The organism is Oscillatoria salina IIICB1 (genome assembly GCF_020144665.1).
Taxonomy (GTDB): Bacteria; Cyanobacteriota; Cyanobacteriia; order Cyanobacteriales; family SIO1D9; genus IIICB1.
Genome location: NZ_JAAHBQ010000003.1, coordinates 1 through 57,671 on the forward strand (window position 1 = coordinate 1; position 57,671 = coordinate 57,671).

Here is a 57,671-nt window from a genome sequence, read left to right on the forward strand (position 1 = left end):
CTTTCCTCTATCTGTAGGGACTTAAACGCTGCAAGAAATGTAAAATACAGGGCGGTAGGGCATTCCGTCCTTAAAGCTTACCGAGTATCCGTTCGCGAAGCGTCTCCGCCAGGAGAAACAATAGCTGGAGTTGGTAAGAAGCCCGCGCTTACCTGTTAAGGAAGCGACGGGAGTATGTCACTTGATTTACTTCCCTCACTTCGACTTGTGTGTACACCGTAGGTCCTAGTAGGGGAGGGGTTGAAACATTCGGTTTAAGCTAAATCAAACAACAACAACTCTGCATCTTTGTTAGCCTGCAAACTTAGTTTCTCCGTATCGCTAACAGCGACACCATCCCCCGCAGCGACAGTCACATCATTAAGACTCAATTCTCCCTTAACCACTTGCAACCAAGCATGACGGTTTGGTGATAACTGATACTCAATTTGTTCCCCCGCAGCGAGTAAACTAGCATAGATATTCGCATCTTGATGAATCATCAGCGAATCGTCTCGACCATCAGCAGAAACCACTAAACGCAGTTTACCTTGTCTTTTCTCATCGGGATAGAATTTCTGTGCGTATCTAGGTTCTACTTTAGCGCGATCGGGCATAATCCAAATTTGCAATAAATGCACTAATTCAGTATTTGAGGGGTTATATTCGCTGTGAGTAACACCCGTCCCCGCGCTCATGATTTGTACTTCTCCGGGACGAATAATCGAACTATTTCCCATGCTATCTTTATGTTCTAAAGCACCTGCGATAACATAGGAAATAATTTCCATATCTCGGTGCGAGTGCGCCCCAAAGCCTCGCCCTGGTTGAATTTTGTCTTCATTAATTACGCGCAGTTGCCGAAAACCCATGTGTTTTGGGTCATAATAATTAGCAAAGGAGAAAGTATGAAAAGAATTTAACCAGCCTATATTAGCATTGCCTCGTTCTGTTGATTTTCTAAGAGTAATCATCTTGAGTTCTCCTTATTGGTTAATACGTTAAATTTGAGCGTGACTTCCATCGCAAAGAGGAGTGTTTTGCGTGTATTTACAGTTGCACAAAGCGACTTTTTGGGTTTTCGTTAGCTCAATTTTTTGTGGTGTAAAATCGGTTCCTTGGTGAGAACCATCGCAAAATGGTTGTTTTTGAGAACTACCGCAAGAACACCAATAATATGTACCGGGTTCTAATTCGAGGATAGCAGGTTTTTTGTCAGCAATTATTGGTTTACTCATGGTTTTTTGCTCAACAGATTTTTAACTTCTCTCTTAGCTATTTCAACTATAAGAAATATAAATTTGGTTGTAAAGAGTGTACTTTCAAGTAAGATAGTTACTAAAAAGTTACTAAGAAAATGGTCAAAGCAAAACCCGATCAAAAAACTTGTCCCGCAGAAACCACACTTCAGCTTATTAGCGGACGCTGGAAAGCTTTAATTATCAAAGAATTGTGGTCAGGAATAAAACGCTTTAACGAACTACAAAGAAGTTTAACGGGAATTACGCATAAAATGCTGACTCAACAGTTAAGAGAAATGGAAAAAGATGGTTTAATTCATCGCGAAGTATATGCGGAAGTACCACCAAAAGTTGAATATTCTCTCACTGATTTGGGTAAAAGTTTACAACCAATTCTGGCTGCGATGCACCAATGGGGTGCAGATTATGTTAAGAGAGAAGATGAGGGAAGTTGAAGGAGAGAGACAGGGCGCGATCGCCAAATAATTAACTCTTAATTTAAACTAGAATTAAGATAAGCCTTTCTCTGCTAAAATACTCCGAAAAAGAGATTAAAATGCAACTACAAGAAGCAAAAATTTCTCAAAATACCTCAGTAACTTGGTTAGACTTAACTTCTTTATTAGGTGCTTTACTAGGTATGTCAGTTGTACCATTATCTCTCAAATGGTGCGAAGTAGAAATGAGTCCAGATTCCGCGTTATTTAATCGTTTTTGGATATCAACTATAGTATTAGCCTTATTCAGTGGATTGCGTTTTTCTTACCAAATTATAACTCAGAAAAATCAGCCAAAAACCCAATCAGAATATCACTTTTTAGCTCACATTCCCCATCGGATTAAAATTAGCTTAATTTTTCTCTTTACAGGAGCTTCTTTATCAGGTACTCTGTTAGTATGGGCATGGTCATTGACTCGAACGACGATCGCCAATGCCGAACTACTCCATAACCTAACTCCGATCGTTACTGTAGTGGGTGCATGGTTATTCTGGCAACAAAAGTTTGACAAACGTTTCCTTACTGGTACAGCGATCGCGTTAGGAGGAATTATCGTCCTGGGATTAGATGATTTCCAGATTAGTATCGACAAAATAGCAGGCGATTTACTAGCGATTCTTTCCGCGATCGTTTTTGGTGTATATTTACTAGGAGCAGAAAAACTGCGAACTTTATATAGTAGCGAAGTTATACTTTTATCTTGTTCTGCTTGTAGCAGTTTGTTAACCTTGATTATAATTTTAATTGCCGGAGAAAATATTTTTCCTGTATCATCACAAGGATGGTTCGCTGTAATTAGCTTTGCAGCAATTAGTTTATCGAATCAAATCTTGATTTTGTACAGCCTCAAAAGATTTTCATCCAGTTTTATTTCCCTCTTATTTCTCCTAACTCCAATTATCGGTGGAGTCATGGCTTGGGTGATTTTTTCAGAAACTCTAAGTTTGCTCAACTTATGTGGTTTTTTAGTAGTTTTACCTGGTTTATATTTAGCTATTTCTAGTCCATCTGCGGTGAAAACAGAAATTTAATATTCTCAGGCGAAAAATCTTTAGTTTCTGACTTACACATAAACAGAAAAAGTAGAGGCAATTCCCTGTGGTTGCCTCTACCTATAGTGTTTACCTCAAGCGAAACTGATATAATTCTTGATAAATCGAATTACATTCCTCAACTACACTTAACAAATGCTTTGGAACTACATCCAGTTTCGGTCGATAAGGTAAAAAACAAGTAGATTTTTCTACATTTTGATACCAATGTTTTCCCCAAATACCATCAGTTTCTTGTTTCCCAGCAGACCAACTCAACATTTTTTCACTAAAGTCAACTCCTAAAGATTCACAAAGTAAACTCAATATTTTTTGGGGATTATTTTGCAAATCACGAGCATCTACCACAGGAGGTATATTACCAGTCAATTCCCGCACGCGATCGAATATTTTTTTGAGATTGCTTATCCCAGTATCTTCAATTGACAGATCGGGCAGCTTTTGATAAAGAGACGTGATGATATCCTGGGGATTGCGAATCAAAAAAAAGTTAGTTAGTTGCGAAAGAAAACTTAAATCAGCCTCATCAACTAAAAGACTATCGCTAATATGTTTTTGGAAAAGAATCGTCTGGTTATTAGGAATTTCTCCTGTGGTCATTTTAGCGATAACTTTCTCAAAATCAGTTTCATACTTTGCCAAAATTTCTTCAGCATAAGGATGATTTGCTTTCGTTTGAGCTAGATAAACCGCATATAATGGCTCATCCCAAACTATTGTATCAGGATGGCTGGACCATGCTCGCATCATCGCTGTGGAGAGACTGCGAATACTTGACCACATAGCAATACGTTTTACTTGAGACATGGCGATTAAAATTTCCTTTTAATACTCTCGAACAACTAGTTGATTTCGAGCGAAATTAAAGTATTTTACGGTAAAGTCAACTGCATCAGCAGGGAAAAACTTCTTACAAGTATATATATTCAGATTAAACGAATTATTACTCCAGTCTACAATACATCCTGATGTTTCCCAGTGCATCCAAGCAGTAGTATTTTCCACAAGAGGTTCATTTAATTTTTTCATTTCCAGTACCTCGCATAAATTATTGAGAAAGCTAGCAATTTTTGCTTTGATGTTAGCTTGACAATGTGGACTAAAAATATTCAGACGTTGCCGCCATATTTGGTTGTCTAATTCTCGCCAGGTGGGAGAATTAACTTGACCCATCATTTTATATGCTAAATTTTGCTTGTCGATCCCAAAATAGACTTTGGTATAGTTAAGGATCGTATTAAGATCGCAATTATTGGGTAGACAAATATCTATGCTGACAAAAGAAGGCTGGCGATCGTCCCAAACATAAGCATGAATAGCAGAACTTGGTATTAAGGGCAACCATGCAGATAAACCGTATTTTTCTGAAAGATGGGTAGCAGTTTCTCGATGAGGGGAAAGATTCAGTATTTGAGCAATTCCGTGTAAGTAATTCTGTATTTTTTCCACTCCTACTCGATCGATACCTACAGGTTGCTCGGACAAAAACTCAATTATTAAGACATTCGTAGTTGTTTTTGGGTAGCTCAGATGTTTTAACATAAACAATTAAGTCCCGTTAGTTGAGTTTGGTAATACTAATCGTTGAGAAATTTACAAAGCAATAGCAAAATGGAAGACACCTCAAGAGCTAGACTTCGTAGAGGATTATTGGTGTCTGGATGTTATTCATTTAAGTGATGAGCGCTGTAACTAATGTAACAGATTAGTTCAGAAAAATGGGAATTCAGATTCAGCACCTGATTAGTTCGCAACTAGCAATTAGTGTAACTTCAGCAGAGCAAACTTTTGGCGAATTGTTAAGAATTATCAAAAAGAAAAATTGGCTAGCGATCGCCAGTTTCACGAGAGCATTTCCCCCCAATCTAATATCAAAAAAAGTTGATTCCATGGCAAAATTTATAACTGGTCAAATTAGTCAAATAAGGGGTAACTAATAACAATTATTTATCTCAACAAATTAGATCGAGTCCGCTCGATCGATTACGTTCAAACCTGAAAAAACAAGCACCCACTTCTCCATTGAAGTGAGTGCTTTGCGGTGAAAAATTGCTGGCTATTTAATAAGCATCCTGCAACTCGTAAAAATCTGGCGAGACATAATCCTTACGCAGGGGCCAACCTACCCAATCTTCCGGCATCAGCAAACGTTTTAAATTTGGGTGTCCCTCATAAATAATGCCATACATATCATAAGTTTCTCGCTCTTGCCAGTCAGCAGCTTTCCAGAGCCAGTAAACTGAAGGAACTGTAGGATTATCTCGCGGTAAAAATACCTTCAAGCGGACTTCTTCAGGTTTCTCAGCATTATCACTAACTTTAATTAAATGATAAAAGCTAACCAACTCTTTACCAGGACCTAAATCATAACCACCCTGACACTGAAGATAATTAAACCCATAAGCGCGAAGTGCCGTAGCCATAGGAATTAGAAATTCGGCTTCTACCTTAATCATCTCCACGCCAAGATTATCCGGGTCCAGAGACTCATGATCGAAGTCATTTTCCGTCAGCCAGCGAGAAACAGGACCAGCTTCGACAATTTCGGAAGCTTCAGCATTTTCGTTACCATTTGGCTTCGACTCTTCAGCCACGATCGCGTTCCTCCTTTTGCTTCTCTGCGGGACTTAATTCTGGGGATATTTCCATACCCATACCTGACCTTAACTCCTTCGGTGGAGCTTGACGAGTTTCCGACTGAAGATACTTACCAGTCAAAATTGGTTCGACCACCTTCATGTTGTGAGTAGTGCTATAGAAGCGATGAGTTTGCTGTCTAACTTGCGATCGCTCTTGGATCGACTCATTTGCCATTTTTTTCCGCAATTTAATAATCGCGTCAATAATCGCTTCGGGACGAGGCGGACAACCGGGAATATAAACATCTACCGGAATCAGCTTATCAACGCCTTTAACCGCCGTTGTCGAGTCGCTACTAAACATCCCGCCAGTAATCGTACAAGCGCCCATCGCGATTACATACTTCGGATCGGGCATTTGTTCGTAAAGACGAACCAAAGCCGGAGCCATTTTCATCGTGATGGTTCCCGCAGTAATGATTAAATCCGCTTGTCGAGGACTAGAACGAGGTACTAAACCAAAACGGTCAAAGTCAAACCGAGACCCGATTAAAGCGGCAAATTCAATAAAACAACAAGCCGTCCCATACAACATCGGCCAAAGACTCGAAAGTCTTGCCCAGTCATAAAGGTCATCTACCGTCGTCAGAATCACATTTTCCGACAAATCTTGAGTGACTTTGGTGCGAATAATTGGATTGAGAATCTTTTCTTTTTGCTGCTTTTCAAACTCAGCAGTTTCTGTGGTTGGATTTGGGTTCATGACCATTCCAAGGCTCCTTTTCGCCATGCGTACACCAATGCAACCACGAGGATTGCAATGAAAATCAAAGCTTCAACAAAAGCTAATAGCCCTAATCGATTGAAAGCCACAGCCCAAGGATATAAAAACACAGTCTCCACATCAAAGACGACAAAGACTAAAGCGAACATATAGTAACGGATGTTGAATTGAATCCACGCTCCCCCGATCGGTTCCATACCCGATTCGTAAGTGGTGCGTCGTTCCGGACCGCTACCCGTAGGTCGCAGTAACTTAGAAGCTGTCAATGCCAAAAGCGGAACCAGGCTGCACGCCAGGAGAAAACCCAATAGGTACTCATATCCGTTGAGGACGAAAATCATAAGCTCTGTAATTACCTCTCCATATACCTTTCGATTTTCCTAATGCCCCAAAGGCTGTAATTTTCTCAACTGTTACTCAACTATTTTATTTGTAGGACAGTCAGCTACAACTGTATTATTGAATCAGTTTTACAATTTTTTATTATACTGCTTTGCTTGTCTTGCCCAAGATCCAGTCACACTAAGAATCTGAATCTAAGAGAAATTCAACTTACCTAATTACCAATTGTCAAAGTTTATTTGTCAAGTGACAATTAACAAATTCTCAATTTATGCGATAATTTGTAACAAACATTTTAAGAATTGCCGAGCGATCGTCTATGAGCGAACCAGCCCAAGAGCAAACTCTGGCAGAATTAGCGCCAGCAAGCTACGAATGTCGTAGCTGTGGCTACGTTTACGTGCCAGCCCAGGGAGACGACAAAAGCAACATTTCTCCAGGTACGTCTTTTGAAGAATTGCCCAATGACTGGCGTTGTCCAGTTTGCGGCGCTCGCCGTCAGGCCTTTAAAAATATTGGTGCAACGGGTGCGCCTTCGGGATTTAAAGATAATCTCCGTTACGGCATAGGAGTCAATAACTTGACCCCAGGACAAAAAAACTTGCTGATTTTCGGTGCTTTAGCCCTAGGGTTTTTATTCTTTATGAGTTTATACGCCTTGCAGTAAAATGCTTGGGCTGGAAAACAAAAGAACTATCACTCTAACTCACCAGCTAGATTGTCAAGTGACAATCTGGAGAGCAAGCAAAAGCTGTCTGGCAAGTAAATTTCCTTCATCAGCGTTAGATTTTATGAACTCATTTGTGAAAAAGCTGAAACAAATTGTAATAATTTTGGCAGTTACCTTATTGACAATTGGTTGTAGTCAAGTACCATCTCTAAGCTATAATCCGTGGGAAGTAATCGAACTACCCACCGAGGCAATTTTTTCAGACCTAGCTTTTACAGACGATTTCGATCGCGGTTGGCTCGTGGGTACCAAAGCGGCTCTTTTTGAAACTACTGATGGCGGAAACACCTGGCAGGAGAAGAATCTCGCTCTGGGAGACGAAAAGGTTAGCTTTACGTCGGTCAGCTTTGCTGGCGAAGAAGGTTGGATTAGCGGTAAACCCTCAATTTTGTTACACACTAAAGATGGTGGCGAAACTTGGGAGAGAATTCCTCTGAGTGAAAAATTACCTGGCTCTCCGTATAATGTAGAAGCTTTGGGAGCTAACTCGGCGGAAATGACTACCGACTTAGGAGCAATCTATCAAACCAACGATGGCGGTCGTACTTGGCAAGCTTTAGTCGCAGAAGCAGTAGGGGTAGCGCGGAATATTTCTCGCTCGGAAGATGGGAAATATATAGCGGTATCCTCTAAAGGTAACTTCTACTCGACTTGGGAACCCGGTCAAAGCCAATGGACTCCCCATAATCGCAATAGTTCCCGACGCTTACAAAATATGGGCTTCGGTAAAGACGGACGTATTTGGTTACTTGCTCGTGGTGGTCAAGTACAGTTTAGTGTGGAAGATGATTTCGAGACTTGGGAAAACCCGATCGCTCCCGAATTTTCCACTAGCTGGGGATTATTAGATATTGGCTACCGCACCCCAGAAGAAATTTGGGTAGCTGGAGGTAGTGGTAACTTACTTTGTAGCTTTGATGGCGGTAAAACTTGGCTAAAAGATCGGGAGGTGGAGGAAGTTCCCACTAATTTGTATAAAATAATCTTTTTGACATCAGAGAAAGGATTTGTCCTGGGTCAAAGAGGTTATTTACTAAAATACAATCCGCAATCTGAACCACCATCAGCAACAGCATAAACAAAAGTTGAGCTGGAAAGGTGTCAGCAGATTTCGTATCATATAAACTGGGTTTGCAACTTTAGTAAGAGGAGAAAAAACTAGGATGGCAGGTACAACAGGAGAACGTCCTCTTGGAGATATTATTACCAGCGTTCGTTACTGGGTAATTCACAGCATCACAATTCCGATGTTGTTTATCGCAGGTTGGCTATTTGTCAGCACGGGACTAGCGTATGATGTTTTTGGTACTCCTCGTCCGAATGAGTATTTTACTCAAGAACGACAAGAGTTACCGATTATTAGCGATCGCTATAGCGCCGATCGACAAATCGAACAGTTTAATAAGTAGGCTTTTAAGATAGGAACAACCAATGACTAGCAATACCCCTAATCAGCAAGTTACATATCCGATTTTTACGGTCAGATGGCTAGCTATCCATACTCTAGCTGTCCCGACAATATTCTTTTTAGGCGCGATCGCTGCCATGCAATTCATTCAAAGATAGGATCGAACTATGGAAAGACAAAACAATCCAAATAAACAACCTGTAGAACTTAATCGTACTTCCCTCTATTTGGGATTACTGCTTGTTTTTGTTTTAGGTATTTTGTTTTCCAGTTATTTCTTCAACTAAATAACTGGTAAAATTCGGGTATTGTTCTGGGAGAAATAAGGAGGTAGAATTTATGCTTTCTGAGGGCAGAATTCCTTTGTGGATTGTCTTAACTGTTGTGGGAATGGGCGTAATTGCAGTTGTAGGTATTTTCTTCTATGGAGCCTACGCTGGTGTAGGTTCTTCTCTGTAGAAGCAAGGAACTCGTTTTTTGAAGTTCAATTTCTGACTACTAGAAGCTGAATAGCCGCAGAAAAACCGCTAGTTGTTTTGACTGGCGGTTTTTTACTTGGCTTTATTAGCTCAGTTCGTTTAAACTATTTCCAATGTTCGTTGGCGATCGCCGGAATTTTTGTTGATGCTTGTCAGAATATGAGGAGGGGTGCTGTGCATTTGGAAAGTTACGATCCACAAGGATTTTATGATGAACTTTTCCTCGCTAAGGGACAACCGCGACCTTCAGCAGCGCCACTGTTAGAGTGGATACAGGGTCTTTCGTCGGCAGAATTACAGCAACATCACAAAACGGCTCAAATTACGTTGTTTAAATTGGGTGTTACTTTTAATGTCTATAGCGATAATCAAGGTGTAGAAAAGATTTTTCCTTTTGATATTATTCCTCGGATTATTTCGGCGGTTGAGTGGACGAAGTTAGAACAAGGTCTCAAACAACGAATTACAGCGCTTAATCTGTTTCTAGCAGATATCTATAATGAACAGCGCATTCTCCAAGATGGGAAAATTCCGGCTGAGGTGATTAACTCGGCTACGGGTTTCCTGAAACCTTGTCTGGGAATGCAGCCACCCGCAGGTGTTTGGTGTCACATTACTGGTACGGATTTGGTTCGGGATAAGGACGGTCAGTGGTACGTTTTGGAAGATAATTTGCGCGTACCTTCGGGAATTTCTTACGTTCTCGAAAATCGTCGTGTGATGAAAAGCACTTTTCCCCAAATCTTTCAAACAATGGCGATTCAACCAGTAGACGAATATCCGAGTCATTTATTAGAAACTTTATTAAATTTAGCACCTCCTCAGTTAGCAGACCCCACGGTGGTTGTTCTCAGTCCCGGTATTTTCAACTCGGCTTATTTTGAACATTCGTTTTTAGCCCAGCAAATGGGTGTGGAGTTGGTTGAAGGTCGAGATTTGGTCGTGGTGGATGGTTATTTGCAAATGCGGACGACGAAAGGATTACGTCGGGTAGATGTGATTTATCGTCGCGTTGATGATGATTTTTTAGACCCTTTGGTATTTCGTGACGACTCGATGTTGGGAGTACCGGGATTAATGGAAGTATATCGTCAAGGAAAAGTGGCGATCGCGAATGCACCTGGTACTGGTGTGGCTGATGATAAAGTTGTTTATGCTTACGTCCCGGAAATGATTCGCTACTATCTGGGAGAAGAACCAATTTTACCCATCGTACCAACTTACCTTTGCTGGCGCGAACAAGACCGAAAATATGTGCTGCAAAATTTAGATAAGTTAGTGGTGAAATCTGCTAATGAAGCAGGAGGTTATGGAATGTTAGTCGGTTCGGTGGCTACGGAAGTAGAAAGACAAGCATTCGCGCAAAAAATTCAGCAAAATCCTCGCAACTACATCGCCCAACCTACAATTAGTTTATCGCGAGTACCAACTTTAATCGGCGATCGCCTTGAAGGTCGTCATGTTGATTTACGTCCTTATATTCTTCATCGCGGTGAAGAAATTTACGTTCATCCTGGTGGTTTAACGAGAGTTGCTTTGAAAAAAGATTCTCTGGTGGTTAATTCTTCTCAAGGTGGTGGAAGTAAGGATACTTGGGTACTTACTGGGGATTAGGGATTAGGGATTGGGGATTGGGGATTAGGGATTAGGGATTAGGGATTAGGGATTAGGGATTAGGGATTGGGGATTGGGGATTAGGGAGACAAGGAGTATAAACTGATAACTGATAACTGATAACTGTTCACTGAACCCAGTCCCCACCTCACCAGTCCCCAGTCCCCACCTCACCAGTCCCCAGTCCCCAGTCCCCAGTTACCCAATCACCAGTCCCCAGTCCCCAGTCCCCAGTTACCCAATCACCAGTTACCCAGTCCCCAGTTACCCAGTCCCTAATCCCCAAATACTAACTATGCTAAGTAGAGTTGCTGATTCTATATACTGGCTAAATCGCTATATCGAACGGGCGGAAAATGTCGCTCGATTTGTGGATGTTAACTTAAATTTGATGTTAGATTTACCAGTCGGAATGACCCAACAATGGGAACCTTTAGTTGTGACTACAGGAGACTTAAATTTATTTCGCGATCGCTATGGGGACGCTACTTCTAATAATGTAATTCAGTTCTTGACTTTTGACCCGGAATACCCTAATTCGATTATTTCATCTTTGCGCCTTGCTCGTGAAAATGCTCGTTCGATTCGAGAAATTATTTCTTCGGAAATGTGGGAAGAAGTTAATGATTTTTACCTAATGGTTAAAGATGCAGCCCAAACCAAAAATTCGACCACATTATCCGAGTTTTTTACTCAAGTAAAACGAGCTAGTCATCGTTTTGCGGGGGTAATGGATGCTACCATGATTCATAACGAGGGTTGGCATTTTGGTCAGTTAGGAAGATTATTAGAAAGAGCCGATAAAACTACGCGAATTCTTGATGTTAAATACTTTCTTTTGCTTCCTTCAGCCGAATGGGTGGGAACTCCTTTAGACCAAATTCAATGGATTTCTTTGTTGAAATCTGCTAGTGCTTATGAAATGTATCGCAAAGTTCAACATCGTATTACCCCGGCTAAAGTAGCGGAATTTCTCATTTTAGATCGCGAGTTTCCTCGTTCAATTCATTTCTCTTTGTGGAGAGGAGAACAATGTCTTCATCAAATTACGAATACACCGAGTGGGACTTGGTGTAATTCCGCAGAACGCGCGATCGGTCGTTTGTGTGCGGAGTTAGGTTATCTTACCATAGATGATGTGGTTGAAGACGGATTGCATGAATTTTTAGATCAAATGCAGCGCTCAATTAATAATGTGGGTAACAAAATTTCGGAAACATTTTTTGGGATGGAAACTATTACCACAAATGCAGTGATGAGTCAAGAGCAAACAATGTAATTTGATGATTCAAACCACAGATAAACACCGATAAACACAGATAAATTATCCGCGTTAATCTGCGTGTATCTGTGGTTAAAAAATAAACTTGAAGGGAGAAAAGTGCGTTACCAAATTAGTCATAAAACAAGTTATAAATATAATCAGTTGGTGTTATTAAAACCTCATGTGTTGCGCTTGCGTCCTCGCTGTGATATGGGGCAAAAGTTACACGATTTTTCTTGAACATTTTTTGGGATGGAAACTACTACCACAAGTGCAGTAATGAGTCAAAAGCAAATCATGTAATTTGACGATTCAAACCACAGATAAACACCGATAAACACAGATAAATTATCCGCGTTAATCTGCGTGTATCTGTGGTTAAAAATAAACTTGAAGGGAGAAAAGTGCGTTACCAAATTAGTCATAAAACAAGTTATAAATATAATCAGTTGGTGTTGTTAAAACCTCATGTGTTGCGCTTGCGTCCTCGCTGTGATGTGGGGCAAAAGTTGCATGATTTTTCGTTAACATTTTTTGGGAGGAAAACTATTACCACAAATACAGTAATGAGTCAATAGTAAATCAGGTAATTTGATGATTCAAACCACAGATAAACACCGATAAACACAGATAAATTATCCGCGTTAATCTGCGTGTATCTGTGGTTAAAAAATAAACTTGAAGGGAGAAAAGTGCGTTACAAAATTAGTCATCAAACAAGTTATCAATATAATCAGTTGGTGTTGTTAAAACCTCATGTGTTGCGCTTGCGTCCTCGCTGTGATGTGGGGCAAAAGTTACATAATTTTTCTTTGAAAATAGAACCAAAGACGACAAGAAAATCGGAAATTACTGACCTTGATGGTAATAGTAATATTAAGGTTTGGTTTGAGGAAGCGGCGAAAAAGTTAGAGATAAAAATGACTGCGGAGGTGGAAACTTTCCGGAGTAATCCGTTTGATTTTTTGTTGGAAAGTTGGGCGACAAAGTTACCAATTGATTATCCTAGTTCTTGGCGATCGCAACTCCAACCCTATCAGCAAAGTTATGGAATGGGTGGAGATGGCGCGATCGCGGAACTCGCGCAGGATCTTTATCAGCAGGTGGAGGGGGATACAATTTCTTTTCTGACAACCCTAAATCAATGCTTGAATGAAAGTTGCGAGTATACGATCCGACATACAGGAGATGCTTATCCTGCGGGTGTAACTTGGCGGCAGAAAAAGGGATCTTGTCGAGATTTGGCGGTTTTGTTTATTGAGGTTTGTCGCGCAGTGGGTTTAGCTGCGCGGTTTGTGAGTGGTTATCAGGAAGGAGATCCCGAACAAGATAACCAGGATCTTCACGCTTGGGCGGAAGTTTATCTTCCTGGTGGTGGTTGGCGAGGTTACGATCCCACATTAGGGTTAGCAGTAGCGGATACTCATATCGCTTTGGTAGCTAGCGCGATCGCGCGTTATGCTGCTCCGGTTGAGGGTGCTGTAACTGCGGTTAACAAGGGTAAAATCGTTGAGTCCCAATTGCAGTTTGATTTGGCGATCGAAAGAATTTAGTTTACACCCTACACAAGCAGTCAGATTACAGCTTTGATTCAACAGGGGGCTGGGAGGAAATCACAGTAGCAAAACTGGTTTCAACAACCGCATTTTTAGCGACAAGCAACCGTCCAAAAGTGAACTGATTCCGAAATCGCCAGTACCCTCAATCTCCATCGCAACACCGTATCGCACTTCTCAGACTACATCGAGTAGTTTCCTCGGCGGTGGCATGGTCATGGTGGGCAGGTAAATCCGTATAACATCCCTGTAGAGGTATTATACGGAAATTTTCTATATATCATTCCTATAAGGGTGATCGGATGGATAAATTCTTAATAAAACCCAAATATTTTAGGTTAGACGGAAAAAATCCGTCTAACCTAAAATATAGTCAGCTGGGTTCGTTGAGTCGGCTAAGGTTAAAAAATCTACTGACAAAAAATTTTGAGATAGATCGCCCCCCGGAAGGGTTGATTGTAAATCAGTAAGATATAGAGCTAGTTGTGCATGGTTGACAGAAGTAATTTACTAATTGTTGGTGGGTCTAGAGGTATAGGGCTGGCTATAGCGACAAAAGCCATAGAGAACAGATATCTTGTTACCGTAGTAGCCAGGACAAAAACTGATAACTTGAAAAATTCAGAAATAAATTTTATAAAGCAGGATTTCAATGACATTTCTCTTACTAGATCTACTCTTGCTACTGTTAAACCTGATGTGTTGATTCTGTGTGTAGCACAAGGACTGTACGGTGATGTCCTAAGCTTTTCAAATGAACAAATCGTTCAGTGTATTCAAACTTCATACACGTCAACAGTTCTGTGGATTAGGGAAGCGATCGATGTGCTACCTAAGAATTCAAAAATATGCTGGATATCTTCTCTAACTGCGAAAATCCCAAATTATCATTGGAGTTACTATGCTTCAGCTAAAGCCGGAGTAGAACATTTTATTGAGTGTGTAAGAGAACAAGCTGCAACGAGAGGCATTAGCATCACTGTCTGCTATCCAGGTTGTGTTGCAACAGATTTTCATAGATATGCAGGTACACAGACACCAGAGGGTGCTATCAATGCTGCTGAAATTGCTGGAAATCTATTACAAGCTGTTGAGAGTCGTCTTGAATTTTGGGCATCAGACATGGATAGAGAAGTTATTGACAAAATCTATGAATTGGATAAAACTTGCCGTCACAGATTCCAGGATTTATTGAAATGAGAGATTCGAGTGAAGTAAAAAATCTACTAGATTGGAAAGGTGGATGGGCTGCAAGAGCATTGTTTGATGATGCAGTTAGCCGTCATCTAAATAATGAAGAGCAAGACATTTGTTTAGCTAAAGCAGTTGTTGAGAAATCATCTGGAGTCTCAGCTATACGCCAACTTGAAAAGTATTTAAAGTTGACAGGACTAGATCTAGATATCTCTAAAATTCCGCAAACACTACCTTCAGATATTAGGCAAGTCATTAGCTTGGCAGAGATTAGAGATATTCCTTATGAAATCTCGGCAGATTTTTGGCTAGAGCAACTCTGCGATCATCTAAATTCTACCCGCGCAAGTTTATCTGAAAAGATTGCTCAATCCCTAAATGAGGATAGTCTTCCTAGTGAAAATTCTCAGTATTTAATTGAATCATGGAGTTTCCCCGTTATATCTAGTTTTCTACCTTTGACTAGTAACCAAACAAAAGTTTCTTATGTAGAAGATGAGGTTGCAAGGCTTTGTTGGAAACGTTGGTACTTAAACGCTGGAAATCATCCACTTTTACTTGAGACATATGATCGAACAAACTTAAAAAGTAGCCAGTGGCTTGTTTGGCGGCTTCTACATGATGCAACGCATCTTTTGCATCTTCAAAACTTCCCAGAAGCCGGTTGTTATCTCAATCCTGAATGGTTACTTACATTAGAAGCTTCTGCAATGACAAGCGAAAGAGAATTTCTGTATCTAATTGACAGTGAAAGAGAGATAGCGCGACCAATTAACTATCCTTTTAATTCATTTAATATAAAAACAGTTTTATTAACTGGACTGATTGAAAGAGCTTTACGTTTAGATTATGACATAGCTGTTCACTTGAATAATCAGTCTATTGATGATTGGATTAGATATACGAAGCGCAGAACGGGATTAACCTTGAATTGCTATTATAATTTTGCCCATGAGTTCTATGGATTGCCGGGTTTTTGTGCTGGCTATATGCTCGGTTTAAATGCACTTGGAAAAGAGCAAGATAAACTTTCAATACTTTCAGGAGAAAGAGCTTTAGATTTTCTATGTCTGAACTCTAGTGATAATTTATCAAGCTCTATACTGACAGATATTCCAGCAAAGTCACCCCAACATCCCATCTATATTCAGTCTGTTGGAACCTCAGATTCTACTTGCTTCTTTAGCTTAATGAATCCTTTTACTAATCAGTATGATCATGTTGAAGCGAAAGCCAGTGTTTTCGTAGACCTAAACCCCAGTCAAAGGGGAATACATATGAGTAGGCTGCAAGAGGTTCTGAATAACCTCGACATTCAACAAAATTGGAATACTTTAGCGGAGGTTTCTGATTTTATTGCTATCCAAGCTAAGAGAGTGCAAAAGAGCGAGAAATCAGAGGTTGAGTTAGCAGTTAACTCTTACGTTCAAACTTTCAACCCAAGAAGTAGAACTCGTTCAAAACAACCTATTTCAATCACTGCTAGTTCTATAATTTCTGATTCTCACACATTGCATACAATCGGATTAAATATCAAAGTAATGACTGCTTGCCCTTGCACGATGAAATACAGCCGTCTTAAAGCGGAGCAAGATTTGAGATCATCTCTAGGAGATCATTTCAACAATTCAATCATGCAATGTGTTCCACCCACTTTTACACATTCTCAGAGAGGCACTTTATCCGTCAAGGTAAGTTCTGAAAATGATCTAATTCCATTGCAGCGCCTATATCTTTGCATTAGCAGAGTAGCTCACTTGGTGGAATCTGTTCTGAAACGCCCTGATGAACATTCTCTAGTTCAAAAAAGTCATGCAAAACCTCAATTTTGTGAAGACTTGTGTAGAGAAGTTGCTGTTTCTATAGCCTCAGAAGTTGGCTCAAGCGATTTAGTTGAAGTCTCTGTTGAATTGGATGAGAGTATACATCCACATAAAGCGTTTGCAAAACTTTCAATTAAGGCTTCTGATATCTGGTATATTAACCTTGATAAAGAAGATGATTAGAAGAATAAGTTTAAAAGATATCAAAATATCTAATTATATTTTGAAAAATGTTGAGGATGACTGCCCATTCTCCTGGAAGTCTAAGTTTGCTGAATGCAAGAGCTTATCAGATTTTGTCAAACTCATAAACTATGAGCTTTGTATATTTGGCTGTGTGATTATTAGTGACCTTAACACTTCTGATCTGGATACAAATCTAAAAAGAAATCTCTTTCTTGGTTTATGTTCGCAACTAGGTACTCCTGTAGAACATAATCCTGGGAAGAAAGATTATATTTGGGACATTAAACTTAGAAATGAAATAAGTTGTTTCCCAACTTTTTCTGAACATAATTTAGAAGCCCCGTTACACACAGATAATCAGTATCGAGTAAATCCAGAACGATATATTTCGCTATTTGTATTAGAGAGAGCAGCTTGCGGCGGGGGGGCAACAACAATATTAAGGCTTAAAGATATTATCAACACGTTGCGAAAGACAAAAGATGGAAGAGAGTGTCTAAGTATTTTAGAGAACTCACTTTTCCCTTTCGCTACACCAAGTGTATTCAGCGAGAACAAGAATGAAGACCATATAGTATTTGCGCCTATTATCTGCGATGAAAGAAGTATTCGATATAGATTTGATACGATAGAACGAGGGTTGAGACACAGCAAACTTTCAGATGAAGATATTGCAATTAAGATTTGGGCTTTGAATTTCTTTAGAAATCATATCGAAGCTCACCCCTCTACAATGAGGCTGCTGTTAGAAAACGGCGAAATGTTATTTCTGGAAAATAGGACAGTGCTTCATGGGAGAACCAGATTCGCAGATCCAAATCGTCATATACTGCGAGTGCGTATGGATGAGTTATGAAAACTGAACCACGCTTGCCAGCCAGCTAACACTGCGTTGGTGCGGACGGAACAGAAGTTATCGGTGGGTGTTCGAGGTTATCTGCCGCCGCACAACTTCACCGTTGAACCCCAAATAGATTCTGGAAGTGAAATATGCCCTTGATTTGGTGAACCATCAATCTCAATCCTCTTGCTGCATCCTCAAACCAGTAGCCAAACCTTGACCATCGTAGCATCGTGCCTCCGACAATTACCACGCCTACCGCGATCGCGCGATAAATTCTTGATAAAATCCACATCTGGGGTGTTATGTGGAAAAAGTCCGTCTAATATATAGTTATACGCCAACGTAGCGCTCACGGCTTTCGAGATGAATTTTGAGATCAAACAGCTTAAGAGTAGTGATATTTTGCTAATGCGGGATCTGTTGGATTGCTTTGGAACAGAATTCAACGAGCCGGATACATATCAAGAAAAACAACCATCGGATCGGTATCTTGGTGAGTTATTGGATAGCTCAACCTTCATCGCCATGATTGCATGGGCTGAAAATCGTGTTGTGGGCGGTTTAACTGCATATGAGTTAAAAAAAGTTGAGCAAACGCGCAGCGAAATCTACATCTATGATCTAGCAGTTAAGGAATCTTTTAGAAGGAAAGGAATCGCGACTGCACTCATTGATTCACTCAAACCCATCGCCAAAGAACGAAATGCGTGGGTAATTTTTGTTCAGGCTGATCTAGGTGATGAACCAGCAATCCAACTCTACAGTAAGCTCGGTGTCAGAGAAGAAGTGCTGCACTTCGATATCGCGATCGCTCCCCAATAAGTTTGATGTATAACAACGCCATGCAGCCGACCTACTTTCCGCTACACCTTCAGCATCCTCAAACCAGGAGCCAAACCTTGACCATCGTAGCATCGCGCCTCCGGCGATCGCGCCAGTGGGAGTAGAATTTTAGAGATAACCAGCAATGACTCCAGCCTTCAGTGAACACCTAGTAAAATAAGTCCAGGTGTAGTGAGTGTCCAGAATGCCTACTGCCAGACAATTGGAGAGTTTATATCGCATCTGCTATCAGTTAACGTATGTCATGCTTCAGCCGATACACCTTATTTGTGTCGATAACCGGACAGGTAATGTTTATATATTAGCTGGAGATGATGAGGAGATTGAGTTTCAGATTTTACCTAATGGAGAATTTGCTGATGAGCCAGGTTAACTATGATGCTATGTCTACTACTGAATTAAGAAACTACTTCCTCAAGCATCGTGGGGATAAGGCTGCTTTTCAGGCTTACTTAGACAGAATTAATCAACATCCGCTCAAAATCGTTGCCAGTCCTGACGATCCTGATTTTGATGAGAAAGTTCAAGCTGCGATTCGCCGAAAGTTAGAAGCAGCTAGAAGTAGCATTATTCAAAAGTCTAACGATTCAAATGTATCGGACGATTAAGACGGTGATTGTGCCGAGTTTAAGATTTTAGGCATAGCCCGCCGTAAGGCATCGCGTATACACAAACGGAGATTAAAAGCATTGGTAAAATAAATAGGTGATAGCAATTTGCCTCAATGCAACAAGCTAACATCTCCAATCTTTTCAATAAACTTCAAATGAGGAGATTCTCAAATGCCATTGGCTGAACTCATGTTACAAATCCAAGAGCTTTCCAAGATTGACAAGCTTCGGCTAATGCAGTTTCTTGCAACAGAACTGGTCAAAGAAGAAGATGCAAACTTCTTTGTTGAAAACCAAGATTATCCTGTCTGGTCGCCCTATAATTGCTCTGAGGCTGCTAATGTCCTGATGGATCTTCTGGCGACAAAGCAGCAAGAAAAGAATGGCTAACGCTCAAAGATTTCCCTACAAAATTATTGACAGCAGCCTTGGCATGGTTGATCGAATGCCGTACTTGCCTTTGACCCTCAGCCTTGATGGTCAATCCTTGAAGAGTGAGGGTTTACTGGATACAGGTGCAAGCGTTAATGTTTTGCCATACGAGTTGGGAATACAACTGGGTTTGCTCTGGGAGAATGAGAGTCTCTCGGTTGGATTGACAGGAAACTTGGCTCGATTTGAAGCTCGCGCAGTTGTTGTTGATGCTCAAATCAGTTCATTCCCCACCGTTAATCTTGCATTTGCTTGGACACAAGCACCCAATTTGCCTCTAATTTTGGGGCAAGCTAATTTCTTCTTTGAGTTTGATGTCTGCTTCTTCCGCGCACGTTCTGAATTTGAAATCTGCCCCAAGCAAGGTGGATAGCACCCAGTTAAAAGCGACCAGTGAGTAGAGATACAGTTTGTGAGAGTATTGTAAAGTTTAAATACAAATATGGTCAAATCAAGTCATATATGCTATTCTCTACACTAGAATAAGAGTCTGTGAAACCGCTTTTGTACGGGTGAAAAACCTTCTAGAGTGCGACACTTGTAACCAATCAAGTTCTATAGGACTAGAAAGCAATCACAATCGGTGGAGATAATCAATTAAGTTCTAATTAAGTTAATTCCAAAAGCATTCCCAAAGGCTTTCACTAGCTATGGGATAGAGAGGTGCGTAGTTCACCCTAGGAGAATCAATCTCTCAAAGTAAAAGCGAAGGAAATTTCTGCAATGAAATTTAGTCTGTCTATATTTGACTATACTTTTACTAACTATATTCATCCTTTGTCTCAACGACCTTTATCTGTCATATTTTCAACTGAACAAAGATGCATTTTTGAGTGCTTTTATCGGGTCGATCGGGGTCGCGATCGCGCTACAGGAGGAACAGGTTTGGGACTCGCGATCGATCGCCAACTCTTCGTATTTCTCTGCTTTAGCGGTAAGGAAAGGGATATTTGAAATCCTGGGAACCTGTGTAACCAGAGATTTCCGCTAATTTTTCTAAAGATTGGACTCCGGGGTAAAGTTTTCCTTTGATTTCCCAAGCGGGAACACCTTGAATCCCTGCTTGCTGACAAAGTTGAGTTTGAGAGTTTTTACCTTGGGGATGACATTCGATATCCTTGATCGCAGCCAAAGCTTCTTTACCGAATAATTGTTTTTGTTCGTAGCAGTGAGGACAAGTATAAGAGGTGTAAAGTTTGGCGCCAATTTTTTGTAAATAATTGGCTAAGGCGATTTCGGATTTTCCAGAGGTATGAGTAATTTCCGGTCCGCTTTCTCCTGCGGTTTCGACGATCGCCGGTTCATTTACAGTTGTTGCTACTTGAGCGTTGTTCGTAGTATAAACCCAAAAAACGCCACTAATGGTAACGAGGGCGACAATTAAACTGGTAATCAGCGATCGCTGCATATTTTTCCATCGATGACCGAAGACGGTCAAAATAAACAAAGTTGTCGATAATAAGGCAGAAGTGATGCAATAAGGACATAAACCTTGAATTACCAAGAACATTATGCCCATTAAGTAGGCGCTAGTAATAGCCATTGCGGTTGCGATCGCCAGTAGCGCATACCAACTAATTTCTTCGAGTTGCGATCGCGCTTCTTTACCTAAACTTGATTTTAACACCAAAGGTGCTAAAGCGATCGCGGCTACACTACCATAAGCTAGGGAACCAAACAAAGATATCGGGATACCAAAAATGCTCGCATAAGAACTTTCTAGTACTTGTTCGCAGCCCGAAGTCGGACAAATTTCGGCTGATTTCCCTGATAATTCAGCCACAGTGAGAAACACTGTTTCGACAAAGCCGAAAGCTGCGATCGCGCCGATAATTATACGCGACCAATTGTAAATTCCACTCAGAAAATATAGGCGTTTCATGATTTTTGCCTCTTCCCACTAACGGGGGAATTCAATCGCAGATTCCTCAGTCGATCAAGATGTCGTCTTGGTCTTCGCAAAGTTCCTGCTGCCACTCTATATTAGGCATAGATTCAAAGGCTTTGCGTAAAGATTGCTCCCATAGTTTACGAATCTTAGCTAAATAAGGCGCACCGAGTCGCAATTGCAGTTTATGATGAATTTCAAAGCTGTCTGCTAAGTACATAATCGCATCAATCGGCGGACCTACGGAGATATTTGATTTCATGGTTGAGTCGATAGATAAAAGAGCGCATTTAGCAACTTCATCTAAAGACATTTCATAATGCAAAGTTCGATCTAAAATCGGTTTTCCGTACTTAGTTTCGCCAATTTGTAAAAAAGGAGTTTCTTTCGTAGCTTGGATAAAGTTTCCTTGGGAATAAACTAAATACAGTTGCGGTTCTTCTCCTTTAATTTGACCACCAAGCAAAATACTGCACTGAAAATCAATGTTATCTTTTTCTAACCAAGGACGATCTTGTTCTTGAACCTGACGAATTTTTTGACCTACGTGACGCGCAATTTCATACATACTAGGAAGCGTGGTAATATTCACTTCTTCCTGACTTTTTATCTCTCGATTTAACAAAGTCATTACGTTTTGTGTTACCGAAAGACTTCCGGAGGTACAAAGGATAACTACTCGTTCTCCTGGCTGACAATATTCAAAGAGTTTTTTGTAGCTAGAAATATAGTCAACTCCCGCATTAGTTCGCGAGTCAGCAGCCATAACTAAACCCGATTTATTGACGATCCCCAGACAGTATGTCATTAGTTATTTAGGTTGGTATTTGGTAGTTTGTAGTTGGTAAATGCGGCTACTGACTAAAGCTGATGACCGCAAGACGCGCAAAAGCGATCGCTCTTTTGCACCGGACTCCCACATTGAGTACAAAAACGACGTTCTGACTTAATTTCTAGGGGCTTACCCATCTCCATTTTCATGTTACCCATACGCATTTCCATTGGGTTCATATTCATCTCCATATCGCCCATTTTCATGGGTTTCATGGGTTTCATGGGTGACATTGGTGACATTGGTTCTATTGGTTCCATTGGTGATGCGTCAGCGACTTTTTCTAATAGCATTACGTCCGCATTTGCTAAGGAAGGTTCTGTGTTGAGAGTAGTCATTCCTTGCTCTTGGAGCTTGACAAAATATTTATTTTGTGCAGTTTGAATTGCCAAAACAAAACCTGTAGAAGTACGAAACAGACTTGGAGGTGAAATCCAGCTACCCGTTTGCAAGTTAATACTTTGACTTTGCTGCTGTCCGACACTACTACTAGTTAGAGTAATCAGCGTGCGATCGCCGTGATTTTCGACAGTTAACTGCTGACCTACACCTAAGCTACCTTGATAAGCCATAATTGTCCCCACTTCAACCTGTCTATTTCTAGGGTAATGCTACTCAGTAATTTCTAGCAATTAAGAATTACAAAATATGCTTCTTATCACCAAGCTATCTACTTAATAGTATAGCGAGAGTCTACTCAGTGCGACGAATAAGTTTAATTTTGTTACTTTGAAGAAGTAAAGCAAACTCGCTCATAATTCTCTCAAAATAATTTCTATGAGTAACATTACTTATTATTATCAAATTCTCGGACTTCAACCTGGTGCGTCACCTGAAGAACTGAAACAAGCTTACCGCAAAAAAGCCAAAGAATGGCATCCAGATCGTTTTACCGATAATCCTCAGCTTCAACAAAAAGCTGAAGCTGAATTCAAGAAAATAAACGAAGCTTACGAATATTTAAAATCTTATCAGCCTAACTTTAACAGTTTTAGTCAAAATGATAGTAAAACTCAGTTTTCTACTCAACCAACTTCACCCGAAATTTGGTATCAACGAGGGGTAGAAAATGCTCAATCTGAAAACTTTCTTGATGCTATTGAAGATTTCACCCAAGCAATTAAACTCAAACCAAATTATATCGAAGCTTACTATTATCGAGCTTTTATTAACGAAAAATTAGGTTATAATTTAAGAGCAGAATCAGATTTTCGTAAAGCCGCAGAATTAAAACTTTCTAGTCAGGTAAAAGACCCAACAACAAAATCCGCAACTTACGAACAGCAAACTACTTCAAAAGCCAAATCTTCAACTCAACAAAAAGAAAAAACATCTAAGTCTGAAGTTTCTAATCCTGAAAAACAAAAAAAAGCCAAATATTCTAAATCAAAAGTTGCCGATTCTGGAAAACAAGCAAAAGGCAAATCTTCAACTCAACAAAATAAAAAAACTGCTCTTTGGCGAAATGAATACACCTTTCAGGGACATTCAGATCGAGTAACTGCGGTTGCGATTAGACCAAAAAGAAAAACCCTTATTTCTGCTAGTTATGATGGGACGATCCTCGTGCGATCGCTAAATACAGGACGCAAAATTCACACTTTAACCGGACATTCCCAGCGAATTTATTGTTTAGCTATTAGTCCCGATGGGAAATTAATTGCATCAGGAAGTGCTGACAAAACTATCAAAATTTGGCAAGCAAACACTGGAAAAATTGTGCAAACTTTAGGTGGTTGGTTTAGGGGTCATTCAGATACAGTTACATCAGCTTGTTTTAGCCCCGATGGAAAAATTTTACTTTCGGGAAGTGCCGATAAAACTATTAAAATTTGGGATTTAAGTACAGGAAAAGAAGTAGCTAATCTGACAGGTTATTCAGCCGAAATTTTATCTATTGCTTTTACTTTAGATGGCAAATATTTTCTCAGTGGTGGGTTAGAAAAATTCCTCCGAATTAGAAAGTTTCCTGATGGGAAAATTACTCGTTCAGTTAAAGGGAATTCAGGGATTTTAGCAGTAAAATTTTCACCTAATGGAGAATTTTTTGCTACAGGTGGTTTTGACAGAACAATTAGACTCTGGGATTTCGCTACTGGAGAAGAAATTTGTACTCTTAAAGGTCATGGAGATCGAGTTTCTTCCTTAGCTTTTAGTCCAGATGGAGAAACTCTTGTTAGTGGTAGTTGGGATAATAATATCAAGTTGTGGGAACTGAAAACAAAAGCAGAAATTGCGACGCTTAAAGGACATTCAAAAGAAGTTTTAGCGGTAGCTTTTGCTGAGGATGGAAAAACTATTGTTAGTGGAAGTGCTGACAAAACCGTGAAAACTTGGGTAGTTAATAAATGAATGAAACTATTACTTTTATCGAATTTTTAAAAGCAAGAAACAACCTCTCCCCCAACCCCTTTCCTACGAGGAGAGGGGAGAAAAATTGTTAAGTTTAAATGTAATTACTCCCCCTTCCCTTGTAGGGAAGGGGGTTGGGGGGTTAGGTTATGGTAAGGATGGAAAAACTATTGTTAAATGAATGAAACTATTATACCAATTTACTTTATCTACGCTACATTAAATTGTGTAGAGACGTTGCATTTTAGTCTCTACAGGGTGTGCGTCTGTAGCATTAGTTTATGTAAATGGTATTACTTTTATCGAGTTCTTAAACATCTCTCTCCTACGAGGAGAGGGGAGAAAAATTGTTAAGTTTAAATGTAATTACTCCCCCTTCCCTTGTAGAGAAAGGGGTTGGGGGTTAGGTTATGCTTTTTAAGGTTCGCAAATCTTCTAAAAATCATCAAAAGAAAAATCAAGTTCATCGGGAGGAAGTACCACGTGGTTGAGGATAGCTTTATGACTTTCCCGTTGAGTTTCCGGAGAAATAGCGATCGCTTCGACGCTAATTTCCATACTACCTAATGGTACTTTCATCTGAGCAATGGTTTCTAATTCGCTAAAACGATTGGTAATTAAGTCTACTAACGCATGAGGTCCGTCTAGTAAGGTTCGCGTTTGACGGTCTTTAATCCACAATTTGATGTAAACTGAACCAGGATAAGATGATAATTTCACCCGCACCCGCATCGGTTCCCCAGGTATTAATTCTGTTTCTGAAATACTTAGTTGGGGAGTGGGAACTTCTCCTTTCCACTGTGGCTGAGAAAAAATCGCTGATTTGGGTAGAATTTGGGTTACTTCTGCGGGATAAGGTAAACCAGAAGTATCAACTGCGGTAGTATTATTTCTTAAATCGATTTCGTCTTCTGTTTCGATGACAATTTCGTCGGTAGTTTCGTCGATTACTACTTCGTTAGGTGGTTCTTCGGAAGAAATTTCTGCTTCGATTTCTTCGGTAGCTAACTCTGGTGTTTCTTCAGTAAGATTAATGATTTCCTCTTCTATTTTCTGTTGGTCGGAATTGATTTCTTTTTCTTGTTCTTCGGTGTCGGGAATATCGCTAGTAAAATCTAGAGAAAAATCTTCTATTTCTGTTTCGACTGAGGAAGCTAATTCTTCTTCTGCTGGTTCGTTATCTTCCTCTGGTGACTCGCTGGGAAGTAATTCTCGTCCCTCGATATCTGTTGCTAATGAGTTAAGTCTGGAGAAGAAACGTTCTTGCATTTTCAAAGCTTTAAACTCATCTTCAACGTTTCTCGATTCATCGCTAAACCAAAGATCGGTATTATCTTCATTTGCTGATTTTTCTGAAGAAGTTTCGTTACTAATTTCTTCAGCAGGGAAATCAGTAAAATCTTCTGCAAAAATATTTTCGTTGAAAGATTCATCTCTGGAAATTTCGTCATTTTCAACAACAATTTCTGAAGATTTTGCCTCTGGTTGAGACGAAAAATCAAACAAATCTTCTTGATCTAGCTCATTTTTTAAGTTGTTGCTGTCAGTAACTTCTTGGTTTTTTGATGAAGTTTGAGAGACTGGTTCTGCTATCTCTGGTTGTTCGCTATCAGTTGAGTCAAATTCGCTTGTTGGTTCTGCGTGCGCGATCGCATCGCCGATAATCTCTTGCTTTTCCTCTATATCATCTTTTGTATCTTTTGTCAAGGCAATTTCCAGAGATTTTTCTGAACTATCCTCAACCGCAGTTGAATCTGCTATTTTATTATTACCATTTCCGTTAGTTTTGCCGATCGCTTGATGCACAGAATCTTGCAATTGTTCCAAGTTTAAAACTACTGAAGTTTCTGTATCGGGATCGGTATTAACTTTTAAAGCAAGAGGTTTACCAAAATTAGGTAATCGTAAAGATTTAAAAGTTTTCTCTTCCGCAATCGAGCGACCAATTTTCGGCGGTATAATTTGACCAGACGAGCGTTTTGTAGACTTAACTTGCTCGCTTTTTTTAGCTAATTGGATGAAATCTTCTCTCAACGCTACAGCTTTTTTCTGCTTTGGTAAAGAAGATTCGACAAGCTGCATTTGTTTTTCTGTTGCGCGATCGCTATTTTCTTGGTTAAATATCTTTAACAATTCTTGAACATCGGCAGTTACAGTAAAGATTTTACTTGCTAAAATCACCCCAGAGGAAGATTGCAGAATCACTTCCCCTAAAATCAAACGAGTTTGACATTCGGGAGGAATCTCTAAGCGATCGCTAAAACTAAATGGTAAACTTTTCTCGACTAAAGCCCGTTCTTTTTCGAGTAAAATTTCATTAGATTGGGGATCGCGTAGTTGGAAAATCAACTTACCAGTTAAAGTAAAACTAGATGCTGCTGCTGTTTCTTCAACAGTGTCAATACTTCCCGCGATCGCTAAATTACCTAACTGATTTCTGACAAAAATTTCTTCTGTTAAACTTAAGTGTAATTCAACATCAGTTTCAGCATCTTTTATCGTTTCAATATCCGTTATAGTCTCTAAACTATCATTAGGAGGCTCTTTTAACTCTGCTAATAATGGCTCTACTGTCTGCTGCAAAATTTCCTCTAAATCTTGCACCGACTTTTCTATTAAAGAATTTGCCGTTGTTGTCGGATTATTTTGCTTAGTTTCTTCCCAGAAAATATCTGAGTCAACTAGCTCATCATTCTCAGTTTCTTCTCCTAATTCGGATTCATCTTTGTCTGTTAAATCAATATCTGTCTGAGCCAAATTTTCCGCGATCGCATTTGACTCATCATCATTTGACTCAATTTCGCTCAGCCAGCTTAACTCATTTTCCGAGCTAATTNCCGAGCTAATTTCCGTATTGGTACTGTCTTCCGAGGTAAAGCTTTCTAAATCATTAGTTCTCATTTCCTCGAAATCGTTTAACCAGCTTAATTCTTTTGCTGAATCAGTTTCCGAGGTCAATATTTCCGGATCGTCACTATTAGTTTCTCCCCAGAAAAAGTCTGATTCATTCACGCTATTGACTAATTTTTTTTCCTCTATCGATGGTGAGGAAATACTTATTTCTCCTGGGGAATTTTCTTCTTTGTGTAGAGAGCGATTATTATAACTTGTTTCTACATTGGTAGATATTTCATCTAAGTCTAACTCAGCATTTTTTAGCGATTCTTCTGATGCAATTGAATCGGCGATCAAAATTTCTGCTGTTTTCGAGGTAGCACTTGCACTAGAAATTCCCTTTTCTTCTAGAGATGTTTCCGTTTCAATTTCAGTTAAAGAAGGTAAATTTTCGGCAACAAAAGTAACTGGTTGGGGTGGGAACAAAGAAAGCTCCTCTTCCGACTCAATTTCTGGAGCTTCTGATAGTTCTATCGGTGTATTTCTAAGAGAAGGAACTGTAGTTGAAGGACTTATTTGTCGGTTTTCTATTTCTTCAGTTTGACTTTCTCTTGCTATTGCTGGATGTGAAGGTAAACTTTTCCTATTAGTGCTAGGTAGGATATCTAATTTAACAATTTCTTGCCAAGTTTCGCCAAGCAAATCTGACATAATATCGCCACAACAGCGAAATTCCCAAACACCAGGTTTAAGATAAGTATAAGGAATAACTACCATTAAACCTTGGGAATTAGTGCGACGCGATCGCTTGGAGATCCTGCGTTTTGGTGGTACTGCTTCGGTGTCTAAATGAGTGACGCGAATTTCCACATCACAATTATTTCGGGAAGAATGACTGACAACCCGATATTTACCTTCTTCTATTTCTAAACTTGGTTTATAAATTTTTTGCCAAGTACGTTCACCTTGTTTTTGAAGCAGAAATTCCCAGTATTCCATTTTTTTTTCCCTAGCGATCGAAGGTTGGTGATGGAAGATTTGGTATTGAAGATTTTTGAGTTAAAATTTGGCTCATTTTGCCAATACCTTATTAATTTTCCTCAGTCACCAGTTCTTATTTACTCTGTTTCATGCTGTCTAAATTTTCACTAAAGCATCTATTTGCTGTCGAAGTTTGTCAGTGGAGTTGAGTAACTCAGATTGTGCGATCGCTAGTTGTTCTTTTGATGCCATCCATTTTAGTTTAACTGTCTGATTTTCAGCTTCAGCATCTCCTAACACCAAGCAAGCTACTGAACCGCTTTTATCCGCTCTTTTGAATTGTTTAGCAAAGCCACTCCCACTTAAGTCTAAATCTACCGTAAATCCAGCGCTTCTCATCTTTTCTGCCAAAATCAAAGCTTGGGGTTCGGCTTTTTCTCCTCTAGAAACGAGATAAAAGTCTATGGCTGGATTTGGTGCTGCTTGCATTTGTTGTAATAATAAAATCAAGCGTTCCATACCGATCGCCCAACCGACTGCGGGAGTATCGGGACCGCCTAATTCCGATACCAGTTTATCGTAGCGTCCGCCACCACAAACTGCTGTTTGCGCTCCTAAATCTTGGGATTGAATTTCAAAAGCGGTATGAGTGTAGTAATCTAAACCGCGCACGAGACGAGGATTAATTTGGTAAGTAATGTCTAAATCAGTCAATAACTGCTGCACTAACTCAAAGTGACGCTGGGAGTCAGTACCGAGATAATCGAGTATTCTCGGTGCATCAGCAGTAATTTCTTGAGTCCTTTTGTCTTTGCTATCCAAAATTCTCATCGGATTGCGGTTTAAGCGTTCTTGAGAATCTGGATCTAACTCAGCTTGGTAAGGTGTTAAATAGTCTACCAGTGCTTGTTTATAGTTTTCTCGATCTTCACTGTCACCAACCGAATTCAGACTGAGTTCTAAATTTTTTAGCCCCAAAGCTTGTAAAATATTAGTAGCGAGATTGATAACTTCCACATCTGCTCTGGGATCTCTCGCACCTAATACTTCAACTCCTAATTGATGAAATTGTCGCTGACGACCAGCTTGAGGACGTTCGTAGCGAAACATCGGTCCTGTGTACCAAAGACGTTGTACGCCACCTTGAGCGTAAAGACTTTGTTCAATATAAGAGCGTACCACACCCGCAGTACCTTCTGGGCGTAGAGTCAGCGATCGCTCTCCTCGATCTAAAAATGTATACATTTCTTTCCCGACTACATCGGTAGCTTCTCCAATACCTCGCTCGAATAAGTCGGTTTGCTCAAAAATTGGCGTGCGAATTTCTTGATATACCGCTTTTTGCAGGATTTGTCTGGCTACGGTTTCTATTTGTTGCCAGTAACCAACTTCCTCTGGCAGAATATCTCTCGTTCCTCGTATTGCTTGAATTGCGCCCATATCAGTAAACAGTTAGCAGTTATCAGTTAGCAGTTATCAGGTATCAGTTATCAGGTATCAGTTAGCAGTTAGCAGTTATCAGTTACCAGTCCCCAATCCCCAATCCCTAATCCCCAGTCCCCAATCCCCAATCCCTAATCCCCAGTCCCCAATCCCCAGTCCCCAGTCCCCAGTCCCCAGTCCCCAGTCCCCAGTCCCCAGTCCCCAGTCCCCAGTCCCCAATCCCCAATCCCCAATCCCTAATCCCCAGTCCCCAATCCCCAATCCCTAATCCCCAGTCCCCAATTCCCCTAATTGTTATTGTTATTTTGCAACAGAGGACGGACAATGAAAAAGCTCACAGTGAAAGCTGAGAAGACAATCACTCCGATCGCGATCGCTAGTAACCAACCGTTAACATCAGATGATGAACTTTCTGAGTTAGTGGGACGACGAGATTTATGAGGAATTTCGGCTACCAATTTTTCTGGAGGTGGTGCAGGAGGATTCATTTTTGGTGGGGGTGGGGGGGGAATTTCCCTAGGTTTGACGGCTTTTGGTGGTGGGGGAACTCGCGCTGGAGTTTCTACGGGATCGAGCGAGATCGCGGGGGAAAAACTGTTAGCATCCCAGGAAGTCAAAACTTTTTCTAAAGATTGAGCCGATTGGAGAACTTTGGCTACTTCTTGCCGTAACTGGGCATTTTGTTGGGCTAACTGCTGATTTTGAGTCTTGAGTGAATCTAGCTGTGCTTGTGTGGTTTGTAACTCGGTTGCTAGTTCCCGATAAACCGAAATTGGCACCGAGGGACGATACCTGCTTGCAGCATCAGTAGTAGGATTTTGGGAATAATTAGTTTGGGGATTAGAGGTCATGGCATCATCAACAATTTATATAAGGCAATATTTTGCAAAATTTGTCTAATCAATTCGCTGTTTAATTTACCGCGATTTTGGCTCGGGGATGCACCTCTAGGTTTGCTTTTCTGTAGCAATCTCCCCGTGGTTGCCCAGTAGCGCCCAAAAATGTCCTACAGGTCCGCTACCTTGACCAAGATCGAGTGCGTAATTTAGTGCTGCGGTCACGTAATCTTTAGCCAGGCGAACTGCTGTGAGTGCTTCTTTTCCTCGTGCTAGATTTGCCGCGATCGCGGCACTTAAGGTGCAACCTGTGCCGTGATTATTTTTGGTTTCTACCGTAGTTGTTCTTAATGTTGACCGCGTTTGCCCATCAAACCACACGTCTGTGCCGCGTAAACTTCCTTCCATTGCTCCCCCTTTTACTAACACTGCTTTTGCTCCCAATTGATGAATTCGCTCCGCCGCCGCTCTCATATCATCTAATGTATTAATTGTCAAGCCACTTAAAATTTGTGCTTCATAACGGTTAGGCGTGACAATTGAGGCAATCGGCAGCAAAACATCTCGCAAGCAAGCGACGGCATCGTCATCAATCAACTGCGCTCCACTGCGGGATACCATTACCGGATCGACAACCAAGTTAGGCAAACTAGATTTTTCCACCTGTTTTGCCACCGCTTGCATAATTTCCGCATTCAGCAACATTCCTGTTTTGACTGCTTGGATCTTAATATCCTTGACAACGGTTTCAATTTGTGCATTTACCACTGCGACAGAAATTGCTGCAACTTCAGTCACTTCTAAAGTATTTTGTGCCGTTACGCAAGTAAGACAACTGGTACCATGAACGCAGTGGAAAGCGAAAGTGCGTAAATCCGCTTGAATACCCGCACCTCCGCCGCTATCAGAACCAGCGATCGTCATAGCTGCGGGAATCTCAAACTGAATTTCACTTAACTTAGACAAATTTTCACCTAGCTGAATGTCCTAATTGTTTCCATTATCAAAGTTTTTTTGTCAATAACCTTTGTTTAGTTGTCACCTGTTAACGTCGGGGAAAACGACGTTGGCGGAGAAAATCAGGAATATCCAAACCACTACCACCGCTACCGCGATCGCTTTCCGGAGCAGAAGTAGGTCTGACTGGTGGAGGAGTTACCGGACGATTTTGCGGCGTTGTCGCTCGGCTTGCCGTTGGCGGGGCTTGAGTTTCGCCACTAAAGCCAGTAGCAATCACTGTAATTCTAATTTCGCCCTGCATTTTGTCATCAATCACCGCACCAAAAATAATATTTGCATTGGGATCGACAACTTCATAAATCGTTTCCGCCGCCGCATTCACCTCGTGGAGAGTCAAATCTCTGCCACCCGTAATATTAAATACCACACCTCTTGCTCCTTCAATCGAAGACTCCAACAGAGGCGAAGAAATTGCCAATTCTGCGGCTTCGCGAGCGCGAGACTTACCCGAACCAACACCGATACCCATCAAAGCCGATCCCGCATCAGCCATTACCGCTCTCACATCAGCAAAGTCAACATTCACCAATCCTGGAATAGTGATAATATCAGAAATACCTTGTACTCCTTGACGCAAAATATCATCAGCCACCAAAAACGCCTCTTGTACAGGCGTTTGTTCGTTAATGACCAACAACAACTTATTATTGGGAATTACAATCAAAGTATCGACCCGACTTTGTAAAGCCGCAATCCCTTCTTCTGCCTGAGTCGTGCGGCGACGACCTTCAAAAGTAAAAGGACGAGTCACCACTCCCACAGTCAGACAGCCAATTTCCTTAGCCACTTCAGCGACAATCGGTGCTGCACCAGTACCCGTACCGCCACCCATACCAGCCGTAATAAAGACCAAATCCGTATTTTCCAAAGCCGAGGCAATTTCATCGCGGGATTCCTCAGCCGCTTTTTGACCGATCGCCGGGTTGCCACCTGCACCCAAACCACGGGTTAATTTTTGTCCGAGTTGCAAGCGTTTCGGGGCGCTAGCTTGAGCCAAAGCTTGAGCATCAGTATTAATCGCCCAAAACTCAATTCCGCTCACCCCACTCTCAATCATGCGGTTAACGGCATTACAACCACCGCCACCCACACCGATAACTTTTATTTTGGCAAAGCTACTAGGCACGATGCTATCACCACGATTATCTTCTCTGGGTCTTGCCCTGGAATCATTACCTTGTCCAAAAGGTAAACCAGAATTATTAAAAGAGCGATCGCTATCTACAGTGACCGAAAAATCACCGTATTCGTTGTTATTGCTATAAGTATTGTTCAGCTTTAGTTTACTATTAACCGTCATTGTATTTGGTGATTGTTAATCGACAAATTAATTAATTGAGATTTGAGAACGTAGAAGTAACCTTTATTTAACTATTATCTGATGGCTCAGTGTCAAAAAGCGCGATCGTTTATTTTAGTTTTCATTCTCAGCCTACCTTCACACTTGTGCGCTTGCTTTTCTGACACTTGTTAAGCTTGAAGATCGCGTCCAGCAACTTCGGAACCTAAACAGACACAATATTATTACATCTCTAGAGACTAGCAACCGAGTAGGAAGTAGATTTTTGGTAGTAATTGTACCTGTAGCACCACTGTAATCCAAATCGATTTTGGTGAAAGCGATCGCTACGCTTGCTTGTTTCTCGACTAAATCCAAGTCGAGATCTGGTTCAATTGGTGCGATCGCCATTGGCTAGGAGCTAGCTATTCTTGAGGAGCTGTACTTGGGTTTTTGGGTTCTGATGGCTTGGTTTTTAACTGAATAGAAGGAGATTCAGGGTTAGTCAAGTCGAGATAATCAATTTGGCTGGGATGAACGCGATCGGACAAAGAACCCATTTTGCCGAGAACCTTAATTTGTTCGCCAAAGTTAGCTGAGTAGGAACCCAAATAAACTTTGCCTAGCTCGGTTTTCAGGACTAAATTAGCCGGATTTTGCCAATCGATCTCGAAAACTTGCACTGGAGAACGGCTAATTATTTGATAAATTTCCGACCAGTAGTGACGATATTGCTCTGCTTCGCCAATGACTTTGAGAGTTGGCAGTTTCGTGTCGGGATCGAAACCTGTATAGCTGGTAATTGGCATCCAGACACCTTGTTCGTCTAAAAATCCTACTTCTGCTTCGCTAGTTCCTGCTTCTTGAACTGACTTGGTTGAGGGAAAAGCGATCGCTACAGGTCGCCTTTCTTGCACTTGGATTGTTACGCTCGGAGGTAACAATTGACGGATAACTCTTGCTTTCGCAATCGGTGCAGTGGATTCTAGCTGTTGGGAGAGCAGTTGCGGCTGGAGTTTGAGCAGGGATTCTGGATAAGACAATGGTAACAGCAAACGAATCGTCGTTTTGTCCAGAAATTCGTTTCCTTCGATGTCTACTTGTTGGGGTTGTTCGATCGCCCAATAAGGTAACGCGAGCGACCAACATAATCCACCTGCCATACCGCTTACTACTAGCGATCGCCACATTGCTTGTAACGATCTGATCTGCCGACGGCGTTGTAATTTTTGCCGCCGTTGTTTTAATTCTGTGAGAGAAACTGATGCGATGCAATTCATCTACTACCTCTATCGCCGAAGGTCTATAATCTTTTTCTACGGGGACAGTCACCTATAACTAGGACAAACTTACCCTTTTTTTAAGGTTAGTTTCTCCTTTTATACCAGCACTTGCTGCGGTGCTGTTTTCATTTAATCACTTCCATACCAAAGTTATCCCTATTCTCCTCGTCAACTTAGTATCTCTGGCTACTTGGGTAAAGCCTTGGCAGTAAGAACTAAGATCCTCTTACTCTTGAACTTTCCTTGAATCTACGGATACGAGCTAACTTCTTTGCTCCCTTTACGGTGATCTCGGTCATTTAACTCTGACCAGAGAAAAATGTAGACTAAATGCTTAGAAGTTTGCACTCACAGTGCCACTGCTGTTGCTTAAATAGCGCTCATTTGCAATGAAACTGAATTTAGCAAGATTCTACAAAGCCTGTAATCCAAGTAAAACCTTAGTTCTGACCAATCCTGAAGACCGTCAGTATTATATTGATTTTTCTGGGGTACGAGGAGGAAAAATCGTTGAAGCATTAGGTCGAACGATCGCTCGTCTTTCCCCAGAAGAACCTACTTGTCAATTATTTACCGGACATATTGGCTGTGGCAAGTCTACTGAACTATTTCGACTCAAGGCGCAGCTTGAAGAAGAGCAATTTCATGTAGTTTACTTTGAATCTAGCCGCGATTTGGATATGGCGGATATCAACATTAGTGATATTCTTTTGGCGATCGCTCGTTCGGTGAGTGAAAGTCTTGAGGCAATGGATATTCGTCTTCAACCAGGTTATTTTGCCAATTTGTTCGGCGAAATTAAAGATTTTCTGCAATCGCCGATTGAATTGGGTGCAGAAGCCGAACTTTCGGTCGGAATTGCTCGTATTACTGCCAAAACCAAAGAAAGTCCCAAATTACGCGAACAACTCCGCCAATCTCTCGAACCTCGCACTGAAGGTATCCTCCGAGCAATTAATGAAGAAATTTTAGAACGCGGTATCCAAGAACTAAAATATCGGGGCAAAAAAGGCTTAGTTGTTATTGTCGATAATTTAGACCGAGTTGCTGCTCAAAAGGTAACTCATGCCCGATTATTACCAGAATATTTGTTTGTCGATCGCGGTCCTCAGTTACGCCGTTTAAAGTGTCATGTGGTTTATACTTTACCCCTTTCGTTAATGTTTTCTAATGAATATGAAGCACTGAAAAATCGTCTTGGCGCTGGCGTAGCACCCAAGGTTTTACCAATGGTTCCTCTGCAACAACGAGATGGTAAGGAAAATACTCAAGGTATGAGTTTGCTCCGACAATTGGTATTAGCAAGAGCTTTTCCTCAATTAGATGAGGAAACTAGATTAAATTTAATTCCCCAAGTTTTTGATACTCCAGAAACCCTCCAACGCTTATGTCGAATTAGCGGCGGTCACGTGCGAAATTTATTAGGTTTATTGTTTAATTGTTTGCAACAAGAAGATCCTCCTTTTTCGCAGCAATGTTTAGAAAATGTAATTAAAGGATATCGAGATGATTTACTGTTAGCTATCGATGACCATGAATGGAACTTAATCCAACAAGTAGTGGAAAGACAAACTATCAAAGGAGAAGAAGAATATCAAATTTTACTTGGGAGTATGTTTGTTTTTGAATATCGCGATCGCTGGGGACGTTGGTTTGATATTAATCCTATTTTAAGAGAAACCGATCGCTTTCAAGCTTTCTGAATCCACAGAGATTTTTTTCGTCACCTTCGCTTTGTTCTCTAGACTTCAATTAGAGAAATTTTAGCTCTAGAATCGTTAAATCCCAGCGATTCTAGAGCTAGATAACTAAAATTTAAGTAAAAATAAAATTATCCAATCTTAAGTTAATTAGGCAAATTTCCAGGTAAATATTCTCAATTACATTATCATTTTCACAAGTTTTTCACACCTTTTTTGCCCGAAAAAGAGTATTTTATATAAAAAAGTATACATAGCAATTAATTTAACAAATGCTGGATCGATAAATTCCGCCAAAACTATGATAAATAAACAAGAGCGAGTAAGTGCTTATAACTTACTTTCCTTATCAACACTTCTGAGAGCAATTAGACTGAGCGAGGGTCAATTTACACTAATTTTAGTACGCTGCAATTACCAAAGTTTAAAACAGCAAATTTGTCAGCGACTTGACGAAGTTACCTCATTAACCAAACGCCAAGTTTTCTTAGCTAACTCAACTACTACCTTATTTACCACTTTACAATTAGAAATTGAGCAGGGCGATCGCACTCCTTTATTTGTCTTTGATTTAGATCGTGTCACAGCCCTCGAACAAGTATTAATGGCTAGCAATCAAGTGCGCGATGAGTTTCGCAAAAACTTCCATTTTCCTTTAGTTCTGTGGGTTAATGATGAGGTACTGCAAAAATTAACTCGCTTTGCTCCTGATTTTAAAAGTTGGGCTGCTGCTTCAATTAAATTTGAATTAAGTATTGACAACTTAGAAGAATTATGTATTGAAACCGAAAAAAACTTATTGAAGAAACTGCTAACAGCAGGTTGCCAAGAATTTTTACCCAATCAAGCAATTGACTTAGCTCCCGGTTGTCGTCAGAGGCAAGAATTAGAATTTGCCAGAGCAGATTTGCCAGGCAAGCAAAGAGAATTATTCTCACAGATAGAAGCATTATGGCAATTTATACTTGGGCGAGATGCCTTTGCCGAAAACAAATTAGACGAAGCCTTAAACAGATACGAACAAAGTCTAGCAATTTGGGAGGATACCGTAAAGACGGCAGAGCGATCGCTACCGAACGTAAAATCTACTCATGATCAATTTGGCTTTTTACATTATCACATCGCATTATGCTACACTCGCCAAATCAAAGCCAGAGGCGAAAAAACCACCTGTTTTGACCGAGCCAAAAGCAATTTGCAAGCCAGTATCGAATTTTTTCAGACCAACTCCCGTTTAGAATTAGTCGCCCAGTTAACCATACAACTAGGGCTTGTCCTTTTCAAGCAAGCTCAGTGGCAAGACTTATGCGAACTTGCTCTCAGCGCCCTCAAACAACCAGCAATTGTTTGTTGTAACGAACACACCGCCAGAATTTACGGCTTTCTCGCCCAAGTAGCCCTAGCCCAACTGAAGCCAAAAGCAGCATTGTCTTACGCGCAAATGGCTTTAAACATTCAAAAATTATCTCGATTACCCAAAACTCATCAAAATCAGGGATTATATTTACTACTTCTAGCCCAAGCCCAATATCAACTAGCAGGCGAAAGTTTACGATTAGCCAAACGAAACGAATTAATTACGACCAGTATCGAGAACCTCAAACGAGCCAAAGAGCTAGAAAAACTATCAACAGACCCCTTTCGAGAACTTTATTTAGAAATTTTAGAGCAACTAATCTCGCTTTACCTAGAACAAAAAGAATATCTACTTGCCTTTGAACTAAAACAAGAGAAAATCAAGATCGAGCAAAAATTTGGTTTACGTGCTTTTCTCGGTGCTAGTCCATTAGGAACCACTGACAATTGGGAAAATCCCGCCTTTGCTCGCGCGATCGCCGCCTCTGGAAGAAAAAAAGATGTCACTAGATTGATCGAGCGTCTCAGCCGCAGCGAACATAAACTGACGGTACTTCACGGTGCTTCTGGTGTCGGAAAAAGCTCTTTACTTGGTGCAGGGTTAATTCCTGCCCTGAGCGGAGAAATTATCGCCGCCCGCGAAGTCTTACCAATTTTGCACAAGTTAGGCAATTCCTGGGAACAAGAATTAGATCGGACTTTAAATACAGCACGAGCAAAATGGCAAACCCAAGCAAAAGAAACTATCCTCAGCAAAGATTCTTCACCATCGACAATGCTCGAAAAATTGCGCTCGATGAGTCAAAGCAACCTTTTAACAGTGCTAATTTTCGATCAATTTGAAGAATTTTTCTTCACCTGTACCGAAGAAACAGAGCGCTGCAAATTTTATCAATTTTTGCGCGATTGTCTCAACCTTCCCTTTGTCAAAGTAATTCTCTCTTTACGAGAAGACTATTTGCACTATCTGTTGCAATTAGAACGCTTTGGCAAATTCGAGACAATCGACAATAACATCTTGTCACGAAATATTCGCTATCACCTGGGAGACTTAACCTCCGAGCAAGCCAAAACTGCAATCGCAACCTTAGCCAACCAATCTCAATTTCCGCTCAACCAAGAACTAATCGAAGTTTTCGTCCAAGATTTAGCCAGAGAAAGAGGAACAGTGCGCCCGATCGAGCTACAAGTAATGGGAGCGCAACTACAAGCCGAAAAAATTACCACCCTCGAAGCATATCAACAACTAGGTAGCGACCCAAAAACCGAACTAATGACGCGATCGCTACTCGCTGTCATCGCTGATTGTGGTCAAGAACAAGAAGATGCTGCTTGGCAAATTTTATTTTCCTTAACTGACGAACAGGGAACTCGACCTTTAAAAACGAAAAGCGAATTACTCGCTCATCTACAAACTGCTCTCACTGGTAAAAAAGAAAACCAGAGCGAACAAATAGACTTAATTTTAACAATTCTCATCGGTTCTGGGCTTTTATTTAAAGTTTGTGAAGAACCCGAAAACCGCTATCAACTTGTTCACGATTATCTCGTCCAACCGATTCGGGAACAATACGATCGCCGCCTCAAAGCCAACTTAGAAGCTAAATTACATCGAGCCAAACTAGAATTACTCCGCGTGCGCAAACAGCGATTACAAGCTGTTTTTATGGGTAGTACAATGGCTTTACTGGCGATTATTGCCGGGAATTTAGCCTGGCGAGCCGAAGTACAAAAAAGATTAGCCAGAGAACTTTCTCTGAACGCTGAGTTAAATCGCCTTGCTGCTTCTGCGGAAACTTTATTTGTCTCTCATCAAGAATTTGATGCTTTACTAGAAAGCTTGAGAGCAGCAAAAAGAATGCAAGCAGAAACTGAAAAACCTCAGCAAAAACTAGGATTACAGAAATTTTGGCTAAAAAATCGTTCCCGGCAAGCAATTAAAACTGATACTAAATTAAAAGTCATTACCACCCTAGAAAAAAGTCTTTATGGAGTGCAAGAACGCAATCGCCTCGAAGGACATGGAGATCTAGTTTTAGATCTGGCTTACTCCCCAGATGGTAAGTATCTGGCTACAGCTAGTCGGGATCGACTAATCAAATTATGGCATCCCAATGGTAGTTTACTTGCTAGTTTTAGCGGACATGAAAATACTGTCACCGGCGTAACTTTTTCTCCCGACGGAAAAATATTAGCATCGAGTAGTTGGGACGGAACTGTCAGACTTTGGCGGTTAAATGGCGAGGAAATTTTCCGAATTCCTGCTCATTCTGGTTATGTTTTGAGTCTTTGCTTTAGTCCCGACGGCAAGAGTTTAGTAACTGCTGGATCTCAGGGAACAATTAAAGTCTGGAATTTACAAGGAAAGTTAACCAAAAGCATTTCCGGGCATTCCGGTAATATTAATAAAGTCAAAATTAGCCCTGATGGTAAACTGATTGCCACGGCTGGGGAAGATCGAACAGTCAGAATTTGGCAGCTTAGTTCCGGAAAATTATTAAGCATTCTTCGCGGACATCAAGGTCAAGTTAAGGATCTTGCTTTTAGTCCTCAAGGAGATTTTCTCGCTACTGCTAGCGATGACAAAACTGTTAAACTTTGGCGAGGTAGTTCATCTGTAGGATTCTATCGAATAGAGAAAACTTTACAGGGACATCAAGACTTTGTTTTAGCTGTTTGTTTCAGCCCCGACGGACGCTTGTTAGTTTCTGGAAGCGATGACGATACACTAAAATTCTGGAATTTAGAAGGAAAACTAATTAAAACTCTTGAGGGACATCGCGACGGGATAACCGGAATTAGTTTTTCTCCTCAAGAGCAAATTATTGCTACCAGTAGTAATGATAAAACTGTCAAACTATGGAGTCGTTTTCCCCGTCGTCGGCAAATTTTTCGGGGACATCGCGATCGCATCCGCGATGTAGCTTTTTCTCCCGACGGGAAAATTATCGCTTCCGCATCTGGCGATCGCACTGTGAAAATTTGGCGCAGAAACGGTAGTTTAATCGAAACTCTCGACGGACATCAGGGACAAGTTTACAGCGTTAGTTTTTCCCCAGATGGTGAGAGAATAGCTACCGCTAGCGAAGACAAAACTGTGAAAATTTGGCGCAGAAATGGTAGTTTGGTGACGACTTTAACCGGACATCAAGATCGGGTACTGGATGTAAGTTGGAGTCGGGATGCTCAACTTTTAGCAACCGCGAGTCGCGATCGAAGTGTAAAAATTTGGAGTCGTAACGGCTTGTTGAGAGAAACTTTGCTTAGTCATCAAGCTCGTGTCAATAGTGTTACTTTTAGCTTAGACAATCAAATTTTAGCAACCGCCAGCGACGACAAAACAGTCAAATTGTGGCGACGATCTCGCACTGGCTATTTTGCTACTACCTCTCCCAAAACTCTTCTCGGTCATGATAGTTGGGTACTCGATGTAAGTTTTGCTTTCGTACCTGGGGCAAATTCAGCAAAATCACCAGTAACTCAACTGTTGGCTTCTGCTGGCTATAACAATACTGTTAAATTATGGAATTTACAAGGACAAGAACTGAGAACTCTTCAAGGTCATACTGATAGCGTAGCGCAAATGAGTTTTAATCCTACCGGGGAAGTGTTAGCCACCACAACTTGGGACAACCGAGTACAACTGTGGCGACTTGATGATACTTTGTTACAAACTCTTGAAGGACACTCAGCACGAGTTACTACCGTCAGTTGGAGTCAAGATGGTAAAGCTTTAGTCACTGGTAGTAACGATAAAACCGCGATCCTCTGGAATCTCGATCTTAGCCAACTGATGAAGATTAGCTGCAATTGGTTAGCAGACTATTTACAAAATAACCCCAAGGTTAGAGATAGCGATCGCCTGCTCTGTGATTAAATTTAGTTAAGGACATTAGATATTGTTAATTTGTTGTTTTTCCGGACTGTGGGTAGCTAAACTTGTAAAAGCACTTAACAGACGCAACCTTTTCTCTTTGGGCAGTCTGGAGTAAGGGTTTTGAATTTAGGCGATCGTCACCATTCACTCACTTAAAAGTTAAATCCTTGAGCGGCGATCGCTGGTAACAGTTGGTGAAGGGTTGAATATTTGCTCAAAAGTAGTTTCACGGTTACAAGTGCGCTTTACTGCCACCAAAATCAAAGAAAAATCTACCCTAGTTATTTTTCTCTCACCAGAATTCAAAACTGTAAACTAAAATCTAAGATAGGTTAACTTTCTCAAGATAGAGTTGACTGTGTTACAGTGAGCGTAATTGTGAGTGCAGCAGTTTCCCACCGTCTCTAGATAGGCTTATGGTAATAACACAACGCGGGCTAGCTCTCGGTGCAACAGCAGTCGTAATAACAACAATGGCTGTGACGGGTGCTGGAATACATCTTTCTCAAAGTCAGGCTTCTTTGTTTAGCGACGGACCAAAAGAGTTAGTAGACGAAGTATGGCAAATTATTAACCGTCAATATGTTGATGCTACCTTTAATCAGGTGGATTGGCGGGCAACTCGTAACGAATATCTCGACCGAGACTACACTAGCAAAGAGCAAGCCTATGAAGCAATTAGGGAAATGCTCGAGCAACTAGACGATCCCTATACGCGCTTTATGGACCCAAAAGAGTTCCAAAATATGCAAATTGATACTGCTGGTGAGTTGACAGGAGTTGGTATTCAAATTGCTAAGGATGAAGAAAGCGATCGCCTAATCGTAATTTCCCCGATTGAGGATACTCCTGCTTTTGAAGCGGGAATTTTGGCTAAGGACATTATTACGAAAATAAACGGTCAAAGTACCGAGGGTATGGATGTTAATGATGCTGTTAATCTGATTCGAGGTAAGGTCGGTACTCAAGTAATTCTGACGATTAAACGCGGTGAAGAAGAAATAGATTATCCGATTACTCGCGCGAGAATTCAAATTCATCCAGTTCGCGCTCGTGTCGAAAATACGCCAATTGGTAAAGTTGGTTATATTCGCTTGACTCAGTTTAATGCCCAAGCTGCTAAGGAAATGCGCGAGACGATTAAAAACCAAGAAGATGAGAGCGTACAAGGTTATATTCTCGATTTGCGCTCGAATCCTGGTGGTTTGTTGTACTCTAGTATTGAAATTGCGCGGATGTGGCTCGATGAGGGTACGATTGTCTCGACTGTAAACCGCCAAGGAGAGGTCGATCGCCAAAGAGCAAATAGTCGTGCTTTGACGGATAAACCTTTGGTGTTGCTAGTGGATGGCGGCTCCGCAAGTGCTAGCGAAATTCTCTCGGGAGCGCTCCAAGATAACGATCGCGCGGTTTTGGTCGGTACGAAAACTTTTGGTAAGGGTTTGGTTCAATCAGTACGCGGTTTGGGTGATGGTTCAGGTTTAGCGGTGACGATCGCTAAGTATCTTACTCCTGATGGTCGCGATATTAATAAACTGGGAATTACACCAGATATCATTTTGGAAATGACTGACGAACAGCGTAAGGATTTACAACTCGATCGCGCGAAAATTGGTACTGCTGAAGATCCACAGTTTGCAAGAGGTTTGGAAATTCTCGCTCAAGAAATAAGCGCGGTGAAAAATATCTCCGTAGACGCAACGGCTCAATAAGGGTTGAGCAAAAATATGGCGCGGGAAAACCTCGTCTCGAAAGCAGCGAGGATACTCACTCTGAGATTGTCTCTGGCTGAAACGGGGTAGCGATCGCTCTACCGAAAGGAAGATGAACTGTCAATGGGGTTGGCATTTACCTGCCCGTATTAATCCCACCCGACGCGCGATCGCCTCTCCAGGGGAAGCAAAAGGTCCCCAGCGCTTTTCCTCGTCGGGTGCTTGTTTTTCGTCGTCGATAGTATCGCTAGCCACTATTTCGCAGCTACCATTTTTACTCTTGACAATGTACCAAGTTTGTGTATCGCTCATTAAATCAAATAGTTATCGATGTTTATCTCAGCGTACTACTCCTCAGATGAATCTTTCGCTTTAGCTTCACTTCTCACCTGAGAAAAAATCCGACAATTTTTTAAAGTTTCTGTATCCATGTTGCTTGCGGCTTCCATCGTAATCAAATTGTAGTTAACATTATCCGTATAAATGGTGAGAGTAACTCTCAAAGTTTCCAGAAATACTATCAACCACTGACATTCTGACTCTGGTTCCTGTTCGTAATACTTAATTAAAGACGCAATACAAGTTTCTAAATGGCTATAACTTTGCTTACAAATCATTAAAATTTTAAGCAAAACAATGACCAAAGTCAAATATTTCCCTTGAGTTGCTAACAAAGTAAACAACTCCGTTGGTTCTCCTTTTTTTTGCGTCGTCAAAAATTCTATCAAGCGATTGCTAGTTCTTAAAAGTAAGTTAGTATCCCAGATTTCATCATTATAACTTTCATAAAGTGACTCTAAAAACGAAGCCATATTTTTATTTAAAATTTCTCCTAATTCACGATTATCTAAAGAATGAATTAAATATTTTAACAAACTTAGCTTAAAGTCTTCATAGTAAAGTCCTTCTGTTTGTTTAAGAAAAATATTCGCTATATTTTCATAACTAAACTTTCCCCTTTTCACAATAATCTTTTGAATTAAACGCAAAACATCTTCGCCGAGATGAGTGGGATTTTTGTACTGTTTAGTATTAGCAGAAAGTGCCGAATTAAACCTCGCTGTATACATTGCTAAATCAAATTTAAACTGTTCTTTTAGTTGTCGAGAAACTGCTTTAGCTGCCTCTCGTTGTTCTTTAGGTTTATTATAATCAACTGCCTGAGAAGCCAATAAATAAGAAGCATAACGATTACTCCAGCCCTGTACCCTATGATGCTTGTAACCAGAAACAAAGAGCTTTAATTCTTCATAATCCTCACTATCAAGAAAATTCAGCAACCATTGTCTAAGCAGTCTTTTAGTAATCGATTGAGTATGAATTCGTTCAGAAACTTCTGATAAAATATCGATCAATTCTTGAATATATTTAAATTGTCTTCTTGCGCTCCAATTGTTAACTAAAATATAACAACTTCTTTTGAGAGTAGCGCGGAAAATTTTCTCTCGATCGAGTCCAATAATTTCGTATAATGCTGCTTGAATTGCCGGGTGATTTTCGTAATTTAAAGTAATAAAAATTTGCTCAAAAGCTTGGAGGACAACTTCAGGAAAATGCTTTTGAACAGTTTTTAAGAAAAAATCACAAATTTGTTCTTGAGCTTCAGAAGCAGGTACTTGTCGATTTTCTTCATCGAATTGAGGTTCAGTGTTATATTGACCAAGGGTAATATCTTGGTACTTTTTCTTATTCATGCGGAACTGCTCCTGATTTTCCATCGGGCGGATAATACTTTGATATCCCATCGGCTTATTTAATAATTAAGTGCGTAAGTATTATTCAAAATTTAGCTACAAAAGTCAGTGATAATAACCAGTTAATAAAGATGACAAATCTCTCACATATATACTGCAAGCAGTTACAGGAAACTTGTGATTTCTCTCACATTGCGGCTACAAACTTATTGTAAGAACAAGTGAAAGCGACTATCTTCCCTCGCTGGTGAAAAATTTTTTCTCACATTAGAGGTAAATAGTTATTCTTTATTCCATGCTAGCTTTTCTGGCTGACTTTAAGGAGTAAGTTACCGTCATTTGGAAAAGCGAACTATCTTCTTAGTCAAGAGACAAGTATTGACGATTACAGCTAGTTAAGGGAAAAAGACCCTGACTAAAGCGATAATCAATAGTTAACTAGCTCGAAGAAGTACGTTTGCTGGGGTTTAGCATCACGTTTGGGTAACTTTCAAAGCTAGAGAAGGGAAAACCAAAGGTTGTATCGGAGCAATGAGAAGTAATGAGCAATTAAGACTATAGTAGTCGATCTTAAAAAATTATAAAAGAAATTAGCGATCGCCTTTGCTTCAAGGTGCGATCGCTGTTTTAATTCAGACGAACCCCATCGAGATCGTCCTACTTAAATCTAGAAATATTTTACAAGTCATTCTCGGTAGCATCAGTATTAGCATCGAACTCGGAGGAGTCAGTAGCATCGACGTTAGCATCTAACCCCGATTCATCAGTAGCATCGACGTTAGCATCTAACCCCGATTCATCGTTAGCATCGATACCGTTAGGATCGCTTCTAGTTCCTGGATTTATACTACCAGTTGGGTTGACAGTTCTGGTTGGTTCGCTATTAGTATCTGTGTCAATTCCTTCCTCAACTAAACTTCCTTCTTCAAGTTCTTCAGTAGTTCCCTCGATTGCTTCTTCAGCCGGAGAAGAATTTATTTCTTGGGCTAAAGTTTGAACTCCAAAGCCCCAAAGAAGTAAACTCGCGATCGCGAAATTTAATAAGGGAAATATTTTCTGGTTTGTTTGGCGATTAGTAGACATTTTTTATCTTCCTATTCAGAAATTTTTTTCAACAATTACATTTCTATTAATAGAACGACTTTTTCTTAGTTCCCTCTTTCTCTTGAAATATTTGTTGTTAGCTATGAGTAGCAGAAATTGGTCAATTAATTTAACCTTTAGCCAGATGTAGATTGCTAAAGGTTAAATGAGATACATAATCAAACTATGCCGATAGTAAGAAAAATTTATTTCTGTAACTGAGCCAAAGTTGCCTCCATAACGGCGGTAGTTTGTCCGGAAACTGAGAATAACAAGGCTTCCCGATAAACTCTTCCGGCGGTACTATCTTGCAAATTAGCCGCTCCAGAAGTAGCTACTACCGCAGCATGAGAACATCTCAACGCTAAATTAATTACCCAAGCACGTAGTTGTAACTTTTCCTGAAAAGAGAGACTCTCTAACGTCAAAGCCTCAAACATCTGACGACGACATTCATTTAATTCAAGTTCGAGAGATTGAGACGTTTGCTGCAAGAAATTGAGCTTTTTTCTCTCAAAAACGCTTGTGAGGACATCCAATCCCGCTTCGGTGCAACCAAGGGCAAAAAAACCATGATTGAGGACATTTTTTTGGTCATTAGCATGAATTGAATTTGCGGGCTTTACCGAAACTAGGCGATCGCTAGGTAAAAACCAGTTATTCAGTGTAGCATTAACTGTATTCGTTGCTACCATTGCGCTCAATTCCATTGGTTCGGAAAACTTAATCTTACCTTGAGAATCACAAATCACGTTGTGAAAAGGAATAATGCCATAAACTTCGCGGCGATCGCTCAAAGTTGCACCGATGATAAAATCATTAAATAAGCCAAAACCAGTTATCCAAGGTACTTCGCCGTTAATTATATATCCACCCTCAACTTCCATCGCCTTGACTGAGGCTTCCCCTTGTCGTCGTAACTGGGAAAAACCTACTCCCAGTAAAACTTCACCTGTTCCCATTCGAGGTAAATACTCTCGCTGAAGCGACTCATTACCACTAGCTGTCAGGAAAGAAGCTGCACTTTGATGCTGAGCTTGGAGAAACGCCAAGGCTCCCGAATAGCGTGCTACCATTGTCTGGAAGCGATAAAAATCACTTTTGCTGAAATTTCCTCCCTTCCAGGTTTGAGGAGCCCGTAAAGCTAAAAGAGAACGAGATCCTAACCCCTGCAACGCTTCTGCTAGTGCATCTGGTTCCCGATCTATTTTTGCCGCTTGGGGTGCTACTGATTCGCGCAGATAAGTTTCGGCGATTTTTAGAAGTTGTTGCTGTGGTTGAGTAGTATTTTCTTGTAATTGCATCCGCTAACTAAAGATCGTCTCGATATTCCGATCGGTTCCTTTTGTAACTAATTGTAACGAAGACGACTCGCTAAACTGTGGGTGAAGCTAACGAATAAGCAAACAGGATTAGTCCTAAACCAATAATCGCGCTACCGAGAAGAGGAATTCCTTGAATAAGTAAGTAACTGTAAGAATTGCCGTTCATTATAATACCAATCCAACTTCTTAATTATTATGATTCAATTCTGACTTAATTGTTTCCTGACAACCTCTTCCTTTTGTCTCATTTTTCAACATTTGTGACTCTGTCTCACGAGTTAAATATCTGGTCAAGATTGTTCAGAAAAATTACTAAAATCATTGGCTGCTTAGGGCGAGAAAAATCAAGGTCATTTTCGCGATCGCCACCAAGCATTAATTCAGATCTTCTTTGCTATTCTTCAATTTTAGGCTATGTAGCCCCAAATAAGTTGCCCTAATCTAAATAATTCAAAAGCAACAAAAATACTCAGAATTACCGTCACTAACCTATTTAAAATTGGGTTAGTCCAACCAAAAAAAGAGGCAACAAAGTTAAAGATTACGATGCTAGCGGCAACTAAAATCACAAATTTTAAAACACTCATAATTTTTCTTGCACAATGTAAAGAATGGTAAAAAAAAGAAAAAAATGGTAAAGTCGGACTAAGAGCTGAGTTTGTACTTTTTCCTCAAGAGGGAATCGAGTGGCGCGATCGCGGTTGTGGAAGTTAATTAGGGCTAAAGATGTCTGGGACAGCTAGAAACACCTAATAATTTGCTTTACTTTCGTAAGTTTAACCTAAGCAGCGATCGCTATTGTTAGCAATTAAACGCCAAAAGTAAACTCATTGTGAGATAATCACCGAAAAAGCTCCGAGAAGCCTTGCCCTTCAAGGGCGGGGAGGGGTTGTCTTGTACGATAACTTCAGGGCTACTAAAAGCCTCGACCCTAATCGGCGAGGTTGTTTACCCCAGTAAAATAGACAGCGAAGATTCAGCGTGATAGCAATTTATCCTGGCAGCTTCGATCCGATTACTCTAGGACACCTCGACATCATCGAGCGAGGCTGTAAACTGTTCGAGCGGGTAATTGTGACAGTTTCGTGCAACCCAAACAAGCAGCCGATGTTTAGCATCAACCAGAGACTAGAGCAAATTCGTAGTTGTACTGAGCATTTATCGAATGTAAAGGTTGACAGCTTTACAGGTTTAACCGTGCAGTACGCTAGAATACATGGTGCGGGAGTTTTGCTCCGGGGTTTGCGAGTCCTTTCTGATTTTGAGAAAGAACTGCAAATGGCTCACACTAATCAAACTTTAATGTCGGAGATTGAAACAGTTTTTCTCGCCACTTCTAACGAATATAGTTTTTTAAGTAGTAGCGTAGTGAAAGAGATTGCCAGTTTTGGCGGCACAGTAGATCACCTTGTTCCTGAGAACGTTGCTCTTGATATTTACCAATGTTACGCAAAGACACATCCCGGAGCGACCCCGAAAGATCCAAACCCATCCAACCAGAACCACCGTCACAAAGCGGAGGGACAGGTTTCGACATCCAGCGAGAACTCGACAGAATCGAAGAAATAATTCTTTATAGCACCCGTATTTACTTGACTGGGCGCACATTGGTCGATGAAGAAAAATTACTCGATCAGCTAGATTATGTGCGGCTGAATTTACCAGGGGCTTTTAAAGAAGCTTTAGACATCATCGCCCAAAAAGAGGAAATTCTCCTACAAGCGGAAGAATACGCTCAAGAAATAGTTGATGCTGCCGAACAACGGGCTTTGGAAATTTTAGACGAAACGCGAATTATTCAGCAAGCAGAATTAGAAGCCAGTCGCATTCGCGAGGTTGTCCGACAAGAATGTGAGGAAATGCAACGCAAAAATTTCTCGGAAATAGAGCAAATGCGTTTGCAAGCGCGTCAGGAACTCGAACAACTGCGTCAATTGACTTTGGCTGAATGCGAGGATATTCAAGATGGTGCTGACGAATATGCGGATGCAGTGCTTCAAAACATTGAAAAGCAGCTATCAGATTTGTTGAGGGTGATTCGTAACGGACGACAGCAATTAAATAATGATACCCAAACTAGGGGGGGACAAGGGGGACAAGGGGGACAAGGAGGATAAGGGAAGAGGGGGAGGATAAACGGCTAAGTGTTAACTGTTTACTATACTTGTAGCTATATAGAACAGGATTAAAATTTATGAGTTACGATTACGATTTATTTGTGATTGGTGGCGGTTCGGGTGGAATTGCGACTGCAAGAAGGGCTACAGACTATGGTGCGAAGGTGGGATTGGCAGAATTCGATCGTTTGGGGGGAACTTGTGTGAATCGCGGTTGTATCCCGAAGAAGTTGATGGTTTATGCTTCTCATTTTCCGGAAGCTTTTCAGGATGCTGAGGGTTTTGGCTGGAGTCCGGTAGAAAGTAGCCTCGACTGGCAGAAAATGATTACTGGGGTGAATCAGGAAGTAGAACGTCTTAATGGTGTCTACGACAGAATGTTAGATAAGGCGAATGTGGATTTTATTGGCGGTTATGCAAAGTTTCTCGATCCCCATACACTAGAAATTGGCGATCGCAAAATTACCGCAGATAAGATTTTAATTGCTGTGGGAGGACATCCGGTTAAACCAGATATTCCCGGAATTGAAGAGGCGATCGTTTCTGATGCGATGTTCCATTTGGAAACTCAGCCGAAGCGAATTGCGATTATTGGTGGTGGTTATATTGGGGTGGAATTTGCTTGTATTATGCACGGTTTGGGTTCGCAAGTAACTTTAATTATCCGTCGAGATTGGATTTTAGCTGGATTTGATGACGATATTCGCTTGCAGATTCAAGAGGCGATGCAACAGCATGGGATTCGGGTGTTAACGGGAACTGAACCTAGTAAAATTGATAAGACGGCTGAAGGTTTGCAGTTGACAACGAAAGGTAAGCATGAGGAGACTTTGGTTGTCGATACGGTTTTAGCGGCGACGGGACGCAAGCCGAATTTGCAAAATATGGGTTTGGAAAATGCGGGAGTAGAAATAGATAAAGAGGCGATCGCGGTAGATAAGTACAGCCGCACCAGTCAAGAACATATTTATGCGGTGGGTGATTGTACTAACCGCATCAATTTGACTCCGGTAGCGATTCGCGAAGGTCGCGCTTTCGCCGATACTGTTTTTGGCGGTCAAGATTGTACGATGGTTTATGAGAATATTCCCACGGCAGTGTTTTCTACTCCAGAAGGGGCGACAGTAGGTTTAACCGAAGCGGAAGCGCGATCGCAGTATGGCGATGCAGTAGAAGTTTATCGCGCTCGGTTTAAGTCTACTTACTTCAGTCTCGCGGGACGTGATGAGAAAACGATGATGAAATTAATCGTTGACGGCAATAGCGAGATTGTGGTAGGAGCGCACATGGTTGGCGCACACGCGGCGGAAATTATTCAAGGTGTAGCGATCGCTGTGAAAATGAAAGCGAAAAAAGCTGATTTTGATGCTACTGTTGGTATTCATCCTACTGTAGCTGAAGAGTTTGTGACGCTACGCAATCCAGTTATTTCAGAACAGGTTAAACGTCAATAAAATCAATTGTGAGCGCGACATACATCTATTTACACGGTTTTGGCTCTTCTCCTTTATCGAATAAAGCGACTTATTTACACTCTCGCTTTGCTAGTTTAGGAATTAATCTGAAAATCCCCAATCTCAATGCTGGGGATTTTTCTCATCTCACGTTAACCCGACAATTACGCCAAGTTGAGGCACTTTTTGCCGAAACAGATGCTCCTGTTACAATTATCGGCTCTAGTTTTGGCGGTTTGACTGCGGCTTGGTTAGCCCAGCAACACCCCCAAGTTGAGCGAATTGTCTTACTTGCACCTGCTTTTGGCTTTATCGAAAATTGGCTGCCAACTTTAGGCGAAGCAGAGAGCGAAAATTGGCAAGAATCTGGATATCGTTTAGTTTATCACTATGGCAAAGGGCGACACTTACCCATTCATTACCAAATTATCACTGATGTAGCTGGATATAAAGATGTTGAGTTGCAGCGATCGCTACCTACTCTCATTCTCCACGGAATTCATGACGACACGATCCCCATTCAAGCTAGCCGCAATTACGCCCAAAACCGTCCTTGGGTAAAATTAAGCGAACTCGATAGCGATCATGCTTTGAATAATGTTTTACCCGATATTTGGCAATCAATCCAGGGATTTTGTCAAGCTACTTTAACACAAATTAATTCCTAGCGATCGCCCCAAAATCCCGTGTTTGTTTGTAGTTTCAGCGAGATAAGCGTAAATCTCAAAAAGGGTGCGTTAGTAAGACGCACCCTCACACTTTCGTTGTAATTACATTTATTGTTCTTCAAGCTTTGCTTGTTCGGAATATCCTTCTACACTCATTTGTCCAGGATATTTCTCCACAAAGTAGTTATTGATGAATGTGTTAACTAACGACAGTAACACGGGGGCTAAGATAAAAGATAGCAAACCAGCTACCCTGAATCCTGGTACAAATAAAGAAGCTAACCAGAAACATAAGCCATTAACTACCAGGGAAAATGCTCCTAAACTGAGGAAGTTTATCGGTAGTGAAAGCGTGGAAATAACTGGCTTAATAAATCCATTAACTAAACCAATAGCCAGCGCGGCAATTATTGCTGCGGGAAAGTTAGCTAAGTCTACTCCTGGAAATACGATGTCTACTACTAGCAAGCTTAATGCTGTAGCAAGTATGGTTAACAATGAGCCAATCATAATTTTTTCTTTTTTCCTTTCTTTTACAATCTGCAATATTTTATTGATTTTTTGCTACTTACCATTTTGCACTTCGATCGGCTTGAATTGCATCTCTACAGAGATAGATTTTGCTGGGACAATCTCTTAAATAAGCGAGGGTTTATGTCTTTCGATATATAACTCTAAGTTTCGGTCTGGTTTCGGATTTTTTAGACAAGAAAGCTAAATTTTAGTCAGATAAGCTAATTTGGGGGAAGGATGAGCCAATTAACCGAATAATACCTAAGAGAGAGGTAAGAAAAAGCCTTTTTTTGCTAGGTTAAATAAAAGAAGTCGCAATAAAAAATATTAAGAGGAATCCAAATAAGATGAATTTATTAAGAATTATCCTAGCACTTTTTCTACCTCCTGTAGCCGTTTACTTAACGATGGGAGTCAGTCAAGCTCTAATTATCAACATTTTACTCACTTTCTTGGGAATTCTTCCCGGTAGTATCCACGCTTTGTGGGTAATTGTTAAGCATGAAGAGAAAGCTGGCGAACCGATGGTATAAAATAAGCTGATTTTTCTCTTCCATCCTCAAAAGGTTGCTCGATGAAGAGCGCCTTTTTTTTATTCTCAAGTTGTTAAAAAAAAATTGATAATTATTCCCCCTTTCCTTGAAGGGAAAGGGGTTGAGGGCTTAGGTTAGACAATTCCTAATAGCAAATTTTAAGAGGAATGTCTCGCGCTGATAAGCCGATTAGAAATTTATCCCCAGTCTGAAAAAGGGGAGAACTAAAGGGCGATTTTAGCTTAAATTTGCCGAATGAAATCGCTCTTAATTAAATCTCTGGTTTGTGAGGTTTGTTGTCTTGAAAAGCTTCTTTAGCTGAGTTCCACAAATCTTTTAATAACTGCTTGACTCGCTTTTCTTTTTTAGCTAAAGCTGAGCCTGCTTCACCTAATTTTGATTCAAATTCGACTCGCTTTTGCTTAACAGTTTCAGCGACAACTTCAGGTTTATTTTCGGTTTGATTGTACCAAGTTTTAACTTCGTCTAAATATTTTTGCACTTCTGGATAACGTTCGCCATAACGAGCAGCTAAATTAGCTCTAATTATTGCCAATTGGGCTTTTAATTGAGCGTAACGTTTTTGAAGTAAAGCAACTTCTTCGCTATCTTTGACAGTTTCGATAGCGGATTCTAAACTAGTTTTGATCTCGCTAGCTTTGTCTTGACTGCTGTCTTTAATATCGTTGAGGTAAGTATCTACTTCTGCTTCGAGTTCTTTTTCTTCACGTTCCATTTGAGCTTCGAGTTTTTCTACTTCTTTTTGAGTTTGAGAAAGTGCTTCGCGTCTTTTGCTACTTGCAGCTTCAATTGCTCCTTCAATAGAGGCAGTAATTTCTTCTTTTGCTTCTTGTCCTTTAGTTTGCAAATTGTCAATTACGGTGCTGACAGCATCTTTAACTAAAGTGCGAATTTCGCTAGAACCTTCTTGGAGTTCTGCTATTGCTTGGGAGACGGCATTTTTGACAATTTCGCGAATATTTTCGCTGCGGAGTTTGCCTTCGTTTTTGGCTTTGTTAAGGTCTTCTGTAACTCGTTCTTTGATAGAATTAGGCATGGTTAAGCTTTTCCTCAAGTGTTTAGTTAATTAAATTTTCTCGCAAAAACGCGAACGTAGGAAAAATTAGTTTGTTTGAGTATGGTTAATTTTGGTTAGGGGAATTGGTTAATTTTTTAACTTCCTCTTATTCCTTCTCTATGGTCTCTTAGTGTCACCAAAATGTGTTCTGTCTCTAGACATAAAAGTGAGCTAATTACTGAAAAGTGGCGAAAAAATTAAGATTATTTAATAATGGTGGTTAATTAGGCGATTAATTTAGCGATGACGCGGTTTCTCCCGGATTGTTTTGCTTGATAAAGGGCTTTGTCAGCTTCAGAGATCAGAGTGTCGTGAGATATCTTAGTGCTAGGAATAACGGTAGCCAAACCGAGACTAAGAGTAACGATATCGCTAACTTGAGAGCCGTGGTGAGGAATGTTTAAAGCAGCGATGCTAGTACGAATATTTTTAGCAACTTCCATACCTCCTTCAAGTTTGGTATCGGGTAGAATTACGGCGAACTCTTCACCACCGTAACGAGCAGCCAAATCGGCGGGTCGTCTGATATTCTGTTCAATAACTTTAGCAACTTGCTGAAGGCAAAAATCTCCCGCTTGATGTCCGTAAGTATCGTTATAAGCTTTAAAAAAATCCACATCACACATAATCAAGGATAATGAGGAACAACTACGCACACCTCGTCTCCATTCGATTTGAAGGCGATCGCTAAAGCAGCGACGGTTAGCAACTCCTGTCAAACCATCCACATTAACCAAACGTTGTAACTCTTGATTGACGGTTTCAAGTTGTTTAGTCAGCGATCGCTGTTTTTCGAGACTTTGACGTAATTGAATCATCGCCCATCTTTCCGCCAACAGACGACGCACTCGCTGACGCAAAACCGCCCAATGTATGGGTTTAGTAACGTAATCAGTTGCACCCACTTCAAAAGCGAGATCCACCGAACCTCGATCGTCAAGAGCAGTAATCATTAAAACTGGGGGACAATCATCACCGAGGAGAGTTTGCAACTTAGCGCAACAAGTAAAACCATCCATACTCGGCATCATTGCATCTAACAAAATCATCTCCGGTTGTTGCTGCTGACAAAAAGCCAAAGCTTCTTCTCCATCAGCAACACTAACAACGCGATAACCTTCTTTTTCCATTGCGCGACAGAGAATAATCCGCAGAGTTTTCTCGTCATCGACAACGAGAATTAAAGGAGGAGTGGAGGCAAAACTTGACTCAATCATTTTGCTTTTCAGATGCTCTAATTGCGAAGCCGCAACGACGCGCCGATCCTCAAGATCAACCTGTTCGAGTAAGTTTTGACAACCTGTAGTTGTTCCTGAGCGATCGCCTCATGAATTCGGCTTCCTTAAATTCCGACTCTAAGGCTAATTTATTCGTCGATCAATTAATCCAGCTACTAAACCACATCCGCATTTGGAAACCTTGCTCGGATAAGGGTAAACCAAGATAAATGGGCAACCAAAACCAGAAAGCTAGTATAATCGACAAAACTACAGCTATACCAGCCCGACGGTAGAATAATTTTTCACTGGCGATCCAGCGTTCAACGATCCAAGCTAAGGCTAACTGGGCAAATACTGAAGCACTCATATAGTGATAAATAAAAGTGCAACGAGAAACTTTCATCCAGGGCAATAAATTAGCAGCATAGTTGCAGACTAAGTATAAAGCAATCCAAGTAGTTGTTGTGAGCGAAATTTTACCTAAACCACGCCGAAAAAGCCAGAAAATAAACAATAAAAGTAACAAAAAAATTGCTATTGATGACAACCACCATAAAATTGGGTTGCCCATTGCATGAACATCATAGATAACCGTACCCGTACCCGTAGGTAAAGGGGGATATTGGGGAACTGTTTCTGTAGTGTTGCGGGCAGTATGGTAAAAATAAGCCACTGGATGCTGCATGAAAATCCAGCTATACCAACGGGAACAATAAGGGTGAGCGTAGATTCCGCCGACATTTTGGTGAAAAGTGAGGATTTCTTGTTGCATTTCCCAAAATCCCGGTTTGGGAACCATTAGTAAATGAGGAATCCAACTAATACTATAACTGAGAGCGGGAATTATACCTAAATAGAGAACCATTTGCCAAAAATTAAGTTGAGTTAAGTTGGCGATCGCGGTTGAGGAAAGATGCGATTTAGAGAAACTTTTCACTCGTCGCTGCCACTTTTTGAGGAAATTTTTCTTGCGAGTTGAGGAAACTTGCTCGTGGTAAGAAAAAATGTTATCAAAGCGAATTGAGGCGATCGCGGCAATGATTCCCGGAATTAGCCAAATTAAATATACTCCCAGTAAGAATCCTAAGCCATTCCACTTAATTGCGGCAGATGCACCGAAAAAAATTCCGGCGATCGCTAGTTGGTTGCGACGTTGGCAGGGGGGTTTTTTTAAGGCTAACAGTAAAAATAACTGTCCGAGTAAACCAAAGCCTACCAGATAAATGTTATTCAGGGCGTAGCGCGATTCGACGAGGAATAAGCCGTCAACGGTAGCGAAAATTGCGGCAATTAAGCTGTAACTGCGACGGGAAGTTAATTGATAGGCGATCGCTGCGACGATTAAGGGCAAAAACGAACCTATGAAGGCGTTTAGCCAACGATAACTAAATGTGGAACGTAACGAACCTGTAAATCCGTTAATCCGATCGTGTCCGAAAGGCAGGTGAGAGCCAATCCAGATACCGATCGCGATGATATACTGCGACAAAGGCGGATGGGCGTTAAAAAAATCTTCGCCAATGAGATATTTATTCGCAAACTTGGCGTAGTATACTTCATCAAAGACTAAGGTATTAAATCTCTCCAAGCCCCAAAAACGTAAAATTAGCGAAATTACCCAAATACCGACTAAAGCAAGGGTAAACCACGGGAAGTGAGGCGAAACTGGCGAGGGATTTTGAGTTTTAGGTTGTGGGATTGTCCTCACGGTAAAATCACCTAATTGAGATAGTAGAGATTTAGGTAAACTGTGTCCAATTATGCCAAATGGGATTGCCTGAAATTTTACTCTAAAGATGTTGTTTGTTGACAAAAGCGTTATGAACGATCGCGAAGTTGAGCGATTAAATCCTCCAGAAACAGCATCTCCTTCCTCACCACCTCCTTCAGAAGGACAAATTTCTCGCTTTTTTCGTTTCCGAGAAAACCAAACTAACTTTCGCACTGAGATCCTCGCGGGAATCGTCAGTTTCTTGACGATGGCTTATATTTTGGTCGTCAATCCAGTTATTTTATCGAATGGCATTTTCCTCGAACAACCCCAGGATTTGTTTTCCGAGTTAGTGATGGCAACGAGTCTCGCCGCAGCTATTGCTACTTTAATTATGGGACTTTGGGCAAATTATCCTTTTGCCCTTGCTCCGGGAATGGGTTTAAATGCTTTTTTTGCTTATTCAGTTGTCCTCGGTTTGGGGATTGATTGGCGAGTTGCGCTGACGGCGATCTTTATTGAAGGATTGATTTTTATTCTTCTTACTCTTAGCGATCTTCGTCGTCAAATTGTTACTGCGATTCCTGCTTGTTTGAAACACGCTACGGCTACAGGAATTGGCTTTTTTATTGCTTATTTGGCTTTAACTGGTAGTGTGGAACAAGGGGGCGCAGGAATTATTATTGCTCCCGAACAAGGCACAATTACCAGTTTAGGAAATTTCGCTGAACCGAATACAATTGTCGCCATTATTGGGATTTTAATTACTGCTGCTTTTGTCGCTCGTCGCGTTACTGGGGCGCTGCTTTGGGGTATCCTCGCTACGGCAATTCTCGGTTGGATTCTGGGGGTTGCTTCTTTACCTGAAGGGATCTTTGCTTTACCTCCTTTACCTGTGGATTTAGTCGGACAAGCTTTGGTTGGTTTTTCTTTGCTTAGTTGGGAGCAAATTTGGGATTTTCTAGCAATTTTATTTGTCTTTTTGTTTGTTGATTTATTCGATACTATCGGCACTTTAGCTGGTGTTGCTGTGCAAGCCGGATATATTAATGAAGAAGGAGAGTTACCTCGCGCTAATCAAGCATTAATGGCAGATGCGATCGGTACTACTTGTGGGGCGTTATTGGGAACTTCTACGGTGACTACTTTTATTGAATCTGCGTCTGGGGTTTTAGAAGGTGGACGTACTGGCTTTACTGCTGTTGTCACCGCAATTTTGTTTGCAGTTTCTGTATTTTTCATTCCTTTAATTGCTGCAATTCCTGCTTTTGCAACTGTCCCTGCTTTACTGATTGTTGGTGTTTTAATGACGGGAAATGTGCGCTCGATTCGTTGGGATGACCCTGCTGAATCTATACCTTGTTTTCTGACAATTATTATGATGCCTTTAAGTTTCTCAATTGCTGAAGGGCTGGCTTTT

Annotated in this window: 57 protein-coding genes (1 of these 57 running past the window's edge); 32 read left to right on the forward strand and 25 right to left on the reverse strand. The window is 40.8% G+C overall.

The features are described from left to right. Nucleotides 1–254 precede the first annotated feature (254 nt). Both G3T18_RS00600 and G3T18_RS00605 read right to left on the reverse strand, forming a co-directional pair. The gene (locus tag G3T18_RS00600) at nucleotides 255–953 is read right to left on the reverse strand and encodes a pirin family protein (protein WP_224408571.1); all 699 of its coding nucleotides are present in this window, start codon (nucleotides 951–953) and stop codon (nucleotides 255–257) included. Between the two features lie 27 nt (nucleotides 954–980). After that, entirely contained in the window at nucleotides 981–1,217 is a 237-nt protein-coding gene (locus G3T18_RS00605; RefSeq protein ID WP_224408572.1) for a CDGSH iron-sulfur domain-containing protein, read from the reverse strand. A gap of 119 nt (nucleotides 1,218–1,336) precedes the next feature. Between G3T18_RS00605 and G3T18_RS00610 the strand changes: the two genes are divergently transcribed. Both G3T18_RS00610 and G3T18_RS00615 read left to right on the forward strand, forming a co-directional pair. Further along, entirely contained in the window at nucleotides 1,337–1,675 is a 339-nt protein-coding gene (locus tag G3T18_RS00610) for a winged helix-turn-helix transcriptional regulator (RefSeq protein WP_224408573.1), read from the forward strand. Between the two features lie 101 nt (nucleotides 1,676–1,776). Next, the gene (locus G3T18_RS00615) at nucleotides 1,777–2,751 is read left to right on the forward strand and encodes a DMT family transporter (RefSeq protein ID WP_224408574.1); all 975 of its coding nucleotides are present in this window, start codon (nucleotides 1,777–1,779) and stop codon (nucleotides 2,749–2,751) included. Between the two features lie 90 nt (nucleotides 2,752–2,841). Here the strand turns inward: G3T18_RS00615 and G3T18_RS00620 are convergent, their stop codons facing one another. The 5 genes from G3T18_RS00620 to ndhC all read right to left on the reverse strand — a co-directional run bounded on the left by G3T18_RS00620 (nucleotide 2,842) and on the right by ndhC (nucleotide 6,476). Next, nucleotides 2,842–3,579 (reverse strand): sulfotransferase-like domain-containing protein, encoded by a 738-nt coding sequence (locus tag G3T18_RS00620; protein ID WP_224408575.1) that lies wholly within the window; start codon nucleotides 3,577–3,579, stop codon nucleotides 2,842–2,844. Between the two features lie 18 nt (nucleotides 3,580–3,597). After that, on the reverse strand, nucleotides 3,598–4,314 hold the full coding sequence (locus tag G3T18_RS00625) for a hypothetical protein (RefSeq protein WP_224408576.1): 717 nt from the start codon (nucleotides 4,312–4,314) through the stop codon (nucleotides 3,598–3,600). 518 nt (nucleotides 4,315–4,832) lie between these two features. Continuing rightward, entirely contained in the window at nucleotides 4,833–5,366 is a 534-nt protein-coding gene (locus G3T18_RS00630; RefSeq protein ID WP_224408577.1) for an NAD(P)H-quinone oxidoreductase subunit J, read from the reverse strand. After that, entirely contained in the window at nucleotides 5,359–6,114 is a 756-nt protein-coding gene (locus G3T18_RS00635) for an NADH dehydrogenase subunit K (RefSeq protein WP_224408655.1), read from the reverse strand. Before G3T18_RS00635 ends, G3T18_RS00630 begins: the two co-directional genes overlap by 8 nt. Continuing rightward, on the reverse strand, nucleotides 6,111–6,476 hold the full coding sequence (ndhC, locus tag G3T18_RS00640) for a photosynthetic/respiratory NAD(P)H-quinone oxidoreductase subunit C (RefSeq protein WP_263480222.1): 366 nt from the start codon (nucleotides 6,474–6,476) through the stop codon (nucleotides 6,111–6,113). Before ndhC ends, G3T18_RS00635 begins: the two co-directional genes overlap by 4 nt. Before the next feature lie 320 nt (nucleotides 6,477–6,796). Between ndhC and G3T18_RS00645 the strand changes: the two genes are divergently transcribed. The 14 genes from G3T18_RS00645 to G3T18_RS00710 all read left to right on the forward strand — a co-directional run bounded on the left by G3T18_RS00645 (nucleotide 6,797) and on the right by G3T18_RS00710 (nucleotide 17,587). Next, nucleotides 6,797–7,144: a rubredoxin gene (locus G3T18_RS00645; protein ID WP_224408578.1), complete on the forward strand. Its 348-nt coding sequence runs from the start codon at nucleotides 6,797–6,799 to the stop codon at nucleotides 7,142–7,144. 124 nt (nucleotides 7,145–7,268) lie between these two features. Further along, on the forward strand, nucleotides 7,269–8,285 hold the full coding sequence (locus tag G3T18_RS00650) for a photosynthesis system II assembly factor Ycf48 (protein WP_224408579.1): 1,017 nt from the start codon (nucleotides 7,269–7,271) through the stop codon (nucleotides 8,283–8,285). Between the two features lie 85 nt (nucleotides 8,286–8,370). Continuing rightward, on the forward strand, nucleotides 8,371–8,616 hold the full coding sequence (gene psbE / locus G3T18_RS00655; RefSeq protein ID WP_224408580.1) for a cytochrome b559 subunit alpha: 246 nt from the start codon (nucleotides 8,371–8,373) through the stop codon (nucleotides 8,614–8,616). Nucleotides 8,617–8,638: 22 nt separating this feature from the next. Beyond that, nucleotides 8,639–8,773, forward strand: coding sequence for a cytochrome b559 subunit beta (psbF, locus tag G3T18_RS00660; protein ID WP_224408581.1), 135 nt, complete (start codon nucleotides 8,639–8,641; stop codon nucleotides 8,771–8,773). A 9-nt stretch (nucleotides 8,774–8,782) separates the two neighbouring features. Continuing rightward, the gene (locus G3T18_RS00665; RefSeq protein WP_224408582.1) at nucleotides 8,783–8,902 is read left to right on the forward strand and encodes a photosystem II reaction center protein L; all 120 of its coding nucleotides are present in this window, start codon (nucleotides 8,783–8,785) and stop codon (nucleotides 8,900–8,902) included. Between the two features lie 52 nt (nucleotides 8,903–8,954). After that, nucleotides 8,955–9,074 (forward strand): photosystem II reaction center protein J, encoded by a 120-nt coding sequence (locus G3T18_RS00670; protein ID WP_224408583.1) that lies wholly within the window; start codon nucleotides 8,955–8,957, stop codon nucleotides 9,072–9,074. 179 nt (nucleotides 9,075–9,253) lie between these two features. Further along, on the forward strand, nucleotides 9,254–10,708 hold the full coding sequence (locus tag G3T18_RS00675; RefSeq protein ID WP_224408657.1) for a circularly permuted type 2 ATP-grasp protein: 1,455 nt from the start codon (nucleotides 9,254–9,256) through the stop codon (nucleotides 10,706–10,708). A gap of 295 nt (nucleotides 10,709–11,003) precedes the next feature. Beyond that, complete coding sequence (locus tag G3T18_RS00680; RefSeq protein ID WP_224408584.1) at nucleotides 11,004–11,987, forward strand: alpha-E domain-containing protein; 984 nt, start codon at nucleotides 11,004–11,006, stop codon at nucleotides 11,985–11,987. A 102-nt stretch (nucleotides 11,988–12,089) separates the two neighbouring features. Then, a complete protein-coding gene (locus G3T18_RS00685; RefSeq protein WP_224408585.1) occupies nucleotides 12,090–12,212 on the forward strand; it encodes a transglutaminase N-terminal domain-containing protein in 123 nt (40 codons plus the stop codon). Between the two features lie 134 nt (nucleotides 12,213–12,346). Further along, the gene (locus G3T18_RS00690; RefSeq protein WP_224408586.1) at nucleotides 12,347–12,550 is read left to right on the forward strand and encodes a transglutaminase N-terminal domain-containing protein; all 204 of its coding nucleotides are present in this window, start codon (nucleotides 12,347–12,349) and stop codon (nucleotides 12,548–12,550) included. A 114-nt stretch (nucleotides 12,551–12,664) separates the two neighbouring features. Further along, nucleotides 12,665–13,525 carry a transglutaminase family protein gene (locus G3T18_RS00695; protein ID WP_224408587.1) on the forward strand — a complete coding sequence of 287 codons (861 nt, stop codon included), beginning with the start codon at nucleotides 12,665–12,667 and terminating at the stop codon, nucleotides 13,523–13,525. A gap of 492 nt (nucleotides 13,526–14,017) precedes the next feature. Beyond that, nucleotides 14,018–14,728, forward strand: coding sequence for an SDR family NAD(P)-dependent oxidoreductase (locus G3T18_RS00700; RefSeq protein WP_224408588.1), 711 nt, complete (start codon nucleotides 14,018–14,020; stop codon nucleotides 14,726–14,728). Beyond that, complete coding sequence (locus tag G3T18_RS00705) at nucleotides 14,695–16,728, forward strand: GTP cyclohydrolase, FolE2/MptA family (protein WP_224408589.1); 2,034 nt, start codon at nucleotides 14,695–14,697, stop codon at nucleotides 16,726–16,728. Before G3T18_RS00700 ends, G3T18_RS00705 begins: the two co-directional genes overlap by 34 nt. Further along, nucleotides 16,721–17,587, forward strand: a complete 867-nt coding sequence (locus G3T18_RS00710; RefSeq protein WP_224408590.1) for a TauD/TfdA family dioxygenase — start codon at nucleotides 16,721–16,723, stop codon at nucleotides 17,585–17,587. Before G3T18_RS00705 ends, G3T18_RS00710 begins: the two co-directional genes overlap by 8 nt. A 97-nt stretch (nucleotides 17,588–17,684) precedes the next feature. Here the strand turns inward: G3T18_RS00710 and G3T18_RS00715 are convergent, their stop codons facing one another. Next, nucleotides 17,685–17,867 (reverse strand): hypothetical protein, encoded by a 183-nt coding sequence (locus tag G3T18_RS00715; RefSeq protein WP_224408591.1) that lies wholly within the window; start codon nucleotides 17,865–17,867, stop codon nucleotides 17,685–17,687. Between the two features lie 71 nt (nucleotides 17,868–17,938). Here G3T18_RS00715 and G3T18_RS00720 point away from each other — a divergent pair, with 71 nt between their 5' ends. The 6 genes from G3T18_RS00720 (at nucleotide 17,939) to G3T18_RS25675 (ending at nucleotide 20,415) form a co-directional block, all read left to right on the forward strand. Then, complete coding sequence (locus tag G3T18_RS00720) at nucleotides 17,939–18,397, forward strand: AAC(3)-I family aminoglycoside N-acetyltransferase (RefSeq protein ID WP_224408592.1); 459 nt, start codon at nucleotides 17,939–17,941, stop codon at nucleotides 18,395–18,397. Nucleotides 18,398–18,602: 205 nt separating this feature from the next. Further along, the gene (locus G3T18_RS00725; protein ID WP_224408593.1) at nucleotides 18,603–18,791 is read left to right on the forward strand and encodes a DUF6888 family protein; all 189 of its coding nucleotides are present in this window, start codon (nucleotides 18,603–18,605) and stop codon (nucleotides 18,789–18,791) included. After that, nucleotides 18,778–19,026 (forward strand): DUF6887 family protein, encoded by a 249-nt coding sequence (locus G3T18_RS00730; protein ID WP_224408594.1) that lies wholly within the window; start codon nucleotides 18,778–18,780, stop codon nucleotides 19,024–19,026. Before G3T18_RS00725 ends, G3T18_RS00730 begins: the two co-directional genes overlap by 14 nt. A gap of 174 nt (nucleotides 19,027–19,200) precedes the next feature. Next, nucleotides 19,201–19,419, forward strand: a complete 219-nt coding sequence (locus G3T18_RS00735) for a hypothetical protein (protein WP_224408595.1) — start codon at nucleotides 19,201–19,203, stop codon at nucleotides 19,417–19,419. Beyond that, the gene (locus G3T18_RS00740; RefSeq protein WP_224408596.1) at nucleotides 19,412–19,834 is read left to right on the forward strand and encodes a retropepsin-like domain-containing protein; all 423 of its coding nucleotides are present in this window, start codon (nucleotides 19,412–19,414) and stop codon (nucleotides 19,832–19,834) included. The genes G3T18_RS00735 and G3T18_RS00740 overlap by 8 nt, the downstream gene beginning before the upstream one ends. 350 nt (nucleotides 19,835–20,184) lie before the next feature. Continuing rightward, entirely contained in the window at nucleotides 20,185–20,415 is a 231-nt protein-coding gene (locus tag G3T18_RS25675; protein ID WP_318013909.1) for a hypothetical protein, read from the forward strand. On the opposite strand, the gene G3T18_RS00750 is transcribed toward G3T18_RS25675, so the two are convergent. Genes G3T18_RS00750 through G3T18_RS00760 form a run of 3 tightly spaced genes read right to left on the reverse strand, consistent with a single transcriptional unit; the run spans nucleotide 20,390 to nucleotide 22,753 of the window. Next, the gene (locus tag G3T18_RS00750; protein ID WP_224408597.1) at nucleotides 20,390–21,343 is read right to left on the reverse strand and encodes a vitamin K epoxide reductase family protein; all 954 of its coding nucleotides are present in this window, start codon (nucleotides 21,341–21,343) and stop codon (nucleotides 20,390–20,392) included. The genes G3T18_RS25675 and G3T18_RS00750 overlap by 26 nt on opposite strands. A gap of 46 nt (nucleotides 21,344–21,389) precedes the next feature. Further along, nucleotides 21,390–22,157, reverse strand: a complete 768-nt coding sequence (locus G3T18_RS00755) for a proteasome-type protease (protein ID WP_224408598.1) — start codon at nucleotides 22,155–22,157, stop codon at nucleotides 21,390–21,392. A gap of 53 nt (nucleotides 22,158–22,210) precedes the next feature. After that, entirely contained in the window at nucleotides 22,211–22,753 is a 543-nt protein-coding gene (locus G3T18_RS00760) for a zinc ribbon domain-containing protein (protein WP_224408599.1), read from the reverse strand. A gap of 205 nt (nucleotides 22,754–22,958) precedes the next feature. On the opposite strand from G3T18_RS00760, the gene G3T18_RS00765 reads away from it, so the two are divergent. Continuing rightward, nucleotides 22,959–24,533 (forward strand): WD40 domain-containing protein, encoded by a 1,575-nt coding sequence (locus tag G3T18_RS00765; RefSeq protein ID WP_224408600.1) that lies wholly within the window; start codon nucleotides 22,959–22,961, stop codon nucleotides 24,531–24,533. 3,972 nt (nucleotides 24,534–28,505) lie between these two features. Here G3T18_RS00765 and hisS read toward each other — a convergent pair. The 5 genes from hisS to G3T18_RS00790 form a co-directional block, all read right to left on the reverse strand. Next, on the reverse strand, nucleotides 28,506–29,789 hold the full coding sequence (gene hisS, locus G3T18_RS00770) for a histidine--tRNA ligase (protein ID WP_224408601.1): 1,284 nt from the start codon (nucleotides 29,787–29,789) through the stop codon (nucleotides 28,506–28,508). A 290-nt stretch (nucleotides 29,790–30,079) separates the two neighbouring features. Next, nucleotides 30,080–30,643, reverse strand: a complete 564-nt coding sequence (locus G3T18_RS00775; protein WP_224408602.1) for a hypothetical protein — start codon at nucleotides 30,641–30,643, stop codon at nucleotides 30,080–30,082. A 96-nt stretch (nucleotides 30,644–30,739) separates the two neighbouring features. Further along, the gene (thiD, locus tag G3T18_RS00780; RefSeq protein WP_224408658.1) at nucleotides 30,740–31,552 is read right to left on the reverse strand and encodes a bifunctional hydroxymethylpyrimidine kinase/phosphomethylpyrimidine kinase; all 813 of its coding nucleotides are present in this window, start codon (nucleotides 31,550–31,552) and stop codon (nucleotides 30,740–30,742) included. Nucleotides 31,553–31,673: 121 nt separating this feature from the next. Next, nucleotides 31,674–32,948 (reverse strand): cell division protein FtsZ, encoded by a 1,275-nt coding sequence (ftsZ, locus tag G3T18_RS00785; RefSeq protein ID WP_224408603.1) that lies wholly within the window; start codon nucleotides 32,946–32,948, stop codon nucleotides 31,674–31,676. Between the two features lie 404 nt (nucleotides 32,949–33,352). Beyond that, the gene (locus tag G3T18_RS00790; RefSeq protein WP_224408604.1) at nucleotides 33,353–34,207 is read right to left on the reverse strand and encodes a cell division protein FtsQ/DivIB; all 855 of its coding nucleotides are present in this window, start codon (nucleotides 34,205–34,207) and stop codon (nucleotides 33,353–33,355) included. A gap of 392 nt (nucleotides 34,208–34,599) precedes the next feature. Here G3T18_RS00790 and G3T18_RS00795 point away from each other — a divergent pair, with 392 nt between their 5' ends. From G3T18_RS00795 to ctpC, 3 genes are all read left to right on the forward strand, one after another. Beyond that, entirely contained in the window at nucleotides 34,600–35,913 is a 1,314-nt protein-coding gene (locus G3T18_RS00795; protein WP_224408605.1) for a P-loop NTPase fold protein, read from the forward strand. Between the two features lie 298 nt (nucleotides 35,914–36,211). Then, nucleotides 36,212–41,143, forward strand: a complete 4,932-nt coding sequence (locus tag G3T18_RS00800; protein WP_224408606.1) for a WD40 domain-containing protein — start codon at nucleotides 36,212–36,214, stop codon at nucleotides 41,141–41,143. A 416-nt stretch (nucleotides 41,144–41,559) separates the two neighbouring features. Next, complete coding sequence (gene ctpC, locus G3T18_RS00805) at nucleotides 41,560–42,855, forward strand: carboxyl-terminal processing protease CtpC (RefSeq protein WP_224408607.1); 1,296 nt, start codon at nucleotides 41,560–41,562, stop codon at nucleotides 42,853–42,855. 120 nt (nucleotides 42,856–42,975) lie between these two features. Here ctpC and G3T18_RS00810 read toward each other — a convergent pair whose 3' ends face one another. From G3T18_RS00810 to G3T18_RS00830, 5 genes are all read right to left on the reverse strand, one after another. Further along, nucleotides 42,976–43,167 (reverse strand): hypothetical protein, encoded by a 192-nt coding sequence (locus G3T18_RS00810; protein WP_224408608.1) that lies wholly within the window; start codon nucleotides 43,165–43,167, stop codon nucleotides 42,976–42,978. 35 nt (nucleotides 43,168–43,202) lie between these two features. Next, nucleotides 43,203–44,600: a hypothetical protein gene (locus G3T18_RS00815; protein ID WP_224408609.1), complete on the reverse strand. Its 1,398-nt coding sequence runs from the start codon at nucleotides 44,598–44,600 to the stop codon at nucleotides 43,203–43,205. 627 nt (nucleotides 44,601–45,227) lie between these two features. After that, nucleotides 45,228–45,632 carry a hypothetical protein gene (locus G3T18_RS00820; protein WP_224408610.1) on the reverse strand — a complete coding sequence of 135 codons (405 nt, stop codon included), beginning with the start codon at nucleotides 45,630–45,632 and terminating at the stop codon, nucleotides 45,228–45,230. Between the two features lie 206 nt (nucleotides 45,633–45,838). Then, entirely contained in the window at nucleotides 45,839–46,936 is a 1,098-nt protein-coding gene (locus tag G3T18_RS00825) for an acyl-CoA dehydrogenase family protein (protein ID WP_224408611.1), read from the reverse strand. 428 nt (nucleotides 46,937–47,364) lie between these two features. Beyond that, nucleotides 47,365–47,544, reverse strand: a complete 180-nt coding sequence (locus G3T18_RS00830; protein WP_224408612.1) for a hypothetical protein — start codon at nucleotides 47,542–47,544, stop codon at nucleotides 47,365–47,367. 394 nt (nucleotides 47,545–47,938) lie between these two features. Here G3T18_RS00830 and coaD point away from each other — a divergent pair, with 394 nt between their 5' ends. The 4 genes from coaD to G3T18_RS00850 all read left to right on the forward strand — a co-directional run bounded on the left by coaD (nucleotide 47,939) and on the right by G3T18_RS00850 (nucleotide 51,196). After that, nucleotides 47,939–48,526 carry a pantetheine-phosphate adenylyltransferase gene (gene coaD / locus G3T18_RS00835; RefSeq protein WP_224408613.1) on the forward strand — a complete coding sequence of 196 codons (588 nt, stop codon included), beginning with the start codon at nucleotides 47,939–47,941 and terminating at the stop codon, nucleotides 48,524–48,526. Continuing rightward, a complete protein-coding gene (locus G3T18_RS00840; RefSeq protein WP_318013910.1) occupies nucleotides 48,448–49,074 on the forward strand; it encodes an ATP synthase subunit B family protein in 627 nt (208 codons plus the stop codon). Before coaD ends, G3T18_RS00840 begins: the two co-directional genes overlap by 79 nt. A gap of 77 nt (nucleotides 49,075–49,151) precedes the next feature. After that, entirely contained in the window at nucleotides 49,152–50,528 is a 1,377-nt protein-coding gene (gene gorA, locus G3T18_RS00845; RefSeq protein WP_224408614.1) for a glutathione-disulfide reductase, read from the forward strand. Nucleotides 50,529–50,536: 8 nt separating this feature from the next. Continuing rightward, nucleotides 50,537–51,196, forward strand: a complete 660-nt coding sequence (locus G3T18_RS00850; protein ID WP_224408615.1) for a YqiA/YcfP family alpha/beta fold hydrolase — start codon at nucleotides 50,537–50,539, stop codon at nucleotides 51,194–51,196. A 108-nt stretch (nucleotides 51,197–51,304) separates the two neighbouring features. Here G3T18_RS00850 and G3T18_RS00855 read toward each other — a convergent pair whose 3' ends face one another. Beyond that, the gene (locus G3T18_RS00855) at nucleotides 51,305–51,706 is read right to left on the reverse strand and encodes a phage holin family protein (protein ID WP_224408616.1); all 402 of its coding nucleotides are present in this window, start codon (nucleotides 51,704–51,706) and stop codon (nucleotides 51,305–51,307) included. 350 nt (nucleotides 51,707–52,056) lie between these two features. Between G3T18_RS00855 and G3T18_RS00860 the strand changes: the two genes are divergently transcribed. After that, on the forward strand, nucleotides 52,057–52,242 hold the full coding sequence (locus G3T18_RS00860) for a YqaE/Pmp3 family membrane protein (RefSeq protein ID WP_224408617.1): 186 nt from the start codon (nucleotides 52,057–52,059) through the stop codon (nucleotides 52,240–52,242). Nucleotides 52,243–52,513: 271 nt separating this feature from the next. Here G3T18_RS00860 and G3T18_RS00865 read toward each other — a convergent pair whose 3' ends face one another. From G3T18_RS00865 to G3T18_RS00875, 3 genes are all read right to left on the reverse strand, one after another. Continuing rightward, entirely contained in the window at nucleotides 52,514–53,299 is a 786-nt protein-coding gene (locus G3T18_RS00865; RefSeq protein ID WP_224408618.1) for a GumC domain-containing protein, read from the reverse strand. A 245-nt stretch (nucleotides 53,300–53,544) separates the two neighbouring features. Continuing rightward, complete coding sequence (locus G3T18_RS00870) at nucleotides 53,545–54,537, reverse strand: response regulator (protein WP_224408619.1); 993 nt, start codon at nucleotides 54,535–54,537, stop codon at nucleotides 53,545–53,547. 160 nt (nucleotides 54,538–54,697) lie between these two features. After that, nucleotides 54,698–56,248, reverse strand: a complete 1,551-nt coding sequence (locus G3T18_RS00875) for a dolichyl-phosphate-mannose--protein mannosyltransferase (protein WP_224408620.1) — start codon at nucleotides 56,246–56,248, stop codon at nucleotides 54,698–54,700. A gap of 112 nt (nucleotides 56,249–56,360) precedes the next feature. On the opposite strand from G3T18_RS00875, the gene G3T18_RS00880 reads away from it, so the two are divergent. Continuing rightward, nucleotides 56,361–57,671: the 5' portion of an NCS2 family permease gene (locus G3T18_RS00880; RefSeq protein ID WP_224408621.1), read on the forward strand. Its footprint extends 129 nt past the window's final position; the window shows 1,311 of its 1,440 coding nt (coding positions 1–1,311); it begins with the start codon at nucleotides 56,361–56,363; its stop codon lies off the right edge, out of view.

Coding starts and splice junctions, on each gene's coding strand:
- G3T18_RS00600 (WP_224408571.1), bottom strand. CDS start 953: ATGATTACTCTTAGAAAATCAACAGAACGAGGCAATGCTAATATAGGC.
- G3T18_RS00605 (WP_224408572.1), bottom strand. CDS start 1,217: ATGAGTAAACCAATAATTGCTGACAAAAAACCTGCTATCCTCGAATTA.
- G3T18_RS00610 (WP_224408573.1), top strand. CDS start 1,337: ATGGTCAAAGCAAAACCCGATCAAAAAACTTGTCCCGCAGAAACCACA.
- G3T18_RS00615 (WP_224408574.1), top strand. CDS start 1,777: ATGCAACTACAAGAAGCAAAAATTTCTCAAAATACCTCAGTAACTTGG.
- G3T18_RS00620 (WP_224408575.1), bottom strand. CDS start 3,579: ATGTCTCAAGTAAAACGTATTGCTATGTGGTCAAGTATTCGCAGTCTC.
- G3T18_RS00625 (WP_224408576.1), bottom strand. CDS start 4,314: ATGTTAAAACATCTGAGCTACCCAAAAACAACTACGAATGTCTTAATA.
- G3T18_RS00635 (WP_224408655.1), bottom strand. CDS start 6,114: ATGAACCCAAATCCAACCACAGAAACTGCTGAGTTTGAAAAGCAGCAA.
- ndhC (WP_263480222.1), bottom strand. CDS start 6,476: ATGATTTTCGTCCTCAACGGATATGAGTACCTATTGGGTTTTCTCCTG.
- G3T18_RS00645 (WP_224408578.1), top strand. CDS start 6,797: ATGAGCGAACCAGCCCAAGAGCAAACTCTGGCAGAATTAGCGCCAGCA.
- G3T18_RS00650 (WP_224408579.1), top strand. CDS start 7,269: ATGAACTCATTTGTGAAAAAGCTGAAACAAATTGTAATAATTTTGGCA.
- psbE (WP_224408580.1), top strand. CDS start 8,371: ATGGCAGGTACAACAGGAGAACGTCCTCTTGGAGATATTATTACCAGC.
- psbF (WP_224408581.1), top strand. CDS start 8,639: ATGACTAGCAATACCCCTAATCAGCAAGTTACATATCCGATTTTTACG.
- G3T18_RS00665 (WP_224408582.1), top strand. CDS start 8,783: ATGGAAAGACAAAACAATCCAAATAAACAACCTGTAGAACTTAATCGT.
- G3T18_RS00670 (WP_224408583.1), top strand. CDS start 8,955: ATGCTTTCTGAGGGCAGAATTCCTTTGTGGATTGTCTTAACTGTTGTG.
- G3T18_RS00675 (WP_224408657.1), top strand. CDS start 9,254: ATGAGGAGGGGTGCTGTGCATTTGGAAAGTTACGATCCACAAGGATTT.
- G3T18_RS00680 (WP_224408584.1), top strand. CDS start 11,004: ATGCTAAGTAGAGTTGCTGATTCTATATACTGGCTAAATCGCTATATC.
- G3T18_RS00700 (WP_224408588.1), top strand. CDS start 14,018: ATGGTTGACAGAAGTAATTTACTAATTGTTGGTGGGTCTAGAGGTATA.
- G3T18_RS00710 (WP_224408590.1), top strand. CDS start 16,721: ATGATTAGAAGAATAAGTTTAAAAGATATCAAAATATCTAATTATATT.
- G3T18_RS00715 (WP_224408591.1), bottom strand. CDS start 17,867: ATGTGGATTTTATCAAGAATTTATCGCGCGATCGCGGTAGGCGTGGTA.
- G3T18_RS00720 (WP_224408592.1), top strand. CDS start 17,939: ATGAATTTTGAGATCAAACAGCTTAAGAGTAGTGATATTTTGCTAATG.
- G3T18_RS00725 (WP_224408593.1), top strand. CDS start 18,603: ATGCCTACTGCCAGACAATTGGAGAGTTTATATCGCATCTGCTATCAG.
- G3T18_RS00730 (WP_224408594.1), top strand. CDS start 18,778: ATGAGCCAGGTTAACTATGATGCTATGTCTACTACTGAATTAAGAAAC.
- G3T18_RS00735 (WP_224408595.1), top strand. CDS start 19,201: ATGCCATTGGCTGAACTCATGTTACAAATCCAAGAGCTTTCCAAGATT.
- G3T18_RS00740 (WP_224408596.1), top strand. CDS start 19,412: ATGGCTAACGCTCAAAGATTTCCCTACAAAATTATTGACAGCAGCCTT.
- G3T18_RS25675 (WP_318013909.1), top strand. CDS start 20,185: ATGAAATTTAGTCTGTCTATATTTGACTATACTTTTACTAACTATATT.
- G3T18_RS00750 (WP_224408597.1), bottom strand. CDS start 21,343: ATGAAACGCCTATATTTTCTGAGTGGAATTTACAATTGGTCGCGTATA.
- G3T18_RS00755 (WP_224408598.1), bottom strand. CDS start 22,157: ATGACATACTGTCTGGGGATCGTCAATAAATCGGGTTTAGTTATGGCT.
- G3T18_RS00760 (WP_224408599.1), bottom strand. CDS start 22,753: ATGGCTTATCAAGGTAGCTTAGGTGTAGGTCAGCAGTTAACTGTCGAA.
- G3T18_RS00765 (WP_224408600.1), top strand. CDS start 22,959: ATGAGTAACATTACTTATTATTATCAAATTCTCGGACTTCAACCTGGT.
- hisS (WP_224408601.1), bottom strand. CDS start 29,789: ATGGGCGCAATTCAAGCAATACGAGGAACGAGAGATATTCTGCCAGAG.
- G3T18_RS00775 (WP_224408602.1), bottom strand. CDS start 30,643: ATGACCTCTAATCCCCAAACTAATTATTCCCAAAATCCTACTACTGAT.
- thiD (WP_224408658.1), bottom strand. CDS start 31,552: ATGACGATCGCTGGTTCTGATAGCGGCGGAGGTGCGGGTATTCAAGCG.
- ftsZ (WP_224408603.1), bottom strand. CDS start 32,948: ATGACGGTTAATAGTAAACTAAAGCTGAACAATACTTATAGCAATAAC.
- G3T18_RS00790 (WP_224408604.1), bottom strand. CDS start 34,207: ATGAATTGCATCGCATCAGTTTCTCTCACAGAATTAAAACAACGGCGG.
- G3T18_RS00795 (WP_224408605.1), top strand. CDS start 34,600: ATGAAACTGAATTTAGCAAGATTCTACAAAGCCTGTAATCCAAGTAAA.
- G3T18_RS00800 (WP_224408606.1), top strand. CDS start 36,212: ATGATAAATAAACAAGAGCGAGTAAGTGCTTATAACTTACTTTCCTTA.
- ctpC (WP_224408607.1), top strand. CDS start 41,560: ATGGTAATAACACAACGCGGGCTAGCTCTCGGTGCAACAGCAGTCGTA.
- G3T18_RS00810 (WP_224408608.1), bottom strand. CDS start 43,167: ATGAGCGATACACAAACTTGGTACATTGTCAAGAGTAAAAATGGTAGC.
- G3T18_RS00815 (WP_224408609.1), bottom strand. CDS start 44,600: ATGGGATATCAAAGTATTATCCGCCCGATGGAAAATCAGGAGCAGTTC.
- G3T18_RS00820 (WP_224408610.1), bottom strand. CDS start 45,632: ATGTCTACTAATCGCCAAACAAACCAGAAAATATTTCCCTTATTAAAT.
- G3T18_RS00825 (WP_224408611.1), bottom strand. CDS start 46,936: ATGCAATTACAAGAAAATACTACTCAACCACAGCAACAACTTCTAAAA.
- G3T18_RS00830 (WP_224408612.1), bottom strand. CDS start 47,544: ATGAGTGTTTTAAAATTTGTGATTTTAGTTGCCGCTAGCATCGTAATC.
- gorA (WP_224408614.1), top strand. CDS start 49,152: ATGAGTTACGATTACGATTTATTTGTGATTGGTGGCGGTTCGGGTGGA.
- G3T18_RS00855 (WP_224408616.1), bottom strand. CDS start 51,706: ATGATTGGCTCATTGTTAACCATACTTGCTACAGCATTAAGCTTGCTA.
- G3T18_RS00860 (WP_224408617.1), top strand. CDS start 52,057: ATGAATTTATTAAGAATTATCCTAGCACTTTTTCTACCTCCTGTAGCC.
- G3T18_RS00865 (WP_224408618.1), bottom strand. CDS start 53,299: ATGCCTAATTCTATCAAAGAACGAGTTACAGAAGACCTTAACAAAGCC.
- G3T18_RS00870 (WP_224408619.1), bottom strand. CDS start 54,537: ATGATTGAGTCAAGTTTTGCCTCCACTCCTCCTTTAATTCTCGTTGTC.